Consider the following 41,458-nt stretch of genomic DNA (forward strand, 5'->3'; position numbering starts at 1 on the left):
GGGGCTGGTGGGCGCGGACGGCGCCACCCATGCCGGCGCCTACGACATCGCCTATCTCGGCTGCATCCCGAACATGACGCTCATGGCCGCCGCCGACGAGGTGGAGCTCACCCACATGGTGGCCACCGCCGCCGCCTATGACGCCGGGCCGATCGCGTTGCGCTACCCGCGCGGCGAGGGCACGGGGCTCGAGATCCCCGCCCGCGGCACCGTGCTGCCCATCGGCAAGGGTCGCGTGCTCCGCCAGGGCTCGACCATCGCCATCCTCTCCTACGGCACACGGCTGGCCGAGGCCCTTCGCGCCGCCGACGAGCTCGCCGCCCAGGGCCTCTCCTGCACCGTCGCCGACGCGCGCTTCGCCAAGCCGCTCGACACCGAGCTCCTCGAGCGCCTCGCCCGCAACCACGCCGTCCTGCTCACCGTCGAGGAGGGCTCGACGGGCGGCTTCGGCAGCCTCGTCGCCCACCACCTCGCCCATGCCGGGCTCCTCGACGGCGGACTGCGCTTCCGCCCGCTCACCCTGCCCGACACCTACATCGACCACGACGCCCCCAAAAAGCAGTACGACACCGCCGGCCTCAACGCCCCGCAAATCGCACAAGCCGCCAGAAACGCCCTCGAACAACTCAACACGCCAAAGCCCGCGCGGGCCTGAGGCAGGTCAGCCGCGCCCCAGCACCTCGCGGTTGACCACCGCGTCGGGGTCGGGGTTGCCGGCGAGGAAGTCGAGCACGTTGCCGGCGGCGTCCCAGGACATGCGGCGCAGCCCCTCGGCCGTGCTGGCCGCGACATGGGGCGTGACGACGAGGTTCTCGAGCGCGAGCAGCGGCACCGGCTCGCGCATGGGCTCCACCCGCAGCACGTCGAGGCCGGCGCCGCCGAGCTGGCCGGAGCGCAGCGCCGCCTCCAGCGCCGTCTCGTCCACCAGCGTGCCGCGGGCGGTGTTGATGAGGACGGCGCCAGGCTTCATCGCGGCCAGGAAGTCGGCATCCACCATGCCGCGCGTGGCGTCGCTCGCCGGCAGGTGCAGGGTGACGATATCGGCCTCGGCGAGGCCCGCGTCACGATCCTTCACCGCCTCGTAGCCGGCGCCGCGGATGGTGCCGGCGGGCATGAAGGGGTCGTGCACCGAAACGCGCATCCCGAAGGCCGCGCAGAGCCGCGCAACGCGCGTGCCGATGCGGCCGAAGCCGAGCACCAGCACGCGCCGCCCGCCCAGCTCGAAGGTCTCCGATTGGCCCTGAACGCGCCACTGGCCGCGCCGCACGGCCGCGTCCACGGGCAGCACGCGGCGGCCGACGGCGAGCATGAGCATCAGCGCGTGCTCGGCGACGGAGGCGGCGTTTGCCTCGGGCGTGATCATCACCGCGACGCCCGCGCGCGTCATGGCCGGCACGTCCACGAGATCGTAGCCGACGCCGTGGCGGCAGACCATGCGCAGCTGCGGCGCCATGGCGAGGAAGGCGCTGTCCACCGCCGTCCCGCGCACGATCGCGGCCTCGGCCCGGGCAAGGCGCGTGGCGAGGTCGGGGCCAGCCGGCGCGCCAGGGTGGTCGAGGGTGATGCCGGGGGCCTCGGCAAGGCGCCCGATCCCACCGGGATGGATGGGATCGACGACAACCACATGGGGCATTCGGGACGAACTCGGGATCAGGGTTGGGTGGACCAGGGCGAACGCTCGTAGAGGCGCCGCGCGGATTCGGCCTCCGCCATGACGGCGGCCTTGTAGGCGTCGCCGAGCAGGGGGCGGAGCGGCAGGTTGAGGCGCTCGGCCTCCCCCAGGAAAGCCGGGTCGGAGAGGACGGCGCGGAAGGCCTCGATCAGTCGCACCGCGATCTCCGGCGGCAGGCCGGGCGGGCCGACGAAGCCGCGGGCGGAGCCGCCGAGGACGTCGAGCCCCTGCTCGCGGAAGGTCGGCACCTCCGCCATGGCGGACCAGCGCTCCGTCGCCGCCTGACCGAGGCAGCGCGTCCGGCCCTCCCGGAGGAGCGTAATGCCTTCGCTCAGGTTATAGGAGGCAACGTCGAGCTGCCCGCCCAGCAGATCGCGGATCGCGATGGCCGTGCCGTTATAGGGAACGTGCAGCGCCTTCACCCCCGCGGCCGCCTCAAAGGCGAGCAGCAGCAGGTGGTCGTCGGAGGAGGTGCCGGCGGCGGTGCCGACCGAGACGGCCTCAGCACGCTTCGACGCGGCCTCGCGAAGGTCGGCGGCGCTGCGGAGCGGGGAATCGGTGCGGACCCAGAGCCCACCGGGGTCGTCGACCACATTGGCAAGGTAGGTGTAGTCCTCTGTCCTCCAACGCATCGGCCGTTCCAGCGCCTTGCTGATGAAGCCGAGGGTGGCGACGGCACCGAGCGTGTAGCCGTCCGGCCGGGCGGCGAAGATCGCCTCGTTGCCGATCTGCCCGCCGGCGCCCACGCGGTTGGTGACGACGAAGTTCACACTGGGGAGAACCGCCGGCAGGTGCCGCGTCAGCAGCCGCGCCATGAGGTCGATGCCGCCGGAGGGCGGGTAGGGAACGATCACCTCAATCGGCCGGCCGGCCGGCCAGGCGGCCTGGGCAAGGGCCGGGCGGGTGAGCGCGGCCGAGAGGGCGGCGCCGGTCAGGGCGCGACGGGTGGGCATGGGGCGGCTCCTCTGGCCTCTTGCGGGCCTGGATGCAGTTCTCCACTCCCGGCCCCCCTGCGGCAAGGTGCCCGGGCGATGTATGCTGGCGCGCGAGAGAGGGAGGCGATCCGTGACCGAGCCCAAGCCCGTGCAGAAGCCGGGCAAGCAGCGCGCCGACGCCGCCCTGGTGGAGCGCGGCCTGGCCGAGAGCCGCACCCGCGCGCAGGCGCTCATCCTCGCGGGCAAGGTCTTCAGCGGGGAGCGGCGGATCGAGAAGTCGGGGCAGGAACTGCGCGAGGACGAGGCGCTGGAGGTCCGCGGTCAGGACCACCCCTGGGTGAGCCGCGGCGGGCTGAAGCTGGCGCACGGGCTGGAGGCTTTCGGGCTCGACCCGAAGGGGCGCGTCTGCATCGATGTCGGCGCCTCAACGGGCGGCTTCACCCATGTGCTGCTGCACCACGGGGCGGCGAAGGTCTATGCGGTGGATGTCGGCCACGGCCAGCTCGCCTGGACGCTCCGCAACGATCCGCGCGTGGTGGTGATGGAGCGGGTGAACGCGCGCTACCTGGAGGCCGCGCAGATCCCCGAGCCGGTGGGGGCCATCGTCTGCGACGCCTCGTTCATCGGGCTCGCGACCGTGCTGCCCGCGGCACTCTCCCTGGCCGCGCCGCGGGCCTTCGCGGTCGCGCTCATCAAGCCGCAGTTCGAGGCCGGGCCGGGCATGGTGGGGAAGGGGGGCGTGGTGCGCGACCCGAACGTGCACCGCGCCGTCTGCGCGCGCGTGCGGGCCTGGTGGTCAGGCCTGCCGGGCTGGTCGGTGCTCGGGATTACGGAGAGCCCGATCACCGGGCCAGAGGGCAACAAGGAGTTCCTGATCGGGGCCCGGCGCGAGGGCTGAGCGCGGTGTCCTAGCGCGTGGCGGGCCGGGCCGTGTTGCCGCCGGCCGCGCGGGAGAGGTGGTCGGCCAGCATCCAGACCCGCTCCGGGTCCATCCGCACGTCGGGATCGTTGAGCAGCCGGTCCAGCTCGGCCTGGGCCTTCTCCATCTCCATCTCGGTCATTGGAACCCGCCTTCTTCTTAGTCGCTAGCCAGCGGGAAACGACAGCTTTTGCGCTAAGTTTCAAAAGATTACGTTGGCAGGAAAGATCAACCGGTGGAGGCGAGCGCCGCCACGAGGACAGGGTCGCGCGGCACCGGCTGGGCAGGGTTGCGGAAGCGCAGCTCCCCGCCCGGAACCGCGTCGGGCGGCGGCATCAGGAACATCTCCATGCGGGAGGCGCAGGAAACCGTGGAGATGCGCTTCGCCTCCGGCGTGGTGAGGAAGCGGCGGACCGCGCCCTCCAACTCCATCCGCTCGCGCAGGCCGCGCCACTCCTGCCGGCCGAGATCGTCGAGGAAGACGGCCATGATGCCCGGACGCTGCCCGCTGAGCCGCGTCGAAGCGGTGCAGAGCCGCCGGCAGACCGCCTGTGCCACATCGCTCGGCTGCCCTGCCCGCGCCGCGAGGACGAGGATGTTCCCGCCGCCCTGCGCCACCGCCAGATGTGCCTCGGGGCCGAAGAGGGCGCGCAAGGCGGAGGCGGGGACCGCGGCCTGGGCGCCGGCGAGGAGAAGCGGGTCGAGCTTCAGCATTGCGTCCGCGGCCGAATCCTGTCGGCGGCGGTCCCGCAGCATCTCCATAATGCGGCGCTGCAGGGCGTGGATGTCCAGCGCGTCGCGCTTCAGCCCCTCCGGCAGCGTCATCTTCAGCACGTAGCGGCCGGGATGGGCGGCAAGCCACGTCTGCAGGTCGGGGTTGATCCCGTCCACGAAGGCGCACCAGTCGTTGCGGAGAACCGGGCGGCCCTCCTCGGCCGAGACGGTCTCGCAAGCGATCTCTGCCTCCGCCCCGCCGCGCGAGATGACGAGGTCGTGGGGCGTGCCGTCCGCCAGCCCCGTGAATCGCACCTCGAAGCCGCGGGCCCGATGGAGCGCCGCCACCCGCAGGAGGTGGAAGAGGGGAATGAGGTTCGCCTCGCCCGTCAGCCCCTCGAGCACGAGGGCGCGAAGGCGCTTCTTCGGCTCCGGAGGCAGGGATTCTGCGAGCCGCACGGCCTCCCGCGCGTAGGAGAGGATCTGGCGCTCCGCAGGGCTGGCGCCCGCCACCGCCTCGGGGGAGAGAAGGCGCTGCAGGGTCAGTTCCAGCGCGTGACGTTCCTGCAAGGCGCGGGCGGCGAGGGAGGGGCAGGCCGCCCGCCGGCCGATCTCAGCAATGCGCGCTTCCCAGCGTTTGGCACCGGCCAGACCAAGGAAACCCGCAAGGACTTTCGGATCGGTCCGCTTGTCGGTGCTCTTTTGTGAATGCTGGTCGGGTATCGGCATGCGACGGCAACCCCGGTTTCACCGAGGGTAATACCCGAGTACGGAAGTCGGATAAAGGATCCCGTACTTCAGTTTCTCGGGAGGCGGGTGGTGGTGGGGGCGTCCGGCACCTGCGCCCGGTGCCGCAGCAGGGCATCGGCAAGCACGCAGGCCATCATCGCCTCGCCGACGGGGACGGCGCGGATACCGACGCAGGGATCGTGGCGGCCCTTGGTCACCAACTCCCGCTCCTGCCCGTGGCGATCCACGGTCCGGCGGGGGACGAGGATGGAGGAGGTCGGCTTCACGGCGAAACGGGCGACCACCGGCTGGCCCGTGGAGATGCCGCCGAGGACGCCGCCCGCGTGGTTGCCGAGGAAGTCCACGGTACCGTCAGCGGCCATGCGCATCTCGTCCGCATTGCCCTCCCCGGTCAGGGCGGCGGCGGCGAAGCCGTCCCCGATCTCGACGCCCTTCACGGCGTTGATCGACATGAACGCGGCCGCGATCTCGGCATCCAGCTTGCCGTAGATCGGGGCGCCGAGGCCGGGCGGGAGGCCCTCGGCGACCACCTCCACCACGGCGCCGACGCTCGATCCCGACTTGCGCAGGGCGAGAAGGCGTTCCTCCCACCGGGCGGCTGCCGCGCGGTCGGGGCAGAAGAAGCTGTTCTCGCGCACCGCGGTCCAGTCCCAGGCCGCACGATCCACGGGGTCGCCGCCCATGGCGACGAGGGCGCCGCGGATGGTGACGCCCGTGCCCAGCACCTTGCGCGCGACGGCGCCCGCCGCGACGCGCATTGCCGTCTCTCGCGCGGAGGAGCGCCCACCGCCGCGATAGTCCCGCACGCCGTATTTCAGGTGGTAGGCGAGGTCGGCGTGGCCTGGGCGGAAGCTGTCCGCGATCTCGCCGTAGTCGCGGGAGCGCTGGTCCGTGTTCTCGATGAGGAGGGAGATCGGCGTGCCGGTGGTCAGGCCCTCGAAGGTGCCGGAGAGGATGCGGACCCCGTCCGGCTCCTGCCGCTGGGTCACGAACTTCGACTGACCGGGGCGCCGCAGGTCCAGCCAGGGCTGGATGTCGGCCTCCGAGAGCGACAGGCCGGGCGGGCAGCCATCGACCACGCCCCCGATCGCCGGCCCGTGGCTCTCGCCCCAGGTGGTGACGCGGAACAGGTGGCCGAAGCTGTTGTGCGACACGGCCGGACGTCAGCCGCCGACGGTGGCGATGTCGGGCGCGTCCGGGTGCTTCATGCCGACGATGTGGTAGCCGCAGTCCACGTGGTGGACCTCTCCCGTGACGCCACCGGAGAGCGGCGAGAGGAGGTAGAGGCCGGCGCCGCCCACCTCGTCCAGCGTCACGTTGCGGCGCATGGGCGAGTTGTATTGGTTCCACTTCAAGATATAGCGGAAGTCGCCGATGCCGCTGGCGGCGAGCGTCTTGATGGGGCCGGCGGAGATGGCGTTCACGCGGATGCCGGCATCGCCGAGGTCCGCGGCCATGTAGCGCACGCTGGCCTCCAGCGCGGCCTTGGCGACGCCCATGACGTTGTAGTGCGGCGTCCAGCGCTCCGCGCCGAGGTAGGACAGGGTGAGGAGCGAGCCGCCCGGCTTCATCATCGCCACCGCCCGGCGCGAAACCGAGACGAAGGAGTAGCAGGAGATGTCGAGCGCCTGGAGGAAGGCCTCCTTCGGCGTGTCGAGATAGCGGCCGCGCAGGTACTGCTTGTCCGCGAAGCCGATGGCGTGGACGAGGAAGTCGATCCCCTCCCAGCGCTCCTGGACCTTGGCGAAGGCGGCGTCGATCGCGGCCTCGTCCGAGACGTCGCAGGGCACGAGCATGTCCGAGCCGATGCTGGCGGCCAGCGGACGCACCCGCTTCTCCAGCGCCTCGCCCTGATAGGTGAAGGCGACCTCCGCCCCTTGCGCGGCCAGGGCCTGGGCGATGGACCAGGCGATGGAGCGGTCGTTCGCGACTCCCATGACGATGCCGCGGCGGCCCTGCATGAGCGTCCCCGTCACGGGCAGCGTGGCGGCCTGCGCCACCGTCTCGGCATCGTTCATGGAGCGTCCTCCGGCGGGGGCGGGTCTGTTGCGACGGGCGGGGAGGGGTGGCACACCGCTCCCGACGGAACAAGGGGCCTGAACGCATGAGCCTGACAACCGAGCTCCCGCCCGGCGCTTCCCGCGAGCCGATCCCGGAGGACGCCGACCCCTACGCCCTCTTCGAGGCCTGGATGGCCGAGGCCGTGGCGGGGGAGCTGAACGATCCGAACGCCATGTGCCTCGCGACCGCGACCGCCGAGGGGCGGCCCTCCGCCCGAATGGTGCTGCTGAAGGGCCGGGACGAGCGGGGCTTCGTCTTCTACACGAACGAGATGAGCCGGAAGGGCGGCGAACTGCTCTCCAACCAGCACGCGGCGCTGCTCTTCCACTGGAAGTCCTCCCGCCGGCAGGTGCGCGTGGAGGGGAAAGTGGAGCGCGTCACGGCCGCGGAGTCGGACGCCTATTTCGCCTCGCGCTCCCGCGGCTCGCGCATCTCGGCCGTCTCCTCCGACCAGTCCAGGCCGCTGGCCTCCCGCGCAGCCTTCGAGGCGCGGGTGCGCGAGACGGAGGCGGCGAACCCGGGCGAGGAGGTGCCGCGCCCGCCGCACTGGGGCGGCTTCCGCGTGCTGCCCGAGCGCATCGAGTTCTGGCAGGACATGCCCTTTCGCATGCACGACCGTGTCCTCTTCGAGCGGGAGGGGCAGGGCTGGCGGGCCGGGCGGCTCTACCCCTGACCGGCGCCGCGCGGTGACCATCCCGGCCGCGCAGGCACCGGCCGCCTCGCTCCTTGCGCGGCTGACCGGGGCCGAGCGGCCGGTCGAGACGCATATCTCCGCCGTTTTCGTCGGGCGCGAGCGGGTGCTGAAGCTGCGCAAGGCGGTGAGCCTCGGCTTCCTCGACTTCTCCGAGCCCGCTGCGCGCCGACGCTTCGCGGAGCGGGAACTGGCCCTGAACGCGCCGGCCGCGCCCGACCTTTACCGCGCCGTGCATGGCATCCCCGCGGGTGCGGACCGGCTAATCGCGCCCGATGATCCCGCGGCGGTGGAATGGGCCGTGGAGATGGCGCCGGTGTCGGCGGACGCCTTCCTCGACGCCGTGGCCGCGCGCGGCGGGATCGACGAAGCGATGGCGGATGCGCTGGGAGACGCCGTCGTGGCGCTCCGCGGAACCTATCCGCCGGGCGACGCCGGGGATGTCGTGCGCGCCATGGACGCGGTGCTGCGCGGCAATGCGCGGGCCGCGCTCGCCTCCGGCCTCGACCCCTCGCGGGTGATCGCCTGGCGCCGCGCCGCCGGCCGGACGCTCAGAGCCGTGGCGCCGGTGCTGCGGGCGCGGGCGGCCGAGGGGCGGGTGCGCCGCTGCCACGGGGACCTGCATCTCGGCAATCTCGTCCTCTGGCAGGGGCGGCCCACGGCCTTCGACGCGCTTGAGTTCGACGAGGAGCTGGCGACGATCGACACCGGCTACGACCTGGCTTTCCTCATCGCAGACCTCCTGCGGCGCTGCGGGAGGCCGACCGCCTGCCGGGTGTTGGCGCGGGCGGTCGCTGTCCGGGACGATGCCGGACTGGTCGCGGGGCTGCCGCTCTGGCTCTCCACGCGCGCCATGATCCGGGCGCACTGCCTCGCCCGCATGGAGGGGCAGGGAGAGGGGGCGCATGCCTTCCTTGGCGACGCGGAGGCCTACCTACGGCCGCCGGCGCCGCAGCTGGTCGCGGTGGGCGGGCTGCCGGGCACGGGCAAGACCCGCCTCGGGCGGGCGCTGGCGCCGCGCTTCGGGGCCGCGCCGGGGGCGCTCCACCTCCGCACGGACGAGATCCGCAAGCGCCTGGCGGGCCTGCCGCCCGAGACGCATCTTCCGCCCGAGGCCTATACCGCCGCCGCGAGCGACGCCGTGCACGCCGCCCTCTTCAAGGAAGCGGGGGCGGCGCTGCGCGGCGGGCACTCGGTGATTGCTGACGCCGCCTTCCTCGACCCCGCGCGGCGGGAGGGAGTTGAGGCCGTGGCGCGGGAATGCGGCGTGCCTTTCGCCGGGTTCTGGCTGGAGGCACCCATCGAGGTGCTGCGCACGAGGGTGGATGCACGCCGGGGGGATGCCTCGGACGCGACGCGCGAGGTGCTGGACTACGCCGCGAGCCATCCCGTCGGCCGCATCGGCTGGGCGCGGCTCGACGCCTCGTCGGAACCGCTGCCGGCGGCTCTTGCGGCGCTTGGCCTGCCAATGTGCTAGATAGGTCCGCGCCCGGCCGGAATCGGCCGTGACGCGGCGGGAGGGGTGCAGCCGCACCCCGCCCGCGGACCTCGCCCAAGGACGACTACGGAGTCCCGCCGACATGGCCTACCGCCGTATCCTGCTGCCGCTGACCGGCACCTCCGCCGGCGAGGCGGCGTTGCACACCGCCCTTCTCACCGCGCGCATTTGGCATAGTCACGTGCACTGCATCCACGTGCGCGTGGATGCGCGCGACGTGGCGCCCCTGGCCGGCGAAGGCCTGTCGGGCGCGATGATCGAGGAGATGATGGCGGCGACGGAGAGGGAATCAGGTGACCGCGCGAGCCGCGTGCAGGCCCTCTTCGACCGCTTCGTCCAGGGAAGCGACGTGGTGGTGGCCACCAGCGCCGAGGCCGCGGAGAAGGCGGACAGCGCCACCATCTCCTTCGCCTCCGTCGCGGGGCGGGAGGAGGACCTGGTGGCCCAGCAGTCGCGCCTCTACGACATGGCGGTGGTGCCGCACCCTGACTCGGGGGAGGACGTCTCCTCCTCCGACGCGCTGCACGCCATCCTCTTCGACAGCGGCCGGCCCGTGCTGATCGCGCCGCGCGAGCCGCCGGCGGGGATCGGCACCCGGGTTTGCTGCGCCTGGAACGGCACGGCGGAAAGCTCCGCCGCCATCGCCGCCGCGCTGCCCTGGCTGCACCGCGCCGAGGCGGTGCGGATCCTCTACAGCAAGGACTACCAGCGCCGCGGACCGGACGTGAAGGGGATCCTCTCCTACCTCCACTGGCACAACATCCGGGCGGAGCCGGTGGAGTTCTCCCCTGTCACCCGCGAGGTGGGGGCGGGTCTTCTCGGTGCCGCGCGCGACTTCGGGGCGGACCTGCTCTGCATGGGCGCCTACAGCCATTCCCGCATCCGCCAGCTCATCCTCGGCGGGGTCACCCGGCACGTGCTGGAGAACGCCGACATGCCCGTGATGATGTGCCGCTGAGCGGCTCAGGGTTCAGCGGGCGGGGGCGCCCTCCGCCTCCTCCCGCCGCATCTCCAACTCCAGCCAGCGCTCCTCGGCCTCGGCCAGGGCCCGCTGGCGGGCGGTGAGCAATTCCGTCGCCTTGGCGAACCGGGCCGGGTCGCGCGCGTAGAGCTGCTGGTCCGCCAGGATGTCGTTCAGCTTCGCGATCTCCGCCGAGAGCTTCTCCATTTCCCCGGGCAAGGTCTTAAGCGCCTGGCGCTCGCCCATCGTGAGGCGCGGGCGCGCGGGTTCGGGTTTAGCCGCCGGCCGTGCTGCAGGCGTGGATTTCGGCGGTGGTGCGCCGGTGGCGGCAGCACGGGCCCGCACGCCGTGGCCGCGCTGCGCCACCATGTCCGAGTAGCCGCCCGCATAATCCGCCCAGCGGCCGTCGCCCTCGTAGGCGATCACGCTCGTCGCCACGCGGTCGAGGAAGTCGCGGTCGTGGCTCACCACCAGGACCGTGCCGGCGTAGTCCGCGATCATCTCCTGCAGCAGGTCCAGCGTCTCGAGGTCGAGGTCGTTGGTCGGCTCGTCGAGCACGAGCAGGTTGCTCGGCCGCGCCATGGCGCGCGCCAGCATGACCCGCGCACGCTCCCCGCCCGAGAGCACGCCGAGCGGCGTGCGCGCCTGCTCCGGGAGGAAGAGGAAGTCCTTCATGTAGCCGATGACGTGGCGTGGCGCGCCGCCGACATGGACCATGTCGCCCCGCCCCTCCGTGAGGGAGTCGGAGAGCGTCATGCTGTCGTCGAGGCTCGCGCGGCGCTGGTCGAGGGTCACCATCTCGATGCCCGTGCCAAGGCGGATCTCGCCGGAATCGGGCGGTAGCACGCCCGTCAGCATGTTCAGCAGCGTCGTCTTGCCCGCGCCGTTCGGGCCGACGATGCCGATGCGGTCTCCCCGCAGGATCCGGACGGAGACGTCCCGCACCACCGCGCGGCCGTCGTAGGATTTGGAGATGTGGTCGGCGACCACGACCTGGGTGCCGGAGCCGTCCGCCTCGGAGGAGGCGAGGCGCACCCCGCCCTGCGGCCCGCGGCGCTGGCGGTGCTTCTCCCGCAGGGACTGCAATTCGCCGACGCGGCGCATGTTGCGCTTGCGCCTGGCGGTCACGCCGTAGCGCAGCCAGTGCTCCTCCCGCACGATTTCGCGGGCGAGCTTGTGGGCGTCGCGCTCCTCCTCCTCCAGCACCTGGTCGCGCCAGGCCTCGAAGCCGGCGAAGCCCTGGTCCAGGCGGCGGGTGGTGCCGCGGTCGAGCCAGACCATGGCGCGGGAGAGGGATTCGAGAAACCGCCGGTCGTGGCTGATGATCACCATGGCCGAGCGCATGGCGGAGAGTTCCGATTCCAGCCACTCGATGGCCGGCAGGTCGAGGTGGTTGGTCGGCTCGTCCAGCAACAGGATGTCGGGCGAGGGGGCGAGCACGGCCGCCAGCGCCGCGCGTCGCGCCTCCCCGCCCGAGAGGCTGGCGGGCGCCTCCTCACCGGTCAGGCCCAGTTCCTCCAGCAGGTGGCGGGCGCGGTAAGGGTCGTCCCCGGGACCGAGGGCTGCCTCGACATAGGAGAGCGTGTTCGGGTGGCCGGAGAGGTCCGGCTCCTGCGGCAGGTAGCGGAGCGTGGTGCCGGGCTGCACGAAGCGGCTGCCGCCGTCGGGCGCCACGAGCCCGGCCGCGACCTTCAGCAGGGTGGACTTGCCGGAGCCGTTGCGGCCGACGAGCGCGAGCCGCTCGCCGGGTGCGACCGAGAGGGTGGCGTCGAGCAGCAGCGGGGTCGAGCCGAAGCCCTGCCGGATGCCCTGGAGGAGAAGGAGAGGGGGTGCCATCGCGGGCGGATATGGCACCTGCGGGGGCAGATGGCACGGGGTATATGAATCATGGGGAAACGAGCGGAATACCTGTCATCACGGAAGCGCGAGCGTTATACTGGGCGTTACGGGGGGCCTGACTGGACCCTCCGATAAGCGCTCCGTAACGTCACCCGTGCAGCATCGAGTTCATGCCGATCCATATTCAACGACGGGCCGCGATCGGCCTGCTCTCCGGTGGGGCGGCCGCGATGCTGCGGGGCGGAACGGCGGTGGCCGCCGCGGACACGGCCGCCTGGATGGATTTCAAGGCGCGTTTCCTGCTGTCCGACGGCCGGGTGGTGGACAACGGCAACGGCAACCAGTCGCACTCGGAGGGGCAGGGTTGGGGACTTTCCCTCGCCGAGCACCACGACGATCGTGCCGCCTTCGACCGCATGCTCCTCTGGACGCGCCGCAACCTGCGCCGGGAAACGGACAACCTGCACGCTTGGCGCTGGCGGCCGGACCGTCAGCCCGCCGTCGCGGACAGCAACAACGCGACGGATGGCGACCTCTTCATCGCTAGCGCGCTCCTGCGCGGCGGCCGGCGCTGGTCGGACCCGGCGCTGACGGAAGAGGGGACGGCGGTCGCGCGCGACGTGCTGCGGCTGCTCGTGCGCCGGGCGGGCGGGCGGCTCGTCCTGCTGCCGGGAGCGCAGGGTTTCGAGCACCGCACCCATGTCGTCGTGAATCCTTCCTACTACTCCTATCCGGCGATCGCGACGGTCGCCGAAGCAGTGCCCGATCCGGCCTGGCTGCGCGTCGCTTCAGATGGGCTGCGGCTGCTGCGTGTGGCGCGCTTCGGCCGGTGGGGACTCCCGCCCGACTGGATGGCCATTTCGCGGACGGACCGCAGCGTCTCTCCGGCGCAGGGCTGGCCCGCGCGCTTCTCCTACGACGCCGTGCGCGTGCCGCTCTGGCTGACATGGGCGGGGTTGGCTGACGAGGCCGCGGTGGAGGCGCCGCTCAACTTCTGGTCCGACACCAGCCATCGCCAGGTGCCCGCCTGGGCCGACCTGTCCACTGATTCAGTCGCGCCCTACGCGGCGGGGCAGGGGGTTCTGCTTATCGGCCGCTTCGCTGCCCGACAACGCGGTATCCTACAGGATCGTTTTGGATCCGACGCATCGCATGAGAAGCGTGATTATTATGATACAGCGCTGGTCCTTCTAGCGCGTATGGCGGCCGCTGAGCGCAGTCAGTCCCTCTAGACAAGGGACGAACCGATCAAAATTAAGATATGTGCGGGGTGCGAAGCGTGCTTCGCGGGCGTCAAGCTGACGGAGAGTGGTTCATGCCGCAGGATACGGATGTCGCTCGGATGGCGGCGGCCCTGCGGACGCCGTCGCTGAGGTACCGGAGCTTCGGGAACGAGCCCGTGCGGCACGTGCCGGCGCCGCCGCCTCCGGACGAGGAGCAGGCTTTCAGCATTCTTGGCGACGCGCTGGCAGGCGCGGAGGAGCTGCCGCCGGATGCCGTGCTCGGCGATCGGTCGGTCCCCAGCGACGGGGGCTACGCCCCCACCTATGCGGAGTTTGCCGGACGCACGGATCTGTCCCCTCCGCCCGCGCGTGACGCTTGCCAGCCGCCGCGCCGCGAAGCGCCGGCGGCGGGGCATTTGGCCCAGGCGGTTCCGGGCGAGGAGGCACTGGTGCAGCGCTCGCCGGCGCCCGAATCCCGCTCTCAACCGGTTCGCGACACTGCCTGGGATCGTCCTCTGCCTGCCGCCGTCCGGCAGCCGGTCGCAGCGCATTCCTTCGCTCAGCCCCGCGCCGTTTCAGGGCCGCCGGTGAATGCCGCGAGGTGGCCCGCGATGGGGCCGGCCGCACCGCCGGTGCCTTCACCAGCCAGCGCGCCGCCAGTGCAAGCCGCGGCCGCGGCGCGCCACGACGCGCAGGGCGCGTCGCTGCTTCAGATGCTGCTCGGTACGCCGCCGGTGGCCGCCCCGCCCCGACCGGTGGCGGGCGCCACGGCGGTAGTGGTCGCCGCCCCGGCGTCGTCCAAGGTCGACGCGGCACCCGCTCCGCTCGGCGCATCGCCGGCCTGGCCGTCCTTCCGTTACGGCTCGGGCACCGGCTCCTCGCTGCTCGACACGCTGTTCGGCGCCGACAGTCCTACTGCCGGCATCCATTACCCGCTGCTGGACGCGCTCGGCGCCGCCATGCAGGGGAGCCCTGTCGATCCCTCCCCGCGGCACTGGCCGGCCGCGCGCGTCGATGTCGCGTTGCCCGAACTCCTGCGGCGCGTGGCCGCGGGTGTCCGCGTCGCCCGCAACGCCGCCTGAGTTCAGGAGCAAGACCGTGCCGCTGATCTGCTTCGCTTCGCCCAAGGGTGGGGTCGGTAAGACCACGCTCACCGCGAACCTTGCCGACGCGCTGCATCGCCTGGGGCACCGGGTACTCGCGGTTGACCTCGATTCGCAGAACGCGCTCCGCCTGCATTTCGGCGTCTCGCTGAGCGACCGGTCAGGCTTCGTCGCGGGCCTTGCGCAGGGCGGATCCGCCTGGCGCTCGCAACTGAGGCAGACGCCGTCCGGCGTGCTTCTTCTCCCGCACGGGGCGATGGACCTGCGCGGCGCGCTGGACCTCGCGGTCGCGCTCGACCGAGAGCCCGACCTTCTCGGCAACCCGATGCGCGAGATGCTGGCCGATCCCGATCTCGTCGTGGTCGCCGATCTGCCGCCCGGCCCCTCGCAGGCGCTCGCGTTGCTCGCGCCGATGGCGACGATGGTGGTTGGCGTGCTGCAGGCCGAGGCGATCAGCGCCGCCCTGGTGCCGGAGATCGAGAGCGGCCGTTTCCTCGGCACCGGGACCATGGCGGCGCTGCTGGCCGGCCGCCTGCGCGTGGTGCTGAACGGGGTGGACCTCGCCTCGCGCCTCTCGCGCGCCTCCGCGGAGGCCGTGGCGCGCCATCTAGGCTATCGGATGCTCGGCGCGATGAGCCGCGAGGAGACGGTGGCCGAGAGCCTTGCCTGCCAGCGGCTGCTGCTGGACCACGCGCCGGAGAGCCGGGCCGCGTCGGACCTGAAGGAGATCGCCCGGCTGGTCGCTGCCGCGCTGCCGGCGCCAGTGCCAGCCCCGCACGCCGCTGCCCCGGCGCCGGCGACGCTCGCGCCCGGCGAGGCCACAGCGATGCCGGCCGTCGCGCCCTCGCCCCAGCTCCCGGCCGTCGAGGTCAGCCCGTGAGGGCTTTGGGTCGCCTGGTCGGCGGGAATGTCTGGTTGGCACGGCTCGCGGTCGCGTTCGGCTTCATCATCGCGCTGCCCTTCATCGTCGCACCGCTGGAGGCCGAGCAGCAGGCCTGGGTCGCCATCGGCGGCCTGTTGGTGTTCACGATCTGCTCGCTCGTGCCCGGCCGCGGCGTGCTCGTCTTCCTCGCGCTGTTCTCCGGCGTGATCTCGAGCCGCTACATCTACTGGCGCATCACGGACACGCTCGATTACACGGAGTTCTGGGCGACCTTCCTCGGCACCGGGCTGCTGCTCGCCGAGATCTACGCCGTGCTCGCGCTGCTGCTCTCCTATCTTCAGTCGCTCTGGCCGCTCGAGCGCCGCCCGGTGCCGCTGCCCGAGAACCCGGACGAGTGGCCCTCGGTCGATGTCTTCATCCCGACCTACAACGAGCCCCTGGATGTGGTGAAGCCGACCATCTTTGCCGCCATGGCGATGGATTGGCCGCGGGACCGGATGAACGTCGTCCTGCTCGACGACGGACGCCGCGAGGAATTCCGGGCCTTCTGCGAGCTGGTGGGCTGCGGATACATGGTCCGCCCCGACAACAAGGGCGCGAAGGCCGGCAACATCAACCACGCGCTTTCCCGCACCTCCGGCGAGTTCGTCCTCGTGCTGGATTGCGACCACGTCGCCACCCGCGCCTTCCTGCAGATGACGGTGGGCTGGCTGCTGCGCGACCCGCAGCTCGCGATGGTGCAGACGCCGCACCACTTCTACTCGCCCGACCCGTTCGAGCGGAACCTCGCCTCCGGCACGCGCGTGCCGAACGAGGGGCTGCTGTTCTACGGCCTGATCCAGCCGGGCAACGACCTCTGGAACGCGGCCTTCTTCTGCGGCTCCTGCGCCGTCATCCGCCGCGTCGCGCTGGAGCAGGTGGGCGGCGTGCCGACGCAGACGGTGACCGAGGACTGCCACTGCAGCCTCAAGATGCAGCGCCTCGGCTGGCGCACGGCCTATCTGCGCCTGCCGCTCGCGGCAGGCCTCGCGACGGACCGCCTGCTCGCGCATGTCGGCCAGCGGATGCGCTGGGCGCGCGGAATGGTGCAGATCTTCCGGGTCGACAATCCCTTGCTGGGGCCAGGCCTGAGCATCACGCAGCGTCTCTGCTACGTGGCGTCGATGTGGCACTTCCTCTTCCCGCTGCCGCGCTTCATCTTCCTCACGGCTCCGCTGGCCTATCTCTTCTTCGGACAGAACCTCATCGCGGCCTCGCCACTCGCGATCGTGGCCTATGCAGGGCCGCACGTGGTCCACGCGGTGCTCACGAACTCGAAGCTCCAGTCGAAGGTGCGCCACTCCTTCTGGTCTGAAATCTACGAGACGGTGCTCTCGCTCTACCTGCTGCCGGTCGTGCTCACGACGCTGCTCGACCCAACGCGCGGCAAGTTCAACGTGACCGACAAGGGCGGGACGCTGGAGGAGGGCTACTTTGACTTCCGCGCGACGGGGCCGAACTTCGTCCTCGCGGTGGTTCTCGTCTTCGGGCTGCTCTCGGGCATCTACGGCATGGCCGCGAACCCGGTGGACAGCCTTGAGTTCCAGGCCTTCGCGCTCAACACGCTCTGGGTGATGCTTTCGCTGCTCACGGTCCTTGCCGGACTCGCGGTCGGCCGCGAGCGCAGGCAGGTGCGCGAGCGCGCGCGGGTCAACGCGATCATGCCAGTGGGCGTGGTGCTGCCCGATGGGCGCCTGGTTCCCGGCGAGACACTCGACCTTTCCCTTGGTGGCGCGGCCGTCGCGGCGCCCCGGCCGGATGGCCTGGCAGACAATGCCTACGTAACGCTGGAGATCGACTTGGGTCCGGAACGCGTGTCGATCCCCGCGGAGGCCCTGCGCTGGCAGGATACCCGCCTTCAGGTGCGCTTCGCCCCGCAGGACGTGCGCGACGAGGGCAACATTACCCGCATCGTGCTCGGCCGGGCCGATGCCTGGGTCGACTGGGACGACGTGCGCCCCGACCGCCCCATGCGCTCCCTGGGCGAGGTGGTTCGCAGCATCGGCGGTCTCTTCCGCGGCAACAGTCAGTTCTCGCTCCGCGCCCGCCGTGCGAGGCGCGAGGCGGCGGCCAGGGTGGCACGCGGGGCCCCGCAGCGCAGTCCGGCGCCGTCCGCGATGCGCGCCGCGCCGCTTCCGCCCAGCGCCAGCCGTGCGGCCGAGGCCGCGCAGCGACGTGCCGCGGCCCGCGCGCGCCGGAGCGCGGCCGTGCTGCTCGCGCTTGGCCTCGGCGCTTCGCAGGCCGCGGCCCAGTCCCCGCGCCCGCAGGCTCCGCCCCCGCCGCAGCCCTTGGGCAGCGCTTTCTCGCCGCCGCCGCTTCCGGGAGGCGCTGCCGTGGCACCCGCGCCGGCTGCGCCCGCTCCTGCCGCCGGACCTTTGGCGCAGCCGCGGCCGGCACCGGCGCTGCCCTCATTCCAGCCGCCGGCGCTGCCTTCGGCCTCCCCCGCCCCGGCGCCGTCGCTGCCCTCCTTCCAGCCCGCGCCCGTTGCGGCACAGCCGGCGGCACCCCAGGTTGCGCCCTCCGCCCCCGTGACCTTCGGTGGGGAGACCACGCCCGGGGTCGGGTCAAGGGTCGAAACGCGCACATTGCGGCAGCTCGGCCTTCGCAGCCCGATGCAGCTGCGCGGCCTGGCGGACCTCCAGGGCATCCTCTTCGGCATCCGCTCGGACGAGGTGGTCACCGGCGCGAAGCTGACCCTGCAGGGCGCGACGAGCCCCGCGCTGATCCCCGAGCTCTCGCAGATCGCGGTGACGATCAACGAGCAGTTCGTGGGCACGATCACGCCGGACCGTTCCCGCCCCGCCTTCGGGCCGGTCGAGTTCGCGATCAACCCGGTCTTCTTCGCCGACAGCAACCGCCTGAACATCCGCTTCACCGGCCGCTACGCGGTGGAGTGCAGCGATCCGCTCTCCGGGCTGCTCTGGTCCACGGTTTCGGATCTCTCGACGCTGCAGCTCACGCTCGAGCGCCTGCCCTTGAACCGCGACCTCGCGCGGCTGCCCGAGCCCTTCTTCGACCCGCGGCTGCTGCGTGAGCCGCTGGTGCTGCCGGTGATCATGGCGGAGGGCTCGGGCAACGACGCGGTCCGCGCCTCCATCATCGCCTCCTCCTGGTTCGCGGTGCAGGCGGATTACCGCGGGGCCACCTTCCCGGTCAGTGCCGTGGTGCCCGCGCGCGGCAACGCCATCGTCGTCGCGACCGGCCCGGACTCGGTGCCCGGGCTCGCTCTGCCGCGCATGGAAGGGCCGACGCTCGCGATCCTGCCCAACCCGAACGACGCCAACTCGCTCCTGCTGCTCGTCGGCGGCCGCACGGGCGCCGAGGCCGCGACAGCCGCCCAGGTGCTCGCGACGGCGAAGGAGGGGCTCTCGGGGGAATCGGCGACCGTGCAGGTCACGGAGCTTCCCGCGCGCCAGCCCTACGACGCGCCGCGCTGGATCCGGAACGACCGCCCGGTGAAGTTCGGCGAGCTGGTGGACCCGACGGACCTGCAGTCCTTCGGCTACGCGCCGGGCCCCATCTCGGTGCCCTTCCGCACGGCGCCCGACCTCTACACCGCGCGCGAGCGCAACCTGCCGGTGGATGTGCGCTTCCGCGCGCCGCCCGGGCCCATCCTCGACCTTGCCGTCTCGCGTCTCGATGCCGCGCTGAACGATGTCTACCTGAAGTCCTTCCCGCTGCGCGAAGGCGAGCCGGGCTGGCCCTGGAACTGGCTCTACCGCACCATCGGGCGTAGCGGCTCGGAGCGGGCCGAGGGGCAGGTGGGCCTGCCGCCCTATCTCGTCTTCGGCCTGAACGAGCTTCAGTTCCGCTTCGACTTGCGTCCGCTGCATCGCGGGGACTGCGTGAGCGTGCCCGGGGACATCCGTTCCTCGATCGACCCTGACAGCACGATCGACCTCTCGGCTGCCTATCGCTTCACGGAACTGCCGAACCTCGCCTATTTCGTTGGCAGCGGCTTCCCGTACACGAAGATGGCGGACCTCTCCTCGACCGCGGTGGTCCTGCCGGACCGCGCCAACCCGCTCGAGATCTCCGCCACGCTCAACGTCATCGGGCGGATGGCGGCGATCACGGGCTATCCGGCGACGCGGATCGAGGTGGCGCGGCCCGGCGGGCTCGACGCCGTCGCGAAGCGGGACCTGTTCGTCGTCGGCTCGCTCCCCCGGCAGCCCGCACTCGCCACCCTCCTGCGGGACGGTCCGATCACGGTGGACGGCAACCGGGTCGCGGTCGCCCTGCCGGACACGTTGCAGAGCTTCCGCAACATCTTCCTCTCGGACGACCGCCGCCTAGACCGTGAGCGTCTGACGGCGACCCTCGGCGGAGCGCAGGGCGAGGGAAGCGGGCTGCTCATCGGCTTCCAGAGCCCGCTCGACGGCGAGCGCTCGGTCATCGCGCTGACGGGTTCCACGCCGCAGGCGATGGAGGCGATGGTGGGGGCGCTCCGCGACCCCGAGCAGCAGCCGCGGATCCAGGGCGACGTGGCGAACCTCGTCAACGGCCGCGTGGATTCCTTCAAGGTGTCGCGGAACTACGGCGTGGGCAGCCTGCCGATCACGCTGCTGCCGCAGCGCTATCTCACCACTCGCCCCGACCTGATGCTGGGCCTTCTCGTCTTCGCGGCGCTGGTGATCGCCGTGCCCCTCTACTGGACGCTGCGTCGCCGGGCCATCCGCCGGCTGAGGATCCGCGCATGACCCCGCTTCGGCAAAGGCTTCTCGCGGCCGCCGCGATGGCCACGGTCCTCGGCGTCGCGCCCGCCCTCGCGCAGGGCGGCGGGGCCGGCGTGCTGCTAGAGCATGCCGCCTTCTGGCGCGCCCAGGGTCAGCCCGCGCGCGCGGCAGCGACTCTGGAGCGGGTGCTGGCGGTCCACCCAGCGCATGCCGATGCGCTCGCCGCGGCAGCAATGGCGCAGATCGAGCTTGGCCAGCCGGCGGTGGCGCAGGGCTATTTCGCCCGGCTGCGCCAGGTAGCGCCGGAGGACACCCGGGTGGCGCGCATCGCCGAGGCGCTGGGCCTGCCGGTTCCGCGTGTCACGCCGGTCCGGGCCACGCCGCCCGCGATCGATGCATCTCTTCAAACTGCCGGTAACCGTGAGGCTGCGGAACTGAACCGTGTCCGCCCGCCATTGGTGGTGGAGGAGGCGCCGCGGCTCTTCCAGGGCGCGCGTGACCCCCGCGTCGCCGGACGCATCGCCGAAGCCGTGCTTCGCCGCGACCCGCGCAATGCCGAGGCACGGGTGGGGGCGATCGACGCCGCCGTGGCGCTGGGCGACCTGGCCTCCGCCGAGGTGCTGCTGGCCGAGGGCCAGCAGGTGAACGGGAACGAGTCACGGCTCTCCTACGCCGAGGCTCGGCTGGCGCTCGCCCAGGGCGACCTCGGCCGCGCGCAGACGGCGCTCCGCCTCGCGGCCGAGCAGCGCCGGGCGCAGATCGGCCAGGACGCGCCACTGGCCGTCGCGGCCGCGAACGGGCGCCGCACGCTGCTCTCCGGGGACGGGCAGGGATCCTCCTTCGTGCCGCTCGACGCCAATCCGGCGACACCCTCGGCCGGCGGCGTGACGCCGAGCCAGCTTCGCGCCTCCGACGACCCGCTGCTGAGCGAGATCGGCCGGCAGCTCGCCGAGGTGAACGAGCGGACGGATGGGCGCGTGGTTCCCAACTTCACCTTCCGCGCGCGCTCCGGCGGGCGCGGGCTGGAGAGGATGCGCGAGTACGGCGGCGGGGCGGAGGTCGCGGCGCCGCTGCCCGAGCTTGGCGGCGAGCTGAGCGCCCGCGTGCAGGCTGCCCATATCGACACCGGCCGGCTGGACGCGACCGTGCCGAACCTGCGCCGCTTCGGCAGCAACGCGCTCGTGCTGCCGGGGCCGGGCGCCACTGTGTCCGACGCGAGGGCCGCCGCGCTGCGCCCGCGGGATGACAGTGCCACCGGCACCTCGCTCGCCCTTGGCTACACGCGCGGGCCGGTCACGGTGGATGTCGGCTCGACGCCGCTCGGCTTCCGCGAGCAGACGGTGCTGGGCGGGATCGAGTGGGTGCCTCGTCTGTCCGAGACCTTCCAGCTCCGCCTTCGCGGCGAGCGGCGCTCGGTAACGGACAGCCTGCTTTCCTGGTCGGGCATGCGCGACGGTGCGAGCGGCACGCCCTTCGGCGGCGTCACGCGCGTCACCGGGCGCGGCCAGCTCGAGTATTACGAGGGCCGGGTGAGCGCCTATGGCGGTGGCGGCTACTCCGCGATCACCGGTCGCAACGTGGCGGACAACCGTCGCTGGGAGGCCGCCGGCGGCTTCTCCTACGCGCTGCTCCGCTCGCCGACCAACGAGCTGACGGCCGGGCTGGACCTGACCGCGATCGGCTACGAGAAGAACCTGCGCGGCTTTACCCTTGGCCAGGGCGGCTACTTCAGCCCGCAGAATTACTACAACGCCTCCATCCCCGTGGATTACCGCGAGCGGATCGGCAACTTCGCCTATCGAGTCGGCGCCAGCGTGGGCGTGGCGAACTTCCGCGAGAGTGCGTCGCGCATCTTCCCGAACAACCCCGACCTGCAGGCGACGCTGGAGCAGCAGGCGCTCTCCGACCCGACGATCGCGACGCGCTATGCCGGCCAGCGCTCCACCACCGTGACGGCCGGCGCCCGCCTGGACCTCGAATACGCCCTGACGCCGACCCTGCGGGTCGGGGCCACCGCCCGCTATGACCGCGCGGCCGACTTCAACGAGACGCGCGCCCTTGTCTATGCCCGATACCGCTTCGACCCATGAGGCGCCGCGCCCGATGACCGCCCCGTCCGAGAACGGCCCCAGCTGGGGTGTCTTCACGCGCGCCCTGCTGGACACGCTGGAGGCGCATATGCAGCCCGAGGAGCGGGCGGTGCTGCTTCGCGCCATCGGGACGCAGATCGCAGCCCTCTCGCCGATTCCGCCGGAGGAGACACTTTCCGGGCTGGAGGCGCGGATGAACGAGCGGCTGGCCGAGCGGCGCTGGGGCGTGGTCTCCATCTCGCTGGACTCGAACGGGCCCGCCCTCGTCCTCACGCATGAGCACCTGCCGATGCTACCGACGGGATCCGATGCGGCGGGCGCCTGGATCGTGCCGGTCCTCGAAGGTCTTCACGCCGGCTGGATCTCCGGCCAGCCGGGCGCCGAGCCGGAGTTGCAGCCGCATGTCGTCAGCAGCGGGCAAGGGACCGCGACGCTTCGCTACGGCGCCTGAAGCCGGGCCTGGCGGCAAGGGAAGGGCGGCCGTGGGCTCGGAATGGCCCTCGCCGAGTAAGGCCCCGCTCAGCCCGGCGCTTCTCCCGTCCCCTGTTCCTTCGTGCCGAGGGCGTCCGCCAGCCGCGTGTCGGCGCTGCCGCGGCGGGCCGGGCGGGGCTGGTCCGGGCCCGGGCTCCAGCCGGTCAGGGTGAGAAGGCGCAGCGTTGCCGGCGTTCCGTCCGTGCCCGGCGGCAGGCTCGCCAGGGCCGCGGGGAAGAGGTCGCGCGGCGGGATCCGGTTGTCGCGGGCTCGCAGGGCGCTTGTCTCCCCCGCGGCCTGAAGGTCGCGCAGGAGGGCGAGGGGGTTGCGGTAGGCGAGCGAGATATCCTCCACATCCGCGACCGGAAGGGCGAAGCCCGCGCGCTGAAGCAGCCCGGCGCCGTCGCGCAGCTCGGGAAAGGGCGAGACCCGGGGCGAGGCGCCGGCGCGGAGAGAGGCCTCCGCCCCCGTGAGCGCTTCGCGAAGGTTCTGCAGCGTGCCCAGGGCGGGGAGCGAGGCCAGGAAGAGGCCGTCCGGCGCCATCGCCCGCCGGATCTGCGCGAGGGCGCCCGGAAGGTCGTTCACCCAGTGCAGGGAGAGGCTGGCGACCACCAGGTCGAAGGAGCCGGCGGCGAAGGGCAGCCATTCCTCATCCCCCGCGACGGCCAGCCCGCCGGCGGAGGCGGCCTGGCGCGGGGAGAGATCCATCGAGGCGACCGAGGCGATCCCGCGTTCCCGCAGCCGCGGGGCGACCAGGCCGCGCCCCCCGATCTCAAGCGCCCGCTCGAAGCGACGGGTCGTGTCGTCCAGCCGGTCCAGCAGGCGCTCGGCCGCCGCCTCCAGCACCGGGGCGACCGCGTGCTGGGTACCGGCGGCCCGTTCCCGCCGGAGGCGGACGAGGCGGCGGTCGAAGATGAGGTGGGGATCGCTCATCGCCCGCATATGTCGCGCGCGGGTTCGCGCTGCCAGGGGTGCCCGCGCTCGCTCCTTGTTGCTAATCAGGACCGGATGGGCCGGAAGGGGCGGGCGATGGCGTTGGCGGTGGGCCTGGGTCGGTTGGCGCGCCGCGGCGGACAGGGGTTGCTCGATGCCCTGCTGCCGCCGCACTGCCTTGCCTGCGACCAACCGGTACTCGACCAGGGTACGCTTTGCGGCGGCTGCTTCGCGGGGCTGCACACGATCGTCGCGCCCCTCTGCTACAATTGCGGCCTGCCCTTCGAGCACGAGGGGCAGGGCGAGGACGAGCTCTGCCCTGCCTGCCTTGCCCGCCCGCCGGCCTTCGAGCGGGCGCGCGCCGCCTTCCTCTACAACGACGCGGTGACGCGGCTCATCCTCCCGCTGAAGCACGGAGACCGCACGGATCTGGCCGGGCCGCTGGCCCGCTGGATGGCCGCGGCCGGGTCCGCGTTGCTGGAGGAGGCGGAGGTGCTCGTCCCGGTGCCGCTGCATCGCCGGCGGCTCTTCACCCGGCGCTACAACCAGGCGGCGCTGCTGGCCTTGCGGCTCGGGCGGCTGGCGGGGCGGCGGGTGCTGCCGGATGCGCTGGAGCGGGTGCGCTCCACCCCGTCGCTCGGGCCGCTCGGGGCGGAGCGCCGGCGCGCCGTGCTGGCCAGCGCGGTGCGGACCCGCCCGCGGGCCGCCCCGCGGCTGGCGGGGCGGCGGGTGCTGCTGGTGGACGACGTGCTGACGAGCGGGGCGACGGCCGGTGCCTGTGCCGAGGCGCTGCTGGCCGCGGGCGCCGCGCGCGTCGAGGTGCTCGCCGTCGCGCGGGTGGCTGACCCCCGGAGCGCCCCACCGGGCCATTGAGGCGCGCCGCCTTGAAGAGATGCGCCCCCTTGCCGAAATGACGGGGATGGCACGCATCGAGATCTACACCATCCCCTTCTGCCCCTATTGCGAGCGCGCGAAGGCCTTGCTGACCCGCAAGGGCGCCGCCTTCGAGGAGCTGGACGCGCCGACGGGCTCGGCGGCCCGCAAGGCGGCGATCGAGCGCTCGGGCGGCCGGTCCACCGTGCCGCAGATCTTCATCGACGGACAGGCGATCGGAGGCTCCGACGATCTGGCTGCGTTGGACCGGGCCGGGAAGCTGGACGCGCTGCTCGCGGCCTGACGCGCAGCCGCTGGCACTCGGCACGCCCGGGTGCCAGAATGGGCGGGGCCGGTCGTTCTGGCCGGATAGGAAGTTTTCAAGAACAGGCATGATCCACTACCAGCTTCGCTGCAGCCAGGACCACGGCTTCGACGGGTGGTTCAAGGACAGTGCGGCCTTCGAGAAGGGGGCTGCAGCTGGCTTCGTCGATTGTCCGATCTGCGGGGACACGAAGGTCAGGCGCGACCTGATGGCGCCTGCCATCGGCAAGGCCCGTCCCGAGCCCGCCCCGGCCGAGCCACCGCCGCCGGCCGCCGCCACCCCGGAACCCCCGGCCGTGACCACGGCGGGGCCGATGCCGGCACAGCTCCTCTCCCTCCTGCAGCGGATGCGGGCGGAGGTGGAGAAGAACTGCGACCATGTCGGCCGCGACTTCGCCGAGGAGGCGCGCCGGATGCACCGGGGCGAGAGCGAGCGCCGCGGCATCTACGGCGAGGCCACCGCCGACGAGGCGGAGGCGCTGGCCGAGGAGGGGATCGAGGTCGGCCAGATCCCCTGGGTGCCCCGGGCGGACGGCTAGGGGGCGCCCCAGGCCTGCAAAATCCGTCCGCCGGACTCAGTCCTTCCGGGCGGCCATGATGTAGTTCACGGCCGTGTCCCGGCTCTCCCGCCAGCCGCCGGTCAGCGGCTCCGGCACCATCCCGGCCACGTCCGTCACGCGCAGCCCGGCGCGCCGCAGGCCTGCGCCGAGCTCGGCGGGCGTGACGAACATCCGCCAGTCATGCGTGCCGACCGGCAGCATCCGCAGCAGGTATTCCGCGCCGAGCTTTGCCATGATGAAGCTGCGGGCCGTGCGGTTGAGGGTGGAGACGAAGACCATTCCCCCCAACCGGACCGAGCGGGCGAGGGAGGCGAGGAAGGCGTCGCGGTCGGCCACGTGCTCGACCACCTCGAGCGCCGTCACCGCGTCGAATGTCTCGGCCAGGTCCTCGGGGCGGCCATGGCGATAGGTGATGCGGAGACCTTCGGCCGCCGCGTGGAAGCGGGCGGCCTCCAGGGCTTCGGCCGCCATGTCGAGGCCGGTAACACGCGCCCCGCGACGAGCCAGAGCCTCGGCCGCGAGCCCAGCGCCGCAGCCGACGTCCAGGAGGGTGAGGCCCCCGAGATCCTGCGGAGGGCGCCCCAGACGCTCGGCGATCCAGCGGGTGCGGAGGGGGTTCATGGCGTGCAGGGGCGCCATGGGGCCCCGCGGGTTCCACCAGTCCGCAGCCAGGCTGTCGAACTTGGCGACCTCCCCGGCGAGGACGGTGCCGCCCTCCATTCCTGCGACCGAGCCCTGCATCACCCGCTGCCCCCGAAGTCGTGACCGAGGTTGCTCCCCCGGGCCTGGGCCGGTATCTGTGCCGCCCCACGCCGGGACGCAACCCGGGCAACCCCTACCCGGCAGCTCCCGATCCCCTGATGGCCCGCATCGTGATGAAGTTCGGCGGCACCTCCGTCGCCGACCTCGACCGCATCCGCAACGTCGCCGCCCGCGTGAAGCGCGAGGTGGAGGCGGGCAACGAGGTTGCCGTGGTGGTCTCCGCCATGTCCGGCGTGACGAACCAGCTCGTTAAATGGTGCCAGGACCTCTCGCCGCTGCACGACGCGCGGGAATACGACACGGTGGTCGCGACCGGCGAGCAGGTGACGACCGGGCTGCTGGCGATCGCGCTGCAAACGCTCGGGGTGGATGCCCGCTCCTGGCAGGGCTGGCAGGTCGCGATCCGCACCGATGGCGCCCATGGCAAGGCGCGGGTGGAGGAGATTGACGGCGCGCTGCTGGTCGAGCGGATGGGGCAGGGGCAGGTGCCGGTGATCGCGGGTTTCCAGGGCATCGGCCCGCGGAACCGCATCACGACGCTCGGGCGCGGCGGCTCGGATCTTTCGGCGGTTGCCGTGGCCGCCGCGGTGCGGGCGGATCGCTGCGATATCTATACCGACGTGGACGGCATCTACACGACCGACCCGCGGATCGTGCCGCGCGCGAGGAAGCTCACGCACGTGGCCTATGAGGAAATGCTGGAACTCGCCTCCGTCGGCGCCAAGGTGCTGCAGACGCGGTCGGTCGAGCTGGCGATGAAGCAGAAGGTTAGGGTGCAGGTCCTGTCCTCCTTCGAGGACAAGCCTGGCAGCCTGGTGGTGGACGAGGACGAGATCGTGGAACAGCCGCTGGTGACGGGCGTCGCCTATTCCCGCGACGAGGCGAAGGTGACGCTGCGCCGGGTACCGGACAAGCCGGGCATCGCGGCGACCGTCTTCGGGCCGCTCGCCGATGCGAATGTCAACGTCGATATGATCGTGCAGAACCTCGGCACGGACGGCACGACGGACATGACCTTCACGGTTGGCAAGGCCGACCTGCCGCGCGCGCGGGAGGTGCTGGAGGGTGCGCGGCCCGAGATCGGCTTCGCCGAGGTCGTGGCGGACCCGGAAGTGACGAAAATCTCCGTCGTCGGTATCGGCATGCGCAGCCATGCGGGCGTCGCGGCCACCATGTTCAAGACGCTGGCGGCCAAGGGCATCAACATCCAGGTCATCTCGACCAGCGAGATCAAGACGAGCGTGCTGGTGGGCGGCGAGTACACGGAGCTCGCGGTGCGCGCGCTGCACACCGCCTATGGGCTGGACGCGCCGGGATGAGCGCGCTGGACCTCACCGACATCCCGGCCTCCCAGGGCGGCGCCGGCATCGGCGGCGCGGCGGCGCAGGCCGCGGCCGAGAGGCCCGAGGTGCCGCCGGCGGCAGCGCCCGCCTTCCCGGCGCCGGACGAGGCGGCGCGCGCGCGGCTGGAACGGCTGATGGCCCGTGGCGCCGCCTTCCTCGGCAGCCGCGTCGCGATCCTCGGCGGCGCTATGTCCTGGATCAGCGAGCGCAACCTCGTCGCCGCCCTGTCCAATGCCGGCGCCTTCGGGGTGATCGCCTGCGGGGCCATGGAGCCCGACCGGCTGGCCGAGGAGATCGCGGCCACCCAGGCGCTGACGAGCAAGCCCTTCGGCGTGAACCTCATCACCATGCATCCGCGCCTCGACGCGCTGGTGGATGTCTGCCTCGCCGCCAAGGTCGGGCACATCGTCTTCGCGGGCGGCATCCCGCCCACGAACGCCATCCGCAAGGCGAAGGACGGCGGCGCGAAGGTGGTCTGCTTCGCGCCGGCCCTGGCGCTGGCGAAGAAGCTCGTGCGCTCGGGCGCCGACGCGCTGGTGATCGAGGGATCGGAGGCGGGCGGGCATATCGGCCCTGTCTCGCTCAACGTGCTCGCCCAGGAGATCCTGCCGGCGATGGCGGCCGAGGTGCCCGTCTTCGTGGCCGGCGGCATCGGCCGGGGCGAGGCGCTGCTCTCCTATCTCGAGATGGGCGCGGCGGGCGCGCAGATCGGCACGCGCTTCGTCTGCTCGACGGAGAGCATCGCCCATCCGCTCTTCAAGCGCGCTTTCATCCGCGGCAACGCGCGCGACGCCCTGCCCACGGTGCAGCTCGACGCCCGCTTCCCCGTCATTCCCGTGCGCGCCCTTCAGAACGAGGGCACGAAGCGCTTCCTGGAGCACCAGGCGGAGGTGATCCGCCGTCACCGGGCCGGGGAGCTGGACAAGGACGCGGCGCAGCTCGACATCGAGCACTACTGGGCGGGCGCCCTGCGCCGCGCCGTCATCGATGGCGACGTGGAGAACGGCTCCCTCATGGCCGGGCAGAGCGTCGGCATGGTGACGCGCGAGGCCCCGGTCGCGGAGATCCTGGCCGAGCTGGTGGACCAGGCGGCCGCCGTGGTCGCGGCGCGGGCTGCCTGACGCGCGGGGCTTCCGCGCCCCGCGCCGCCGCGATACGCTCCGCCGCATCCCCTCCGCAGAGCCTTCCAGCACCCCGATGGTGAAGCCCGACATGATGACGGCCGAGGCGGCGCGCGTCGGCGAGGAGCTGCGCGACGCGCGCCTCGCCCTCGGCGCCACGCTCGACGAGGTAGCGGACGAGCTGCGCATCAACCGGCGCTACATCGCGGCGCTGGAGGAGGGGCGTCCCGGCGACCTTCCCGGCCCGGCCTACGCGCTCGGCTTCATCCGCAGCTACGCGACCGCACTCGGCCTTGACGCGGGCAGCCTCGCCAGGCGCTACCGCGAGAGCGCGACGGCCGGACGAGGCCACACCGACTTCGTCTTCCCCGAGGAGGCGGCGAAGCGCGGCCTTCCCGCCGGGGCCGTGATCCTGCTCGGACTCATGATCCTGGCCGGCACCTACGCCGCTTGGTGGAAGTGGAGCGGCTCGGCGGGGCGGACGGTGGACGCCGTGCCTCCCGTGCCGGCGCGGATTGAACAGGCGGCGCGCGACGCTCGCCAGGCGGCGGCCGAGACCGCGCCCGTGCTGCCCCCCACCCTCGGGCAGGCGACTCCGGGTGGCGCCTCACGCTCCAACGCGCCGGCGCCGTCCGCGAACCCGGCCACCGCCCCCGCCGGCGCCTTCGCGGCGGCGACCGCTGGGCCGCGGGCCCCGGCTGGTCTTCCGGTGGCGCCCGCAACCCCCGCTGCGCCCGGCGATGCACCCTCCCGCGTCAGCCTGCGGGCGACGGACGAGGCCTGGGTGCAAGTGCGCGATCCCCGGTCCGGCCAGACCGTGCTGAACCGCGTGCTGCGCCCTGGGGAGAGCTTCGCCATCCCGCGCGAGGGGCTGGTGCTGACCACCGGCAAGGCCCAGTCGGTGGAGGTGCTGCTGGACGGGCAGGCCACCCAGGCCCTGGCGGGGAAGGTGGGCGTGGCCAGGGACGTTGACCTCGCGCCCGAGCAGCTTCGCCCGCCCCGCGCCGCGCCGGCCGGGCGTCCGCCCACGCGCTAGGGGCGGCCCTGGGGGCCGGTCCGGTCGGGCCTGACCGGGCACGCGGGCCTTGGCCGGGACCGCCGGCCCTGCCATATCGGGGCAGCATTTCGGGGAAGAGCCCGCGCATGTCCTATCGCCCTTACCAGCAGATCGAGCGCCGCCGGTCCCGCCAGATCATGGTCGGCCGCGTGCCCGTGGGCGGCGACGCGCCGATCAGCGTCCAGACGATGACGAACACGCCCACCGAGGACGCGGCGGCCACCATCGCCCAGATCCGGCGGGCGGAGCTGGCCGGCGTGGACATTGTCCGCGTCTCCTGCCCGACCGAGGAGGCGACGGCGGCGCTGGCCGAGATCGTGCGGGAGGTGAACGTCCCGATCGTCGCGGACATCCACTTCCATTACCGCCGCGCCATCGAGGCCGCCCAGGCGGGCGCCGCCTGCCTGCGCATCAATCCCGGCAATATCGGCTCCCCGGAGCGGGTGAAGGAGGTGGTGCGCGCCGCGCGCGACCACGGCTGCTCCATCCGCATCGGCGTGAACGCCGGCTCGCTGGAGAAGCACCTGCTGGAGAAGTATGGGGAGCCCAACCCCGAGGCGCTGGTGGAAAGCGCGCTGTGGCACGCCGACCACCTGCTGCAGAATGACTTCCATGAGTTCAAGATCAGCGTGAAGGCGAGCGACGTGTTCCTCGCCGTCGCCGCCTACCAGCAGTTGGCGGAGGCTTGCGACCACCCGCTGCATATCGGGATCACCGAGGCGGGCGGGAAGCGTACGGGCACGGTGAAGTCCTCCATCGGCCTCGGCAGCCTTCTCTGGGCGGGGATCGGCGACACGCTGCGCGTCTCCCTCTCGGCGGAGCCGGAGGAGGAGGTGCATGTGGGCTGGGACATCCTCAAGTCCCTCGGCATCCGCCACCGCGGCGTGAAGATCATCTCCTGCCCCTCCTGCGCGCGGCAGGGCTTCAACGTCATCAAGACCGTGGAGGCGCTGGAGGAGCGGCTGGCGCATATCGAGCAGCCGATCAGCCTCTCGATCATCGGCTGCGTGGTGAACGGCCCCGGCGAGGCGCTGATGACCGATATCGGCCTCACCGGCGGCGGTGCCGGCACGCACATGGTCTATTCGGCGGGCAAGACGAGCCACACGACCCGGAGCGAGGACATGGTGGACCACATCGTCTCCCTCGTGGAGGCACGGGCGGCGCAGCTCGCGGCGGAGAAGGAGGCGGCGAAGGCCGCCGAAGCCGCGGCAGCGGCCGCCAAGCTGGCGCCGGCGGCCGAGTGATGCCCTCCGCCGAGGAAGACCAGCACCCGGTCCTCGCGGCCCTCGAACAGGCTATTCTCGACCTGCTGGAGGAGTTCGAGGAGGGGCACGGGGCCATGGAGGAGCGGGACGCCGAGGTGTTCCAGGCGGCGAAGGAGCACCTGCGCCGGGCGGTCGCCGTCCTTCGGGAGGGGTAGGGACATCCGTGGCGGGCGGTGCTAATCCGCCGCCCACCATGGCGAAACCAGACCTCCAGCCCGCGCGCGGCACGCATGACCTGATCGGGGAGGAGTTCCGCCGCCACCGCCACGTCACGGAGACGGCCCGGCGGATCGCCGCCCTCTACGGCTTCGAGGAGTGGGCGACGCCGATCTTCGAGGACACCCGCGTCTTCGCCCGCACCCTCGGCGAGACCTCGGACGTCGTCTCGAAGGAGATGTACTCCTTCGAGGACCGCGGCGGGGAGAGCATCACGCTGCGCCCCGAGGGGACGGCCGGCGCCTGCCGGGCCCTCGTCACCAACGGGCTCACCCAGTCCAACCTGCCGCGCAAGGTGTTCTACGCGGGGCCGATGTTCCGCTACGAGCGGCCGCAGAAGGGCCGCTACCGCCAGTTCCACCAGATCGGCTGCGAGGTGATGGGCGCGGCCGAGCCGCTGGCCGATGCCGAGGTGATCGCCTGCGGCTGGCACATCCAGCAGGAGCTGGGGATCAGCGAGGGGACGGTGCTGGAGATCAACACCCTCGGCGACGCCGCGAGCCGGGACGCCTATCGCGCCGCGCTGGTGGCCTATTTCCGGGCCTCGGCGGACAAGCTCTCGGAGGACAGCCGCGCGCGGCTGGAGAAGAACCCGATGCGGATCCTCGACAGCAAGGATCCCGGCGACCGCGCCCTCGTCGCGGAGGCACCGACGATCGCGCCCCATCTGACCGAGGCCGCCGCTTCCTTCTATGCGGGCGTGAAGCGGGCGCTGGAGCGCTTCGGCGTGCCCTTCCGGGAGAATCCGCGGATCGTGCGCGGCCTCGACTACTACAGCCACACCGCCTTCGAGTTCGTCACCGAGCGCCTGGGCGCCCAGGGCACGGTCATGGCGGGCGGCCGCTACGACGGGCTGGTGGAGGAGATGGGCGGCCCGCCCACGCCCTCCGTCGGCTGGGCGGCCGGGATCGAGCGGCTTTCCATGCTGCTCGAGACGGCGCCGAGCGCCCCGCGGCCCGTGGCTGTGATCGCCGTGGGCGAGGCGGCGGAGGGCGCGGCGCTCGACGCCGTCCAGGCGCTCCGCCGGGCCGGGGTGGTCGCGGAGATCGCCTATAAGGGCAACCTCAAGCGCCGGATGGAGCGTGCCAACCGCCTGGGCGCCCGCGCCGCCGTCATTATCGGGGAGGAGGAGATGGCCGGAGGCGTCGCTCAGCTCCGCGACCTCGATGCCGGCACGCAGGAGCGGGTTCCGCTCGCGGAACTGGCCGCGCGGCTCGGCTGATGGCACTTCCCGCGAAGCTGGACCGCCTCCTCTCCCGCGCGGAGGAGCTGCGCCACGAATTGGGCACCGCCGACGGCAGCCGCTTCGGCGCGCTGTCGAAGGAACTGGCCGAGCTGGAGCCGGTCGTCGAGAAGATGGGCGAGCTGCGGGCCACCGAGCGCGCCCGCGACGACGCCGAGGCGATGATGGCCGATCCCGAGATGCGGGAGCTGGCTGAGGCCGAATATTTCGAGATGCGCGACCGCGTGCCCGCCCTGGAGCACGAGATCCGTATCATGCTCCTGCCCAGGGATGCCGCGGACGAGCGATCCGCCATCCTCGAGATCCGTCCGGCGGCCGGCGGCGACGAGGCCGGGCTCTTCGCGGCCGAGCTGTTCCGCGCCTACCAGCGCTACGCCGAGGGCCAGGGCTGGCGCTTCGAAGTGCTGGAGTGGGACGAGAGCGACGCGGGCGGCATCAAGGGCGCGAGCGCCAGCATCGCGGGCCGCGGCGTCTTCGCGCGGCTGAAGTATGAAAGCGGCGTGCATCGCGTGCAGCGCGTACCCGCCACCGAAACCCAGGGCCGCATCCACACCTCCACCGTGACGGTCGCCGTGCTGGCGGAGGCGGAGGAGGTGGACGTGCAGATCAACGAGAGCGATCTTCGCATCGACACCTACCGCGCCTCCGGTGCCGGCGGGCAGCACGTGAACAAGACGGACAGCGCCGTCCGCATCACCCACATCCCCACTGGCACGGTGGTCGCGATGCAGGAGGAACGGTCCCAGCACAAGAACCGCGCCAAGGCGATGACGGTCCTGCGGGCCCGGATCTACGAGGCCCAGCGGCAGGCGCTGACGGGTGCCCGCGCCGCGGACCGCAAAGGTCAGGTAGGCACGGGCGACCGCAGCGAGCGCATCCGCACCTACAACTTCCCCCAGGGCCGCGTGACCGACCACCGCATCGGCCTCACGCTGCACAAGGTGGAGCGGGTGATGATGGGCGAGCTGGACGAAATCATCTCCGCCCTCATGGCCGAGGACCAGGCGGCACGGCTGGCGGCCGAGGAGGGGTGAGCGGCTGCGAGCCAGGCGGCTCGGTCGGCGCCTTTCTCTGCCAGGCGGGGCAGGTACTGCGCGCCGCGGCAATCGAGGCGCCTCGGCAGGAAGCGCGGCTGCTGCTCGCCCATGCCATGGGATGCCGGCAGGAGGACCTGCTGCGCGACCCTCGTGCCCCGGTGCCGCCCGAGGCTGAGGCGCGCTTCCGCGAGGTGCTATCGGCCCGCGCGCGGCGCGCGCCTATGGCCTATCTTCTCGGCCATACCGGATTCTGGACGCTCGACCTGCTGAGCACCCCCGCCACCCTCGTCCCACGCGCCGATACCGAGGCGCTGGTGGAGGCGGCGCTGGCAGCCTTTCCGGCTCCGGAGACGGTCCGGCGGGTGCTGGACCTCGGTACCGGCACGGGGGCGTTGCTGCTCGCCGCGCTGTCGGAGTTCCCCGACGCTTTCGGGGTCGGGGTGGACCGGAGCCCGGAAGCGGCGGCCCTGGCGCGGGCGAACGCTGCGCGCAACGGCCTCTCCTCGCGCGCCGCTTTCCTGGCTGGGGATTGGGGGGCAGCGCTGGCGGGGCGCTTCGACCTCGTCCTCTCCAACCCGCCCTATATCGAGTCCGCGGCCATTCCCGGGCTGATGCCGGAGGTGGCGCTGCACGAGCCGGCCCTCGCGCTGGATGGTGGGGCGGACGGGCTGGACGCCTATCGCGCCCTCGCCGCACTCCTGCCGCAGGTGCTGGCCCATGGGGGCAGGGCAGTGTTGGAACTCGGCCAGGGGCAGGAGAAGACCGTCGGGGCTCTGATGTGCGGGGCAGGGCTGCGGCCCCTCGGCTGCCGGCCCGATCTCGGCGGCGTTCCGCGGGCGCTGGTGGTCGGCCGGTAGGGCTTCCAAAAAAATGATTTGGTGGAATCGATGGGGCCCACTACCTTGACCTTGTGGCACCTATCGCGCATGCAGCGCGCCGGGTCCGCCGGAGCCCCGGTCCCCTCGCCAATGCAGGGCTGGCCATGTCACCGGCAAGCCGCTCGGCACAACGATCATCATCTCGCCAGCCGGAGCCCCGGGCGAACCCAGGGGCCGCAACCCAGGATCCAAAGTTGGGGCCGATTGCAGGGCGTTGGCGCGAGCATGGAAGTGCGAACCAGACCCAGATGAACATGAAGCGTATGCGCGGCCGTGGGAACTTCCGTCAGGGAGGGCATGGCGGCGGCCATGGCGGCGGCGGCGGTGGACCCCGTCCCCAGGGCGGTGGCAACCAGCCCATGAACCGCAACCACGTGTTCGATTCCATCGGACCGGACATGCGGATGCGCGGCACGGCCCAGCAGCTTTTCGAGAAGTACCTCCAGCTCGGCCGCGACGCGACCGGCTCGGGCGACCGCGTCATGGCCGAGGGCTACTTCCAGCACGCGGAGCACTATTTCCGCATCCTGAACGCCATGAACCAGGCCCAGCAGCAGCAGGGCGGGAACCAGGGCAGCCAGCAGGGTGGCCAGGGCCGGCGCTACCAGGGCGGCGACAACCAGCAGGACGCCTATCCCGAGGCGGACAGCGAGGGCGGCGTCAACGGCTATGACGGGCAGCCGATGGACGGCGACGCCCGCGAGACCATCCAGTAGGCTGGTCCGCCGGGGCGGCGGTCAGGTGATGACCGCCACCTCCAGCTGGCCCTGCCGGCGCAGGACATTGAGCGAGACGCCCCCGTCGGCCTTGTGCCGGCGCAGGCGCACGTCCACGGATGCCTCGCCCAGTCGCAGGTTCTCGATGCGCAGCTCCTCCAGCCAGGGCGGCAGGATGGGGCGGTGGAAGCGCACCGTCCGCTCCTCTGGGCGGAAGGAGAGGCCGAGCATGGCGCCGAGCGCCGCATAGGCGGCCGCCGTGGCGGAGGAATGGGGCAGGCAGGCCACCGGATAGGCGGTCGGGCTCTCTCCCTCCCGCCGCGGGAAGCCACAGAAGAGTTCCGGCAGGCGGCGCAGGTCGCCGGCCTGCGCGGCGTCGTAGATCCCCGTCAGCAGCCGCTCCAGCGGACCGTTCAGGCCGTAGCGCTTCATGCCCAGGGCGATCAGCGCGTTGTCGTGCGGCCAGACCGAGCCGTTGTGGTAGGACATGGGGTTGTAGCGGCTTTCCCCCTCCGCGATCGTGCGGATCCCCCAGCCCCCGAAGGATTCCGGCGCCATGAGCGTCTGGGCGAGCCGGTGGGCGCGCTCCGGCGGCGCGAGGCCGGTGAGCAGTGCGTGCCCCGCATTGGAGGAGCGCACCCGGCAGGGCCGCTTAGCCGCGTCCAGCGCCATGGCATAGGTCGAGAGGTCCTCGCACCAGAAGGCCTCCTCCACCCGGGCGCGGAGGGCATCGGCATTGCTGCGCCAGACCTCCGCCTCGTCCTCCAGGCCGAGGGCAAGGGCCATGCGGCCGGCACCGCGCCAGGCGGCCTCTGCGTAGGCCTGGACCTCGATGAGGGCGATCGGCCCCTCCGCCAGCTGCCCGTCTTCATGGAAGACGCTGTCCCAGCTGTCCCGCCAGCCCTGGTTCAGCAGGCCGTCCTGGGACTGGCGCTCGTATTCGAGGAGCAGGTCGCCATCGAGGTCCCCGTGCCGCTCGATCCATCGGAGCGCGGCGACGATGTTCGGCCAGATCTCCCGGATCAGCGCCCAGTCCCCGGTCCGATCCGCATACTGGCTGGCGAGCATGACGTAGAGGGGGGTGGAATCGGCGGAGCCGTAGTAGCGGCCGAAGGGCACCTCGTGGAGCGCGGCCATCTCGCCGCTGCGGAGCTCATGGAGGATCTTGCCGGGCTCCGCGTCGCGGGCGGGGTCCAACTCCGTCGCTTGGTGACGGGCGTGGAAGCGGAGCACCCCGCGCGCGAGCGCCGGGTCCGCCCAGAGGCACTGCATGGCCGTGAGAAGGGAGTGTCGGCCGAAGGGCGAGGAGAACCAGGGGATGCCGGTATAGGGCACCGGGCCGGAGGGCGTCTGCGTGGTCAGCATCGTCAGGTCCGCGGCCGCGCGCGCGAACCAGTCGTCGAAGACCTTGTTTGAGGAGAGAACCCGCGCCCCCTCGGCCCCGCGCGCGCCGCTCCATTCGCGGATGCCCGCGAGGAGGCCGTCGAAGGCGGGAGAGGGCGGCGGTGCCCTCTCGGGGCCGGACTCGCAGGTGATGGCGATCTCGATCACGCGGGCGCCACCGGGGGGAAGGTCCAGCGCCCAGCGGTTGTCGCGGCCGGGCGGTCCATCCGGCGGCGGGTCGAAGGACAGGCGGGTGCGCCGTTCGGCCCCGTCCAGCCCGGAATAGGCGAAGACGAGGCCGCCGCCCTCGCGGCCCTCCGGCTGGCGCCGCTCTCCCCTGCCGGCGCGCCGGTGGCCGCGCACCTCGAAGATATCGGCGAAGTCGGCCGCGAAGGTGAGCAGGAGTTCCGAGGTGAGTTGGGCTCCGGAGAAGTTCCGGAGCGTGATCCGCTCCCGCACGAGGCCGTTGCCGAGCACGATCTGGCGCTCGACGTGGATCGAGTTCCGCACCAGGCGCCGGTCGGGCGCCACAGGGATGTCGGGGTTGGTCATGTTCACCGTGAGCACGGTGTTGTCCGCGCTGACGGCCGAGGAGAGCAGCAGCGGCCGGAGCCCGGCGAGGCGGAGGGACACGCGGGAGAGGAAGCGCGTGTCCTCGTGGAAGAGGCCCTCGGCGGTCGAGCCGATCGCCTGGGCGTCGCCGAAATGGTCGAGGACGAGAAAGGAGGAACCGTTCTTCAGCGTCCGCGGGCGGTAGAGCGCGAGGGCCGTAGCGGCGGTGGAGGCGACGCTCCAGGCATTCTCGTCCTCCGGCCGCGGCAGGCCGGTTGGCTCGTGGTCCATTTTGTCACTCCCTGCCCCGGCCCGGTTCCCGCCCCGGCTGGTAGGGGGCGCGGGGCCGGAGGGGCAGGCGCAAGGATGCGGGCCGGCCGGCGGGCGGGCAAGGTGCTCCGGACACTCTACCGGCGGTTGTTGCTAAGCCTCCTCAAGCGCATCGCCCACCGCGACGCGCCCGCCCTCCAGCACCGTGGCGTGGACGCCAAGGTCGGCATGGCCGAAATGCTCCCGGAGCAGCCTCGGGATGTCGAGGTCGCGCTCGCCGGTCGCAAGGTCCACCTGCGTGGCGGGGCAGCGGACAGTGCGCTTGAAGACCGAGAGCCGCGCGCCGCCCAGCAGCACCTCCCGCCCTACCCAGTCGAATTCGGCCCAGGCGGGCAGGCCGGTGAAATAGATGTTTGCGCGGAAGCGAAGCGGGTCCAGCCGCTGGCCGAGCGCCGCCTCCAGCGCGTGCAGGCTGGCGAGGTTGATCAGCGAGACGCCCTTTCGCGCCTGGTCGGTGAAGGCGTGGCCCGGCGCCTCCGTGAAGCGGGGTGCACGCGCGGTTCCGTCCGGTGCCGTTCCGTGGCGCGCTTCCTCCCCGAGGAAGCGGATGAGCCAGTCGCCGAGGGCGGCCTTTCCCTCTGCCGTGGCGGTGGGCGCGGAGAGGGGACGGTGACCCTCGGCCGCGAGGGAGAGGGTGCCGTCATGCGGGTCGAAGGCCGCGCGCACGAGGACGACGCGCGCGTTCTTCATCATGCAGGCGAAATTCTGCTTCGGCAGGAAGCGCGGCTCGGCTTCGTCGAAGGGGGAATCGCCTTGCGCGAGGGCAAAGCGGCGGTCGTGCGGGATCGTCTCGCCGGGGCTGAGGAAAACCTCCTCCAGGCTCTCGGCCGTCAGGCCCTTCACGGGGTAGCGGAAGAGTTGTTCCACGCGCATCGGGAGCCTCTTGAAGCCGGGCCGCGGGCGTTACCACATCCTTGTCACAACGCCGAACCCGTTGCCTCCTGAGGGGCGGGAAGGGCGGTCGCCAATGATCCCGCGGGCCCGCCCGCGGCGGAGGGACATAGCATGGACATCGAGAAACTCACCGAGCGCGCCCGGGGCTTCCTGCAGGCCGCGCAGACGATCGCGATCCGCGAATACCATCAGCGCGTGACGCCCGAGCACCTGCTCAAGGCCTTCCTCGACGACGAGGAGGGTGCGGCCGCCGGCCTGATCCGTGCGGCGGGCGGCAATCCCGCGGGTGCCAAGGCTGACATCGACCTCGAAGTATCGCGCAACCCGCGCGTCTCCGGCGGTGGCGCTGGCCAGCCGCAGGTAACGCCCGAGCTGGTGCGCGTGCTGGACGCGGCCGAGCGCACGGCGACGCGCGCCGGCGACAGCTTCGTGGCGCAGGACCGGCTGCTGGTGGCGATCGCCGCGAGCGAGACGCCCGCTGGCCGTGTGCTGGTGAAGAGCGGCGCGACCGCGCAGAAGCTGGAGGCTGCCATCGCCGAGGTCCGCAAGGGCCGCACGGTGGACAGCGCGAATGCCGAGCAGCAGTTCGACGCCCTGAAGAAGTATGCCCGCGACCTGACGGAAGCCGCGCGCGACGGCAAGCTCGACCCGGTGATCGGCCGCGACGAGGAGATCCGCCGCACGATCCAGGTTCTCGCCCGCCGCACGAAGAACAACCCCGTGCTGATCGGCGAGCCTGGTGTCGGCAAGACCGCGATTGTTGAGGGCCTGGCGAACCGCATCGTCAACGGCGACGTGCCGGAGGCGCTGAAGAGCAAGCGCGTGCTCGCGCTCGACCTCGGTGCGATGGTGGCGGGCGCCAAGTACCGCGGCGAGTTCGAGGAGCGCCTGAAGGGCGTTCTGACGGAGATTGAGAACGCGGCCGGCGAGGTGATCCTCTTCATCGACGAGATGCACACCCTCGTCGGCGCGGGCAAGGCGGACGGCGCGATGGACGCCTCCAACCTGCTGAAGCCGGCGCTGGCGCGCGGCGAGCTGCATTGCATCGGCGCGACCACGCTGGATGAGTACCGCAAGCACGTGGAGAAGGACGCGGCGCTCGCCCGTCGCTTCCAGCCCGTCTTCGTGGGTGAGCCGAGCGTGGAGGACACCGTGTCCATCCTGCGTGGCATCCGGGAGAAGTACGAGCTGCACCACGGCGTGCGGATCGCGGACTCCGCGCTTGTCGCGGCGGCGACGCTGTCGAACCGCTACATCACCGACCGCTTCCTGCCGGACAAGGCGATCGACCTCGTAGACGAGGCGGCGTCGCGCCTGCGGATGGCCGTGGACAGCAAGCCGGAGGAGCTGGACGCGATCGACCGCGACCTCCTGCGGAGCCGCATCGAGCGTGAGGCGCTGAAGCGTGAGACGGATGCGGGCAGCCGCGACCGGCTGGAGAAGCTGGAGCGCGAGATCGCCTCGCTGGAGGAACAGTCTGCCGCCCTGACCGCCCGCTGGCAGGCGGAGAAGAACAAGCTTTCCGAGGCCCAGAAGGCGAAGGAGGAGCTCGACCGTGCCCGCACGGAGGTCGAGGCGGCCCAGCGCCGCGGCGACTATGCCCGAGCCGGTGAGCTGACCTATGGCGTCATTCCCGGGTTGGAGAAGAAGATCGCCGAAGGTGCCGACGACGGCGGCCGTCTCGTGAACGAGGCGGTGACCGAGGAGGGGATCGCGGCGGTCGTCTCCCGCTGGACTGGCGTGCCGGTGGAGAAGATGCTGGAGGGCGAGCGCGCGAAGCTCCTTCGCATGGAGGACGAGCTGCGCCGCCGCGTCGTCGGCCAGGAGGAGGCCCTTGAGGCCGTCTCAAAGGCCGTGCGGCGGGCGCGGGCGGGGTTGCAGGATCCGGGGCGGCCGATCGGCAGCTTCCTGTTCCTCGGCCCGACCGGCGTCGGCAAGACCGAGCTGACGAAGGCGCTGGCGAGCTTCCTCTTCGACGACGACCGGGCGCTGCTGCGGATCGACATGTCCGAGTACATGGAGAAGCACGCGGTCTCCCGCCTGGTCGGCGCGCCCCCCGGCTATGTCGGCTACGAGGAGGGCGGTGCCCTGACGGAGGCGGTGCGCCGTCGGCCGTATCAGGTCATCCTCTTCGACGAGGTAGAGAAGGCGCATGAGGACGTGTTCAACATCCTCCTGCAGGTGCTCGACGACGGGCGGCTCACGGACGGGCAGGGGCGGACGGTCGATTTCCGGAACACCCTGATCGTCCTGACCAGCAACATGGGCTCCGAGGTGCTGGCGGCGCAGCCCGAGGGGGAGGACGTGGACCTTGTCCGCGGCCAAGTGATGAACATCGTCCGGACGCGCTTCCGGCCGGAGTTCCTCAACCGGCTGGACGAGATCGTGCTCTTCCGTCGCCTCGCGCGCGGGGACATGGGGTCCATCGTGGAGATCCAGCTCGGCCGGCTGCGCAAGCTGCTGGAGGAGCGGAAGATCACGCTGGAGCTGGACGAGGAGGCGCGGGACTGGCTGGCCGAGGCCGGCTACGATCCGGTCTATGGCGCGCGCCCCCTGAAGCGGGTCATCCAGCGCAACTTGCAGGATCGCCTGGCCGGCCTGTTGCTGGAGGGCCGGGTGCGCGACGGGGAAACGCTTCGGGTCACCGTCGGGCCCGACGGGCTGGAAGTACGCCATGTCGATTCGATGGCGGAAAGTGTTGTGTGACACTTTGACAGGCGTGGGCGGCGCCCATATAAGCCGCCCACACCGACGGCGCCGCTGAATGAAGCGCGCTGACGGAGCCCGGAAGGGAAGATAGCGGGGTTGACGGAGCGGCCGATGGCCGCTATATCCGCCGCCCCGCTGCTTCAGTCGGGATTATCGAGAGAGGGTTGGGCTTGCCCAGCTGGGGAAACCCGGAACCCTTGCTCGTTTTGTTCCTTCACAACAGCATCTGTTTCTTGAAGACGAGAGAGAGTTGTATCTTGCCTTATGTGGGGAGGGATGCGTGGCCAGTGCCGCGTGTTCTGAGCCGTTGGGGTGGGGTACGGGTGAGTAGCGAGTGCGCGTGATGGTCAGGGTTTTCTGAAGGTTTTGCTGATTGGGGCTTTAGGGTTCTGGTTGGTGGGATCTGATGAACTTGAGAGTTTGATCCTGGCTCAGAGCGAACGCTGGCGGCATGCTTAACACATGCAAGTCGCACGGACGGTTTCGGCCGTTAGTGGCGGACGGGGGAGTAACGCGTAGGAACATATCCAGGGGGGGGGGATAACGCTGGGAAACTGGCGCTAATACCGCATGTGAGCTGAGGCTCAAAGCAGTGATGCGCCTTTGGAGTGGCCTGCGTCCGATTAGCTTGTTGGTGGGGTAATGGCTTACCAAGGCGTCGATCGGTAGCTGGTCTGAGAGGACGACCAGCCACACTGGGACTGAGACACGGCCCAGACTCCTACGGGAGGCAG

General features: G+C 71.8%; 35 protein-coding genes and 1 rRNA gene. 25 read left to right on the forward strand and 11 right to left on the reverse strand.

Annotation, left to right across the window (positions count from 1 at the left end; translation table 11 throughout):
• The coding region (locus tag BO39_RS23365) for a transketolase C-terminal domain-containing protein (protein WP_043838124.1) at window positions 1–655 on the forward strand (655 nt) is incomplete at its 5' end.
• 6 nt (window positions 656–661) lie between these two features.
• On the opposite strand, the gene BO39_RS23370 is transcribed toward BO39_RS23365, so the two are convergent.
• Entirely contained in the window at window positions 662–1,633 is a 972-nt protein-coding gene (locus BO39_RS23370; RefSeq protein WP_043838126.1) for a hydroxyacid dehydrogenase, read from the reverse strand.
• 17 nt (window positions 1,634–1,650) lie between these two features.
• Window positions 1,651–2,625, reverse strand: coding sequence for a Bug family tripartite tricarboxylate transporter substrate binding protein (locus BO39_RS23375; protein ID WP_043838128.1), 975 nt, complete (start codon window positions 2,623–2,625; stop codon window positions 1,651–1,653).
• 112 nt (window positions 2,626–2,737) lie between these two features.
• Between BO39_RS23375 and BO39_RS23380 the strand changes: the two genes are divergently transcribed.
• Entirely contained in the window at window positions 2,738–3,505 is a 768-nt protein-coding gene (locus tag BO39_RS23380) for a TlyA family RNA methyltransferase (RefSeq protein ID WP_245615357.1), read from the forward strand.
• A 10-nt stretch (window positions 3,506–3,515) separates the two neighbouring features.
• Here the strand turns inward: BO39_RS23380 and BO39_RS23385 are convergent, their stop codons facing one another.
• The 4 genes from BO39_RS23385 to fabI all read right to left on the reverse strand — a co-directional run bounded on the left by BO39_RS23385 (window position 3,516) and on the right by fabI (window position 7,008).
• Complete coding sequence (locus BO39_RS23385) at window positions 3,516–3,668, reverse strand: hypothetical protein (RefSeq protein ID WP_043838130.1); 153 nt, start codon at window positions 3,666–3,668, stop codon at window positions 3,516–3,518.
• 86 nt (window positions 3,669–3,754) lie between these two features.
• Complete coding sequence (locus BO39_RS23390) at window positions 3,755–4,969, reverse strand: hypothetical protein (protein ID WP_052402516.1); 1,215 nt, start codon at window positions 4,967–4,969, stop codon at window positions 3,755–3,757.
• Between the two features lie 68 nt (window positions 4,970–5,037).
• Window positions 5,038–6,144 carry a chorismate synthase gene (aroC, locus tag BO39_RS23395; protein ID WP_043838133.1) on the reverse strand — a complete coding sequence of 369 codons (1,107 nt, stop codon included), beginning with the start codon at window positions 6,142–6,144 and terminating at the stop codon, window positions 5,038–5,040.
• Window positions 6,145–6,153: 9 nt separating this feature from the next.
• Window positions 6,154–7,008, reverse strand: coding sequence for an enoyl-ACP reductase FabI (gene fabI, locus BO39_RS23400; RefSeq protein WP_043838136.1), 855 nt, complete (start codon window positions 7,006–7,008; stop codon window positions 6,154–6,156).
• Window positions 7,009–7,094: 86 nt separating this feature from the next.
• Here fabI and pdxH point away from each other — a divergent pair, with 86 nt between their 5' ends.
• The 3 genes from pdxH to BO39_RS23415 all read left to right on the forward strand — a co-directional run bounded on the left by pdxH (window position 7,095) and on the right by BO39_RS23415 (window position 10,198).
• Window positions 7,095–7,724: a pyridoxamine 5'-phosphate oxidase gene (gene pdxH / locus BO39_RS23405; RefSeq protein WP_052402517.1), complete on the forward strand. Its 630-nt coding sequence runs from the start codon at window positions 7,095–7,097 to the stop codon at window positions 7,722–7,724.
• A 13-nt stretch (window positions 7,725–7,737) separates the two neighbouring features.
• Window positions 7,738–9,219 carry a bifunctional aminoglycoside phosphotransferase/ATP-binding protein gene (locus BO39_RS23410; protein ID WP_043838138.1) on the forward strand — a complete coding sequence of 494 codons (1,482 nt, stop codon included), beginning with the start codon at window positions 7,738–7,740 and terminating at the stop codon, window positions 9,217–9,219.
• A 103-nt stretch (window positions 9,220–9,322) separates the two neighbouring features.
• Window positions 9,323–10,198 (forward strand): universal stress protein, encoded by an 876-nt coding sequence (locus BO39_RS23415; protein WP_043838140.1) that lies wholly within the window; start codon window positions 9,323–9,325, stop codon window positions 10,196–10,198.
• 12 nt (window positions 10,199–10,210) lie between these two features.
• Here the strand turns inward: BO39_RS23415 and BO39_RS23420 are convergent, their stop codons facing one another.
• Window positions 10,211–12,037: an ABC-F family ATP-binding cassette domain-containing protein gene (locus BO39_RS23420; protein ID WP_043838184.1), complete on the reverse strand. Its 1,827-nt coding sequence runs from the start codon at window positions 12,035–12,037 to the stop codon at window positions 10,211–10,213.
• 173 nt (window positions 12,038–12,210) lie between these two features.
• On the opposite strand from BO39_RS23420, the gene BO39_RS23425 reads away from it, so the two are divergent.
• The 6 genes from BO39_RS23425 (at window position 12,211) to bcsD (ending at window position 22,505) form a co-directional block, all read left to right on the forward strand.
• Window positions 12,211–13,272 (forward strand): family 8 glycosyl hydrolase, encoded by a 1,062-nt coding sequence (locus BO39_RS23425; RefSeq protein ID WP_052402518.1) that lies wholly within the window; start codon window positions 12,211–12,213, stop codon window positions 13,270–13,272.
• An 83-nt stretch (window positions 13,273–13,355) separates the two neighbouring features.
• Window positions 13,356–14,345 (forward strand): hypothetical protein, encoded by a 990-nt coding sequence (locus BO39_RS23430; protein WP_156963849.1) that lies wholly within the window; start codon window positions 13,356–13,358, stop codon window positions 14,343–14,345.
• Window positions 14,346–14,361: 16 nt separating this feature from the next.
• Window positions 14,362–15,246: a cellulose synthase operon protein YhjQ/BcsQ gene (locus BO39_RS23435; protein ID WP_084698421.1), complete on the forward strand. Its 885-nt coding sequence runs from the start codon at window positions 14,362–14,364 to the stop codon at window positions 15,244–15,246.
• Window positions 15,247–15,281: 35 nt separating this feature from the next.
• Entirely contained in the window at window positions 15,282–19,988 is a 4,707-nt protein-coding gene (gene bcsA / locus BO39_RS23440) for a UDP-forming cellulose synthase catalytic subunit (RefSeq protein WP_052402519.1), read from the forward strand.
• Complete coding sequence (locus BO39_RS23445; protein ID WP_043838145.1) at window positions 19,985–22,054, forward strand: cellulose synthase subunit BcsC-related outer membrane protein; 2,070 nt, start codon at window positions 19,985–19,987, stop codon at window positions 22,052–22,054. Before bcsA ends, BO39_RS23445 begins: the two co-directional genes overlap by 4 nt.
• A 13-nt stretch (window positions 22,055–22,067) precedes the next feature.
• Window positions 22,068–22,505 (forward strand): cellulose biosynthesis protein BcsD, encoded by a 438-nt coding sequence (gene bcsD / locus BO39_RS30360; protein ID WP_052402520.1) that lies wholly within the window; start codon window positions 22,068–22,070, stop codon window positions 22,503–22,505.
• Between the two features lie 68 nt (window positions 22,506–22,573).
• Here the strand turns inward: bcsD and BO39_RS23455 are convergent, their stop codons facing one another.
• A complete protein-coding gene (locus tag BO39_RS23455) occupies window positions 22,574–23,467 on the reverse strand; it encodes a methyltransferase domain-containing protein (protein ID WP_043838147.1) in 894 nt (297 codons plus the stop codon).
• A gap of 87 nt (window positions 23,468–23,554) precedes the next feature.
• On the opposite strand from BO39_RS23455, the gene BO39_RS23460 reads away from it, so the two are divergent.
• The 3 genes from BO39_RS23460 (at window position 23,555) to BO39_RS23470 (ending at window position 25,194) form a co-directional block, all read left to right on the forward strand.
• On the forward strand, window positions 23,555–24,331 hold the full coding sequence (locus tag BO39_RS23460; protein ID WP_052402521.1) for a ComF family protein: 777 nt from the start codon (window positions 23,555–23,557) through the stop codon (window positions 24,329–24,331).
• Between the two features lie 46 nt (window positions 24,332–24,377).
• Window positions 24,378–24,635: a glutaredoxin 3 gene (gene grxC, locus BO39_RS23465; protein ID WP_043838196.1), complete on the forward strand. Its 258-nt coding sequence runs from the start codon at window positions 24,378–24,380 to the stop codon at window positions 24,633–24,635.
• Window positions 24,636–24,723: 88 nt separating this feature from the next.
• The gene (locus BO39_RS23470; RefSeq protein ID WP_043838150.1) at window positions 24,724–25,194 is read left to right on the forward strand and encodes a DUF1178 family protein; all 471 of its coding nucleotides are present in this window, start codon (window positions 24,724–24,726) and stop codon (window positions 25,192–25,194) included.
• Between the two features lie 36 nt (window positions 25,195–25,230).
• Here the strand turns inward: BO39_RS23470 and ubiG are convergent, their stop codons facing one another.
• Window positions 25,231–25,956 (reverse strand): bifunctional 2-polyprenyl-6-hydroxyphenol methylase/3-demethylubiquinol 3-O-methyltransferase UbiG, encoded by a 726-nt coding sequence (gene ubiG, locus BO39_RS23475; protein WP_043838152.1) that lies wholly within the window; start codon window positions 25,954–25,956, stop codon window positions 25,231–25,233.
• Between the two features lie 119 nt (window positions 25,957–26,075).
• Here ubiG and BO39_RS23480 point away from each other — a divergent pair, with 119 nt between their 5' ends.
• The 9 genes from BO39_RS23480 to BO39_RS23515 all read left to right on the forward strand — a co-directional run bounded on the left by BO39_RS23480 (window position 26,076) and on the right by BO39_RS23515 (window position 34,856).
• Window positions 26,076–27,296, forward strand: a complete 1,221-nt coding sequence (locus BO39_RS23480; protein ID WP_043838154.1) for an aspartate kinase — start codon at window positions 26,076–26,078, stop codon at window positions 27,294–27,296.
• A gap of 158 nt (window positions 27,297–27,454) precedes the next feature.
• Window positions 27,455–28,441: an NAD(P)H-dependent flavin oxidoreductase gene (locus tag BO39_RS23485; RefSeq protein WP_052402523.1), complete on the forward strand. Its 987-nt coding sequence runs from the start codon at window positions 27,455–27,457 to the stop codon at window positions 28,439–28,441.
• Window positions 28,442–28,517: 76 nt separating this feature from the next.
• Window positions 28,518–29,477 (forward strand): helix-turn-helix domain-containing protein, encoded by a 960-nt coding sequence (locus BO39_RS23490; protein WP_043838156.1) that lies wholly within the window; start codon window positions 28,518–28,520, stop codon window positions 29,475–29,477.
• Between the two features lie 107 nt (window positions 29,478–29,584).
• The gene (gene ispG / locus BO39_RS23495) at window positions 29,585–30,745 is read left to right on the forward strand and encodes a flavodoxin-dependent (E)-4-hydroxy-3-methylbut-2-enyl-diphosphate synthase (protein ID WP_043838158.1); all 1,161 of its coding nucleotides are present in this window, start codon (window positions 29,585–29,587) and stop codon (window positions 30,743–30,745) included.
• Complete coding sequence (locus tag BO39_RS32845) at window positions 30,745–30,921, forward strand: hypothetical protein (RefSeq protein WP_156963850.1); 177 nt, start codon at window positions 30,745–30,747, stop codon at window positions 30,919–30,921. Before ispG ends, BO39_RS32845 begins: the two co-directional genes overlap by 1 nt.
• A gap of 38 nt (window positions 30,922–30,959) precedes the next feature.
• Window positions 30,960–32,204 (forward strand): histidine--tRNA ligase, encoded by a 1,245-nt coding sequence (hisS, locus tag BO39_RS23500; protein WP_043838160.1) that lies wholly within the window; start codon window positions 30,960–30,962, stop codon window positions 32,202–32,204.
• Window positions 32,204–33,259, forward strand: coding sequence for a peptide chain release factor 1 (prfA, locus tag BO39_RS23505; protein WP_043838162.1), 1,056 nt, complete (start codon window positions 32,204–32,206; stop codon window positions 33,257–33,259). Before hisS ends, prfA begins: the two co-directional genes overlap by 1 nt.
• Window positions 33,256–34,119: a peptide chain release factor N(5)-glutamine methyltransferase gene (gene prmC, locus BO39_RS23510; protein ID WP_043838165.1), complete on the forward strand. Its 864-nt coding sequence runs from the start codon at window positions 33,256–33,258 to the stop codon at window positions 34,117–34,119. The genes prfA and prmC overlap by 4 nt, the downstream gene beginning before the upstream one ends.
• Before the next feature lie 380 nt (window positions 34,120–34,499).
• On the forward strand, window positions 34,500–34,856 hold the full coding sequence (locus BO39_RS23515; protein WP_408735180.1) for a DUF4167 domain-containing protein: 357 nt from the start codon (window positions 34,500–34,502) through the stop codon (window positions 34,854–34,856).
• Window positions 34,857–34,877: 21 nt separating this feature from the next.
• Here BO39_RS23515 and BO39_RS23520 read toward each other — a convergent pair whose 3' ends face one another.
• Window positions 34,878–37,082: an amylo-alpha-1,6-glucosidase gene (locus tag BO39_RS23520; RefSeq protein ID WP_052402522.1), complete on the reverse strand. Its 2,205-nt coding sequence runs from the start codon at window positions 37,080–37,082 to the stop codon at window positions 34,878–34,880.
• A gap of 132 nt (window positions 37,083–37,214) precedes the next feature.
• Window positions 37,215–37,994: an MOSC domain-containing protein gene (locus BO39_RS23525; RefSeq protein ID WP_043838169.1), complete on the reverse strand. Its 780-nt coding sequence runs from the start codon at window positions 37,992–37,994 to the stop codon at window positions 37,215–37,217.
• A gap of 132 nt (window positions 37,995–38,126) precedes the next feature.
• On the opposite strand from BO39_RS23525, the gene clpB reads away from it, so the two are divergent.
• A complete protein-coding gene (gene clpB, locus BO39_RS23530; RefSeq protein WP_043838172.1) occupies window positions 38,127–40,721 on the forward strand; it encodes an ATP-dependent chaperone ClpB in 2,595 nt (864 codons plus the stop codon).
• Between the two features lie 411 nt (window positions 40,722–41,132).
• Window positions 41,133–41,458: ribosomal RNA gene (locus BO39_RS23535) — 16S ribosomal RNA — on the forward strand; the annotation flags it as partial.

It is taken from the genome of Roseomonas aerilata DSM 19363 (assembly GCF_000711725.1).
In the GTDB taxonomy this organism is placed as follows: domain Bacteria; phylum Pseudomonadota; class Alphaproteobacteria; order Acetobacterales; family Acetobacteraceae; genus Roseomonas; species Roseomonas aerilata.

Excerpts from the sequence above, each read along its gene's own strand:
- BO39_RS32845 (WP_156963850.1), top strand. The coding sequence starts at position 30,745 with ATGCCCTCCGCCGAGGAAGACCAGCACCCGGTCCTCGCGGCCCTCGAA.
- BO39_RS23470 (WP_043838150.1), top strand. The coding sequence starts at position 24,724 with ATGATCCACTACCAGCTTCGCTGCAGCCAGGACCACGGCTTCGACGGG.
- BO39_RS23420 (WP_043838184.1), bottom strand. The coding sequence starts at position 12,037 with ATGGCACCCCCTCTCCTTCTCCTCCAGGGCATCCGGCAGGGCTTCGGC.
- BO39_RS23485 (WP_052402523.1), top strand. The coding sequence starts at position 27,455 with ATGGCCCGTGGCGCCGCCTTCCTCGGCAGCCGCGTCGCGATCCTCGGC.
- ubiG (WP_043838152.1), bottom strand. The coding sequence starts at position 25,956 with ATGCAGGGCTCGGTCGCAGGAATGGAGGGCGGCACCGTCCTCGCCGGG.
- hisS (WP_043838160.1), top strand. The coding sequence starts at position 30,960 with ATGGCGAAACCAGACCTCCAGCCCGCGCGCGGCACGCATGACCTGATC.
- BO39_RS23515 (WP_408735180.1), top strand. The coding sequence starts at position 34,500 with ATGAACCGCAACCACGTGTTCGATTCCATCGGACCGGACATGCGGATG.
- BO39_RS23525 (WP_043838169.1), bottom strand. The coding sequence starts at position 37,994 with ATGCGCGTGGAACAACTCTTCCGCTACCCCGTGAAGGGCCTGACGGCC.
- BO39_RS23385 (WP_043838130.1), bottom strand. The coding sequence starts at position 3,668 with ATGACCGAGATGGAGATGGAGAAGGCCCAGGCCGAGCTGGACCGGCTG.
- pdxH (WP_052402517.1), top strand. The coding sequence starts at position 7,095 with ATGAGCCTGACAACCGAGCTCCCGCCCGGCGCTTCCCGCGAGCCGATC.
- ispG (WP_043838158.1), top strand. The coding sequence starts at position 29,585 with ATGTCCTATCGCCCTTACCAGCAGATCGAGCGCCGCCGGTCCCGCCAG.
- BO39_RS23480 (WP_043838154.1), top strand. The coding sequence starts at position 26,076 with ATGGCCCGCATCGTGATGAAGTTCGGCGGCACCTCCGTCGCCGACCTC.
- BO39_RS23425 (WP_052402518.1), top strand. The coding sequence starts at position 12,211 with ATGCCGATCCATATTCAACGACGGGCCGCGATCGGCCTGCTCTCCGGT.
- BO39_RS23370 (WP_043838126.1), bottom strand. The coding sequence starts at position 1,633 with ATGCCCCATGTGGTTGTCGTCGATCCCATCCATCCCGGTGGGATCGGG.
- BO39_RS23520 (WP_052402522.1), bottom strand. The coding sequence starts at position 37,082 with ATGGACCACGAGCCAACCGGCCTGCCGCGGCCGGAGGACGAGAATGCC.
- BO39_RS23390 (WP_052402516.1), bottom strand. The coding sequence starts at position 4,969 with ATGCCGATACCCGACCAGCATTCACAAAAGAGCACCGACAAGCGGACC.
- BO39_RS23455 (WP_043838147.1), bottom strand. The coding sequence starts at position 23,467 with ATGCGGGCGATGAGCGATCCCCACCTCATCTTCGACCGCCGCCTCGTC.
- clpB (WP_043838172.1), top strand. The coding sequence starts at position 38,127 with ATGGACATCGAGAAACTCACCGAGCGCGCCCGGGGCTTCCTGCAGGCC.
- fabI (WP_043838136.1), bottom strand. The coding sequence starts at position 7,008 with ATGAACGATGCCGAGACGGTGGCGCAGGCCGCCACGCTGCCCGTGACG.
- prfA (WP_043838162.1), top strand. The coding sequence starts at position 32,204 with ATGGCACTTCCCGCGAAGCTGGACCGCCTCCTCTCCCGCGCGGAGGAG.
- BO39_RS23445 (WP_043838145.1), top strand. The coding sequence starts at position 19,985 with ATGACCCCGCTTCGGCAAAGGCTTCTCGCGGCCGCCGCGATGGCCACG.
- BO39_RS23490 (WP_043838156.1), top strand. The coding sequence starts at position 28,518 with ATGGTGAAGCCCGACATGATGACGGCCGAGGCGGCGCGCGTCGGCGAG.
- BO39_RS23430 (WP_156963849.1), top strand. The coding sequence starts at position 13,356 with ATGCCGCAGGATACGGATGTCGCTCGGATGGCGGCGGCCCTGCGGACG.
- BO39_RS23375 (WP_043838128.1), bottom strand. The coding sequence starts at position 2,625 with ATGCCCACCCGTCGCGCCCTGACCGGCGCCGCCCTCTCGGCCGCGCTC.
- bcsD (WP_052402520.1), top strand. The coding sequence starts at position 22,068 with ATGACCGCCCCGTCCGAGAACGGCCCCAGCTGGGGTGTCTTCACGCGC.
- BO39_RS23415 (WP_043838140.1), top strand. The coding sequence starts at position 9,323 with ATGGCCTACCGCCGTATCCTGCTGCCGCTGACCGGCACCTCCGCCGGC.
- BO39_RS23460 (WP_052402521.1), top strand. The coding sequence starts at position 23,555 with ATGGCGTTGGCGGTGGGCCTGGGTCGGTTGGCGCGCCGCGGCGGACAG.
- grxC (WP_043838196.1), top strand. The coding sequence starts at position 24,378 with ATGGCACGCATCGAGATCTACACCATCCCCTTCTGCCCCTATTGCGAG.